This window comes from Actinoplanes sp. NPDC051513 (assembly GCF_044454685.1).
Lineage (GTDB): Bacteria > Actinomycetota > Actinomycetes > Mycobacteriales > Micromonosporaceae > Actinoplanes.
Window position 1 is genome coordinate 57,672 of the sequence record NZ_JBITDW010000029.1, and the last position, 57,271, is coordinate 114,942.

Genomic DNA, 57,271 nt, shown 5'->3' on the forward strand with positions numbered 1-57,271 from the left:
CCTCGAACTGGTCCACGGCCTCGGCACGGTCGCGGTGCGCCGCCGCCAGGCGGGCGTGTGCCTCGCGCCACCGCTGCGGCGAGCGCTGGCGCTGCCACCGGAGCATCGGCGCGCGGACGACGTCGTGATAGCGGTCGCCGCGGAGGAACGCCTGGTGGACGAGCCAGGCGAACAGGTCGGCCACGTCGTCGCGGCCGAGCGCCGCGCGCAGCAGGTCCTCGTCGATGCGGCGAGGCAGCGCGCCGGCCAGGGCGCCCTGGCGACGGGACTCGTCGGGCTCCCACTTGAGGAAGCGCTCGACCGCCGTGTCGGCCGGGTCGTCGACCTCGTCGGCGCCGGCCGGCCGGCTCTTCGCCAGCATGTCGACCAGCAGCGGAAGGCCGCCGGCGAGCGACATGATCGTGTCGATCGTGCGGGCGTCGGTCACCTCGTGCGCGGCGAGCAGTTGCCGGGTCTCGACGTCGGTGAAGACCGCCAGGGGCAGCGGCGCGATCAGGCGGAGCAGGCCGGCCCAGCGGTTGATGTCGAGCGGGAGGCGCCCGGCGATCACCATGGACACCGTCGCCGGGATCTCGCCGTGCGTGCCGGACATCAGCTCGATGAGCCAATCTTCGAGGACGATGCCGCTCTGCTCGAAGGTGTCGAAGAAGAGGACGACCGGCCGCCGCGACGCGATGCGGCGCAGCGCGTCGGCGAACAGCGGGCCCAGTTCCTCGGTGGGGTAGAGCATCAGACGGACCTCGTGGGAGTCGCGCACCTTCGTCGCGAGGAACTGCCGGACGCGGTCGACCGCGTCGGCCGCAGTGTCGCCGTCGATCAGCTCGACGACCGGGGCGGCGCCCGGGATCACCTTCGAGGCGTGCAGGCCGGCCTTCACCCCGGTCCTGACGATCTTGCTCCAGAGCTCGGACGGCGCCTCCGGGTCGTTCTCCAGTCGTTCCCGGTTCTTGCGGAAGCTGGCGTAACGGGCGCGGAAGTCCTTGGCATCGCGCGGCTGGCCCAGTTGCTCGAGGAGGGCGGACATGGCCTCGGGGGCGCTGAAGACGCGCTCGTCGACCATGGCCTCGGCCGCGCCGGCCTCGCGGGCTATCTGGCGCCATTGCTCGAGCAGGGTGGACTTGCCGACGCCGCCCTCGCCGTACACGTTGAAGATGTAGGCCCTCTCGGCAGCGGCGAGCCCGAAGTTCTCGCGGAAGACCGCGAGCTGGCCGCCGCGGCCGACGAAGCCGGCGCTGCGGCGGCCGCGCAGGATCGCCTGGATGGATTCCGGTTCCCCTGCCATGGGTGACAGCTTGTCATGGCGTGGCGACAGATTGAATGCCGTGACGGGGGTGATCGGACGGCCGACTAGGCTTGTCGCATGACGGTGGCGGTGCGCGTGATCCCTTGCCTCGACGTCGACGCGGGTCGGGTGGTCAAGGGGGTCAACTTCGTCGACCTGCGCGATGCGGGGGATCCGGTCGAGCTGGCCGCCGCGTACGACGCCGCCGGGGCCGATGAGCTGACGTTTCTCGACGTGACCGCCTCCTCCGACGACCGGGGGACGATGCTCGACGTGGTGCGGCGGACCGCGGAGAGCGTGTTCATCCCGCTCACCGTGGGCGGCGGGGTGCGGTCGGTCGACGACGTCGACGTGCTGCTGCGGGCCGGGGCCGACAAGGTCGGGGTCAACACGGCGGCGATCGCGCGGCCGGCGCTGATCAGCGAGATCGCCGAGCGGTTCGGCAATCAGGTGCTGGTGCTGTCGCTCGATGTGCGGCGGTCCGGCGATCAGCCGAGCGGGTGGGAGGTCACCACGCACGGCGGGCGGCGCAGCGCGGGGCTGGACGCGATCGAGTGGGCCCGGACGGTGGCCGAGCTGGGGGCCGGCGAGATCCTGCTCAACTCGATGGACGCGGACGGGACCAAGGCCGGCTTCGACATCGAGCTGATTCGGGCGGTGCGGGCCGTGGTCGACATTCCGGTCATTGCCAGCGGGGGCGCGGGGGCGGTCGAGCACTTTCCGCCGGCGGTGGCGGCGGGGGCCGATGCGGTGCTCGCGGCCAGCGTCTTCCACTTCGGAGACCTCAGCATCGGCGAGGTCAAGGAGAGCCTGCGGGCGGCCGGCAACCCGGTCCGCTGACGCGGCCGGCCGGCCGGCCGGCAGAAGTGCGGCAGCGTCAGCGGCCGTCGGCCAGGCGTATGGAGTATTCCCGGACCGCGGCGTTGTAGGTCTGCTCGTCGAGCACCCAATCCGACTCGCCGGGGCTGCTGGCACGATTTAGCTGGGCCTGGAGAGTCATCACGGCGGAGGACAGGCCGCTGAACGGGCGGGTGCGCCACAACTGCTCACCGGACGGCGCCACCTCGACGAGATCGTCCTCGACCACGAGCAGGCCGGCGCCCGCCAGACGGCGTACCGAATCTTGAAGCTCCTGCCGTGTGGGCACGGCGTGGTGGAGGAAGTCGGCCGCGGCCAGAACGTCGGCGAGGCTCGCCCCGGTGACCGGCAGGGCGGCGTGGGTGGCCCGGTCACGCTCGAGGCGCTCGGCAATGACCGCGGACACGAAGATCCAAGCGTCGTTCCATTGCCAGCTACCGGCCCCCATGCGGCAATGATGCCGCGTCGCCGCCCCGGCCGGAAGCAAATGTGTCCGGATGATCACTAGCCTGTGTCAATGAGGCTTGCTCGCGACGGTGGAGACCAATTGCATAGGCCCCGCGAGCTGCAACTAAAGGTAAGTCGCGAACAAACCTCACTCCACAGGAGACATCTGCAAGTTGCGCGTTTTGGGGACCGTGCAGAGCGGTAGGAAGACGTGAACCAGCGGGCCGATGCAGAGCGCGTAGACGACCGTGCCGATGCCGACCGTGCCGCCCAGCAGGAAACCGATGCCGAGGACGGACAGCTCGATAGTGGTACGAACCAGGCGGATCGACAGCCGGGGGAACCGGCGCACGATCCCGGTCATCAGCCCGTCGCGCGGGCCGGGGCCCATCCGGGCGCCGATGTACAGGCCGGTGGCGAGGCCGTTGATCAGGATGCCGCCGACCAGATAGCCGACCCGCGCCGGGATTGTCCCGCCGGGAGGCAGCACGGCCAGCGCGCCGTCGACCACGAAGCCGATCACCACGAGGTTGGCGATCGTGCCGAAGCCCGGCTTCTGGCGCAGCGGGATCCACAGCAACAGGATCGGGATGCCGAGCAGGATCACCACCCAGCCGAAGCTGACGCCGGTGGCCTTCGACAGGCCCTGATGGAAAACGTCCCACGGGTTGAGACCCAGGGCCGACTCCACCATGAACGCCATGCTCACCCCGTAGAGCACCAGCCCCGTGAAAAGCTGGGCAAATCGGAAAGCTTTTAGTCCTCTCAAGGGTGGCGGGTGGGGCGGTTGGACGGGGGTGAGACGACGATCTCCGTTGCCAACAAAACTCATGAGTGCCACTCTGAAGGCCAATTCGAGACGCCAGTAGAGCCAATTCGCGGGAGGTGGCTGTGACGAGCTCGGTGCGAGGGGCACAACTGGCCCGCCTGCTCGGTCAGTGGCATTCGCTGCCCGGCCGCCACCGCCGCCCGGACTACGCCGCCCTGGCCGCCGCCGTCCGCGGCCTGCTCTCCGACGGACGGCTGCCGCTGGGCGTGCGACTTCCCGCGGAGCGGGAACTGGCCGAGGCCCTCGGGGTCAGCCGCACCACGGTCAGCGCCGCGTACCGGGCGCTGCGCGAGACCGGCCACCTCACCAGCCGGCGCGGCGCCGGCAGCTGGACCACGCTGCCGCAGGGCCACCGGGTGGTCACTTCGGGGCTGTGGGCGGCCGGCGACGACGGCGACGTGATCGATCTGGGCGTGGCCGCCTCGCCGGCCCCTGACGAGCTGATCGGCGCGGCTCGCGCCGCCGCCGACGACCTGCCGCGCTACCTGGGCAGCGCCGGATACCACCCGACCGGGCTGGTCGAGCTGCGCGAGGCGGTCGCGGCCGACTACACGGCGCGGGGCGTGGCGACCTCGGCCGAGCAGATCCTCATCACCGCCGGTACCCAGCAGGCACTCGACCTGGTGCTGCGGCTCTCGGTCCCGGCCGGCGCGCCGGTGCTGGTCGAGTCGCCGACCTATCCGAACGCGCTGGCCGCGCTCTCGGCCCGCCGCGCACGGATCAACACCCACGGCCTCGACGCGGCGACCGGCTGGGACGGCGACCTGCTTCTCGGGGCGCTGCGGCAGGGAAGACCGCGCGTCGCGTACGTGATCCCGGAATTTCAGAATCCCACCGGCCACCTGATGGATGCCGCGCTGCGTGAGCGCCTGGTCGCGACGGCGCACTCGGCGGGCACCGAGCTGATCGTGGACGAGTCCTTCGTGGATCTTTCGCTCGACGGCGCCGAGATGCCGCCACCGGTGGCCGTCTTCGACCGGCACTCCCGGGTCGTGTCGATCGGCGGGATGAGCAAGGCCTATTGGGGTGGCCTGCGGATCGGCTGGGTGCGGGCGTCGGCGCCGCTCGTGCAGCGCCTCGCCGCGATCCGGGTCGGCGTCGACATGGCCAGCCCGGTGCTGGAGCAGTTGGTGGCCGTGCGGCTGCTCGCCCAGGCGCCGCAGATCGTCGCCGCCCGCCGCGCCCAGCTGCGCGCCCGCCGCGATGCCCTGCTCGCCGCGATGCGCGACCATCTGCCCGAGTGGAGCGTCACGGTGCCGGCCGGCGGGGTGATGCTCTGGGCCGAGCTGGACGGGCCGATCTCCAGCGCGCTCTGCCGCGCCGCCGAGGACGTGGGGGTCCGGCTCGCTCCGGGACCCCGCTTCGGCCTCGACGGCACGCTCGAGCGCTTCCTGCGGCTGCCGTTCGCGCTGGACGAGGAGACCCTCACCGACGCGGTACAGCGGATCGCGTCGGTGCGCTACGACCTCGACCGCGGGGCGCGGCCGGCGTGGCGTACGCCCGCGGTCATAGCGTGAGCCAGGCGCCGTCGCGCATCAGCAGGCGGTCGGGGAGCTCGTTCTCCTCCCGCCACGCCTGGATCTTCGTCGGCCGCAGAACGAGAAATACGTACGATTCGCCGGCCTCGCGCGGGTCCCAGTCGCTCTGCCGCGCGTAGGCCTCGCCCACTTCGGCCGAGGTTGCCACGGGCAGGGTCGCGTCGAGCTCCACCTCGATCAGCACCACGTCGCGGGTGGGGCCCAGCCCGACCCGGGCCCGCCCACTCGCGGCGATGTTGCGCGCGGTGGGCGAGCGCCGGGCCGTGGCCAGGATGATCCGCTCGTCGAACCAGGCCAGCGTGAGGGGCACGAGGTAGGGCTCGTCCGGCGAGGCGGTCGCCACCCAGCAGTCGGCCACCGGCGCGGCGAGGCGGGCCAGAACGTCGGCCTTGCGCTGGACGAACGGCCGCGGGTCACTCATCGGCGCCCTGGAACACGCCGATGATGTTGCCGTCGCCGTCCCGCAGGTGCGCGGTGAGCCCGCCGCCCCCGACGTCGCGCGGCTCCTGTTCGACGGTCGCGCCCGCCGCGGCGAGCGCTGCGACGGTCGCCTTGATGTCGTCCACGTGGTAGTAGGTGATCGGCCCGGTGGCGAGGTCGCCGTGCGGGTTGAGGCCCACTTCAGGTGAGCCATCGGGGCGGAAGCCGACATAGTAGGGCGAGGACATGTACGGGTCGACGCCGAGCAGCTTGCTGTAGAGCGCGGTCGCGGCCTCCAGATCCTTGACCGGGACGGTGATGGTGCGGATAGCCATGGGATCCTCCTTTGTCACAGCGGACCCGAGCGGTCCGTCAAAGGCTATGACGGACGCCGAGCGGGGAGTGTGACGATGAGCGAAGCCGAGATTCTGGCCGCACGGTTCGAGGCGGATCGGCCGCACCTGCGGCAGGTGGCGCAGCGGATCCTGGGCTCGGCCCACGAGGCCGACGACGCGGTGCAGGAGGCATGGGTACGCCTGAGCCGCTCGGACACCAGCGAGGTCGGAAACCTGACCGGCTGGCTGACGACGGTCGTCTCCCGGGTCTGCCTCGACATGCTGCGCTCGAGGCAGGCACGCCGGGAAGACCCGGCCGAGCTCCCGGTGGTGGTGGCCGAGGCCGCCGACCCGGAGCAGGAGGCGGTGATGGCCGATACGCTCGGCCCGGCGCTGCTGCTGGTGCTCGACACGCTGAACCCGCGCGAGCGGCTGGCCTTCGTGCTGCACGACCTGTTCGCGGTCGACTTTCCGCAGATCGCGGAGATCGTCGGGTGCTCGCCGGCCTCCGCTCGTCAGCTGGCCAGCCGGGCGCGTCGGCGCGTGCAGGGCTCCGACCCCGCCGACAACGGACAGATCGCGAGAAAACGCGAAATAGTGGATGCGTTTCTGGCGGCCTCGCGCGGCGGTGACTTCGCGGCCCTGCTCGCGCTGCTCGACCCCTCGGTGACGCTGCGGGCGGATGAGGCGGCGGTGGCGATGGGCACGAGCGCGCTGTCCGAGGGCCCCGCCAACGTCGCCGCGGTTTTCAGCGGACGGGCCAAGGCGCTGCGGCACGCCTTCGTCGACGGCCTGCCCGGCCTGGTCTGGGCCCTGCAGGGCGAGCCGAAGGTGGCCTTCGCCTTCACGATCGACGACGAGGACGGCCGCGTGACCGGGATCGAGCAGATCGCCGACCCTTCCACGCTGGCCGCCCTCGAGATCGAGTTCGGTTAGATCTGGGCGAGCGAGCCCTCGTACATCTTGTCGATCTGGGTGGCGAAGTTGGTCTCCACGCTCCGCCGCTTGATCTTCATGGACGGGGTGATCTCGCCGGCCTCGATGCTCAGGTCGCGGGGGAGGATGGCGAACTTCTTCACCATCTCCCAGCGGTTGAGCTTGAGGTTCAGCTCCTTCACGTACCCGTCGATGAGCTGCTCGGTCTCGGTGGCCGTGACGATCTCGGCGTACGGCTTGCCGTCGAGCGGCCCGCCTTTGGCCCACTGGACGATCGCGTCCTCGTCGAGCGAGATCAGCATGGTCACGTAGTTGCGGGCCTGGCCCACGACGACGGCCTGCGAGGTGTAGGGGCACACCGCCTTGAACATGCCCTCGATCGCCGACGGCGCGACGTACTTGCCGCCGGAGGTCTTGACCAGGTCTTTCTTGCGGTCGGTGATCTTGAGGTAGCCCTCGTCGTCGAGCTCGCCGATGTCGCCGGTGCGCAGCCAGCCGTCCTCGGTGAGCGTCTCGGCGGTCGCCTCGGGGAGGTCGTGGTAGCCCCGCATGACCGGCGCGCCGCGCAGCAGCACCTCGCCGTCCGGCTCGATCTTGCACTCGAGGTCGCCGATCGCCACCCCGACCGTGCCGATCTTGAGACGGCCGGCCCGGTTCACGAAGCTGGCCGCGCTGCTCTCCGTCATGCCGTACCCCTCCATGATCGGAAGGTTCGCGGCCGCGAAGAACTCGGCGATGTCGCGGCTCAGCGGCGCCGAGCCGCTGACCAGCACCCGCAGCCGGCCGCCGAGCCGGGTCTGCAGCTTGGAGAAGACCAGCTTCTCGGCGATCGAGTACTTGAGCTTGAGGCCGGCCGGCAGCGGCTTGCGGGCCTGCTCGAGAGCCACCTTCTGCTTGCCGGTGGCGACCGCCCAGCCAAAGATCTTGGCCTTGGCGCCGCCGGCGTCGAGCGCGGTGGTGACGGTCTTGTTGTAGACCTTCTCGAAGATGCGGGGCGCCGCGCACATCAGCGTCGGCTGCACCACCGAGAGCATGTCGACCAGTTTGTCGACGCGGCCGTCGATGTAGGTGGGCACGCCGACGTGGAGGATCCCGCAGAGCAGGGTCTTGCCGAACGAGTGCGACAGCGGGAGCCACAGGTATTGCAGATCGGTCGACTCGAAGAGGCCGAGGTCTTCCTGGGCGACGCCCTCCCACGTCCAGCCGCGGTGCAGCAGCTGCACGCCCTTGGGGCGGCCGGTGGTGCCCGAGGTGTAGATGAGCGTGGCGAGGTGGTCGGGGCCGATGGTCTCGACGACCTCGTCGATCAGCTTGGGGTTGTCGCGCAGGGCCGCGGCGCCGCGCTCCTCGAGCTCGGCCAGCGTGAGCTGCGCCGGGGTGGCGCCGGCGTCGGCCTGGCCGTCGAGCAGCACCACGTGGGTGACGCTGGTGTCGGCGCCGGAGATCTTGAGAGCCTGCTTCGGGTTCTCGGCGATCAGGACCTTCGACCCCGAGTTGGACACGATGTAGCTCGCGTCCTCGGGCTCGGTGGTCGGGTAGACCGTCGTGGTGGCCGCGCCGGCGCAGTTGATGCCCAGGTCGGCGAGGACCCACTCGTACCTGGTGCCGGCCAGGATCGCCACGCGGTCTTCGAGGCCGACGCCGAGCGAGCGCAGGCCGGCGGCGATCGCGGTGGCCCGCTCGCCCACCTCGGACCAGGTGTGCCAGACCATCGCGGTGTCGTCCGCGTTCGGTGTCGCGAACGCCTGACCGTTCGGTGTCGCCGCCACGCGCTGATAGAACATGTCGGGAATCGACCGGTAGGAAACCTCGAGAGCCATCGGCGCCGCCTTTATGTACATCGACCGGGGGAGACGGGGGTAACGCGCTTGTTACCGCAGGGTATTGAAAGTGCGGCCACAGGGCTAGTACCAGCCCCTGGGACGATTCTATCGACGAACTGACCGGTAGCCTCGCGAAGCATGAGCGTGATCGTCCTGGGCGGGACCGGTATCGACACGATCGTCCCGGTAGCGGGCCTCCCGGTGCTCGGCGCCGACAGCTTCATCACGCGGGAGACCCTCCTCGATCGGCTGGGCTGACCGCCTCCTCGATCGGCCGTACCGTCCGGATCCCTGTCGCGAGGGTGGCGGTCAGCGCGGCCACCGACACCGTCGCGGCGAACAGCAGGATCGTCCGAGCCGGCCCCCACACCGTCACGAACACCCCGGAGAGCAGCGGGGCGGTGGCGGCCGCCGACATCGCCGCCAGCAGGATGACGCTCAGCACCCGCCCCTGCAGGCGGTCCGGCGTGATGGCCGCCTGGTAACCGAAGAGCGCGGCGTTGCAGGACGGCCCCAGGAAGACGGCCATGGCCACCGGCACCGCCGCGGCGACGCTCGTCGTCAGCCACGCGCTGCAGGTCAGGACGGCCGCGGCCGCCCAGCAGATGAAGCGGATCAGGCGCGGCAGCGGCAGCCAGCGCTGGAGAAAGGGCGCCGCGACCGCACCGGCCAGCCCGCCCACGCCGACGATGGTCGAGGTCAGCCCGATCACGCCCGGCTCGACGCCGTGCTGTTGGAGCGCCACCACGATGGTGAAGATGACGCCGCTCAGCGCGAAGTTCAGCGGCGCCGCAATGATCATGACCGCCCGCAGGAACGGGTTGCCGAAGACGAAGCGCAGGCCCTCGGCCAGGGCGGCGGCGTGGCCGGGCGGCCGTTCGTCCCGCTCGGCCTGCAGCGGCCGGCGGATCAGCGCCACCCCGGCGAGCGAGATCAGGTAGGACACCGCGTTGCCGAGAAACGGCAGCGCGTGGGTGATGCCGAAGAGCAGCCCGCCGAGCGGCGGTCCGGCCAGCGACGCGCTGTAGGTGCGGACCTCGTTGCGGGCCACCGCGTCGGGCAGCTGCGACGTGGGGACGATGCTGCGGAGCGCGGCGTGCTCGACGGTGTTGAACAGCGCGCCACAGGCGGCGTCCAGCACCGCCACCACGATGATCACGGCGAGCGTGGCCCGGCCGGCGGCGACCGCTGCGGCGAGGGCGAGGAACGCGAGCAGCCGGATGACGTCGCAGGCGAGCATGGCCCGGCGGCGGTCGACCCGGTCGGCGAGCACGCCCGAGGGCAGGCGGGCGGCGTGGGCCACGAGCAGCGCGGTGGTGCCGACGATGCCGGCCCGTACCGCCGAGTGGGTCAGCTCGAGCACGAGCAGGGGCAGCGCGAGCTGGGCGATCGCGCCGCCGAGATCGGAGAGCGACTGGCTCGTCCACAACAGGTTGAATTCCCGATTGCGCCAGAGCGAGGTCACGCAACACCGCTCAGTGGCAACCCGATCACCTAGCGCAAGGTATTGACTGTCCGCGATTTCCGCAACGGTTCTGTCCATGATCGGGGAGGCCGCCGTCAGAATGGGCCGGTGGACCTGGTCATCGAGGCGGGCGGGACGGGCGAGAAGACCGTGGCCGTGTATCGCGCGCTGCGCGCGGCCATCGTCGACGGGCGGCTCCCGGCGGGGCACCGGCTGCCGCCGACCCGGGCGCTCGCGGCGGATCTGCGCGTGTCGCGGGGGAGCGTGGCGACCGCGTACGAGCGGCTGGTGGCGGAGGGCTACCTGTCGGCGCGGGTCGGCTCGGGCACGTACGTGGCCGCGGTCTCGGCGAAGACGCCGTCGCGCAAGGCCGCCGCGGACCCGCTGCGGCCGCGCAAGGGCTCGGCGATCGCGCCGGCCCCGACCAGCGGGGACGAGCCGGCGCCGCGCTACGACTTCCGCACCGGGATCCCGGACGCGCGGCTGTTCCCGTTCGACGCCTGGCGGCGGCTGGTGGCCGCGGAGATGCGGGTGGGCGCGAACAACCCGGGCACGTACGCGGCGCCGGCCGGGCATCCGGCGTTGCGGGCGGCGATCGCCCGCTATCTCGGGTACGCGCGGTCGCTGCGGGTCGCGGCGGACGACGTGGTGGTGACGAACGGCACCCAGCACGCGCTCGACCTCGTGGGGAAGGTGCTGCTGCGGCCCGGCGACGTGGTGGCCGTCGAGGAGCCGGGGTACCCGCCGGCGCGGCGGCTTTTCGAGGCGCTCGGGTGCCGGGTGGTCGGGGTGCCGGTCGACGAGGAGGGGCTGGTCGTCGCGGCGCTGCCCGCGGGGTGCCGGCTGGTCTACGCGACGCCGTCGCATCAGTTCCCGCTCGGGCGGCCGATGGGGCTCGGGCGGCGGCGGGAGTTGCTCGACTGGGCCCGGCGGCGGCCGGTGGCGATTGTCGAGGACGACTACGACAGCGAGTTCCGCTTCTCGGCCCGGCCGCTCGAGCCGCTGTTCAGCCTGGACGAGGCCGGGCGGGTGCTCTACGCCGGGACCTTCTCGAAGAGCATGATCCCCGCCCTCCGGACCGGCTTTCTCGTCGTGCCGACCGGCCTGCGCGACGCCGTCGCCGCGGCCCGCCAGCTGAGCGACGGCTACGGGTCCCCGCCGCTCCAGGCCGCCCTGGCCCGGTTCATCGACGACGGCCTGCTGGCCCGCCACACGCGCCGGATGGGCAAGGAATATGCGCGGCGCCACGCCGCAATATCCACAGCTCTGTCCGAGATCTCGGTTCTGTCGGTGCTGCCCTCCGCGGCGGGCCTGCACCTGACCGCGCTGCTCAGAACCGGCAGAACGCCCGCCGTTGTCCAGGCCGCCGCCCGGAAGGGCGTCGCCATCGAGGATCTGACCGGCTACGCCACCTCACAGGCCGGCTTCGTGTTCGGGTTCGGCGCGGTGGACCCCGAGCTGATCGACGAGGGAATGGCGATCTTCGCCGACCTCCTGGCCCGCCATGCCTGATACACCACCGCCCCCGCCGCGACCACGAGGCTGAGCAGCGCCGGCGGCCCGGTCAGCACGAGCAGCCCGAGCACCGCCACGAACGCCACCCCCGCCCACCTCCGCGACGCCCCCGCCGGGAGCAGGCGCAGCGCGGCGGCCGTGCCGAGCACGTACACCAGCGTGAAGCAGCCGGTGACCAGCAGCATCGAGGTCTTGAGCGCGACCGGCACGGTCACCGCGACCAGGCTCGCGACCAGCACGAACGTCAGCGACCGTCGCTGCGTGCCGAAGACCTTCCGGGGCAGCGCGCCGTCGCGGGCCAGCGCCTCGCCGAGCCGGGACGCCCCGGCCAGGTACGCGTTCACCGCGCCGATGGTGAGCAGCACCGCCACCACCGCCGTGACCGCCCGGACCGGCCCGCCGACGCCGACCGCGAGCAGGTCGGCCAGCGGCGCGGCGCTGTTGCCGAGGCTGGGCCCGAGCACGAGCACGCTGGTCGCCGCGACCGCGAAGTAGAGCACGCCCACGATGGCGACCGCCACGGCGGTGGCCCGGGGCACGTCGCGCCGGGGGTTGCGGTAGTCCGGCGACAGCGAGGAGACCGCCTCCCATCCCGCGAAGCCCCAGACCAGCACGGCCGCGGCCGCGCCGATCCCGGCCCAGCCGTGCGGCGCGAACGGCCGGAGGTTGTCCCATCGGGCGTACGGCAGCGCGGTCGCCACGGTGACCAGCAGCAGAACGGCGAGCGTGCCGGTCAGCCAGAGCTGCACCCGGCCCGAGATGCGCAGGCCGAACCAGTTCATCACGTAGACCAGGCCGACGATTCCGAGGAACGTGGCGATCACCGTGCGCCGGCCGCCCCCGATGACGTCGGCCACGTAGTTGCCGGCGAACGCGGCCGCCGCCGGCGCGCCGAGCGGCACGGCGAAGTAGAAGCACCACCCGACGGCCGCCGCCGCGCGCGGCCCGAAGGCCAGCCGGACGTACGTGGACACGCCGCCACCGTCCGGATGCCGCGCGCCGAGCGCCGCGAACGTCCAGGCCAGCGGCGCGGAGAGCAGGATCAGGGCCGCCCACGCGAGCAGCGAGGACGGGCCGGCGACGTCGGCGGCGAGGGCGGGCATCGAGATCACGCCGGTGCCGAGGACGGCGCCGACGCTGAGCGCGGTGCCCTGCGCCACGTTGAGCTTCATGAACCGAACCTACGGGCCGGATTGGCTCGGCGTCTGGGCCAATCCGGCGGTGGTGGATTGGGCCATTTAGATGGCCAGGCGGGCGTCGCGCAGACGGCGGACCTGCTCGGCGGGGCCGTCGAGATCGGCCCGGGCCGCGCGCTGGCGGCCGGAGAGGAACATGGCCAGCTCGCCGGCCGGGGCGGTCACGGTCACCTGCGCGTCCACGCCGCCGACGATGAACTCGCCGTAGCCGTTCGCCTCGCGTACGCGTACCGGCATCCGCACCCGGCGCAGCGCGATCTTGCCGGTGAACTGCGCCGCCCGCCAGATCGCGCGGGAGTGCGGCTCGTCGAGGTCGCGCGGCTGCCAGCCGTCCTTGCCGCGCCGCACGTCCTCGTGGTGGATGAAGAACTCGACCGTGTTGGCGAGTTCGTCGATCAGCGGGTTGCTGACCAGGCTCCACCACGGCGGATTGCGGACTTCCGCGACGATCTCGGGGAACGGCTGGGCCGCCGCCTTGGCGAGGCGAATTCGCTCGCCGTACGCGCGCAACGGCGGCAGGATGAGGCCCGCTGCGGAATCGGGCCGCCGCTCCCTTACCACGAGATGCGCGGCGAGGTCGCGGGTCGTCCAACCGGCGCAGAGCGTCGGTTCGTCGGGGCCGACCCGCAGCAGCAGGTCGGCGAGTTGTTGACGCTCGCTCTGGGCAAAGGCAGTCACGGACGTGATCGTAGACACATTGTCATAGGTGTAAACGGCGGCAGGATAGTTCGGTAAGGCCGGTGACGCCGGCGAACGCTTACAGGTCGGTGGGACATTGAGCGGCAGCAGGGCCAGCCGGGACGTGCTGGGACGGGGACTGCGGGTGCTCGGGCAAGCGATTCGGGTCGAGCCGCGCCTGTTCACCATCGGGGTCGTCGGGAGCAGCCTCTTCGGGTTGTTGATCATCGCGAACTCGTACCTCGTCGGCGGGGTCATCGGTCACGTGGTGGTGCCGGCCTTCGCCGACCACCGCGCCACCGGCGGCACGCTCGCCCTGGTCGCGGCCGTCTTCCTGGGGATCAGCGTGCTGCGGGTCGCCAGCATCTTCGGCCGCCGCCTCGGCGCCGGGTACATGCAGTTCCGTCTTCAGGCCCGCTACCGCCGGGCGGTGACCCGGCGCTACCTGTCGCTGCCGCCCTCGTGGCACCAGACGCACGCGACCGGAACGCTGCTGTCCAACGCGAACTCCGACGTCGAAGCCGCCTTCGTCCCGATCGCGCCGCTGCCGTTCGCGGTCGGCACGATCGTCATGGTGCTCGCCGCGGTGATCTCCCTGTTCCTCACCGACTGGGTGCTCGCCCTGGTCGGCGTCACGCTGTTCCCGGCCCTGTTCGGCCTGAACGTCATCTACTCCCGCTACATGTCGCCCCGGCAGATCCGCGCCCAGCAGCTGCGCGCGAAGGTCAGCGCGGTGGCGCACGAGAGCTTCGACGGAGCGCTGGTGGTCAAGACGATGGGCCGCGAGGAGGACGAGTCCCGCCGGTTCGGGGTCTTCGTGACCGAGCTGCGCGACGCGCTGATCTCGGTGGGGCGGCTGCGGGGCCTGTTCGATCCGGTGATGGACAGCCTGCCCAGCGTCGGCACGCTCGCGGTGCTGCTGCTCGGGGCGTGGCGCTTGCAGAGCGGCGCGATCAGCGTCGGTGAGCTGGTCACCGTGTCGTTCTTGTTCACCGTCCTGGCCTTCCCGGTCCGGGCGATCGGCTGGGTGGTGGCCGAGCTGCCCCGTTCGGTCGCCGGCTGGGAGCGCGTGCAGTCCGTGCTGACCGCCACCGGCGATCTCCGCTACGGCACCAAAAACCTGGAAGGATCGGGTGAGGCGGCCTCGCTCACGTTCGACCGCGTGGACTTCCGGTACGGCGACGGGCCGATCGTCCTGAACGAGGTCACCTTCACTGTGCCGGCGGGCAAGACAGTGGCCCTGGTCGGGCCGACCGGATCCGGCAAGTCGACCATCGCCTCCCTGGCGATCCGCCTCGTCGACCCGGCTGACGGCGTGATCACCCTCGACGGCGCGGCATTGCCCACGCTCACCGAGGCCTCCCTGGCGAGCACCGCCGCCCTGGTCCCGCAGATACCGTTCGTGTTCGACGACACCGTCCGCGGCAACGTCGCCCTCGAACGCGACGGCGTGAGCGACGACGACGTCTGGCAGGCCCTGCGCCTCGCCCAGGCCGAGCGCTTCATCGAGAAGCTTCCCGAGGGCCTGGACACCGCGGTCGGTGAGCGCGGCACCTCCCTCTCCGGCGGCCAGCGGCAGCGCATCACCCTGGCCCGCGCGCTGGCCGGTCACCCCCGCCTGCTCGTGCTCGACGACGCCACCAGCGCCGTCGACCCGCGGGTGGAGGCGGCGATCCTCGGCTCGCTGCGCCGGCATGACGCGGGCGCCTCGATCCTCGTGGTCGCCTACCGCCGAGCCACGATCGCGCTCGCCGACGAGGTCATCTACCTCGAGCAGGGCAAGGTCGTCGCCACCGGCACCCACACCGATCTCCTGGCCACCAACCAGGGATACGCCGACCTCGTCACCGCGTACGAGAAGGCCGAGCAGGAGCGGGTCGACGCGTGACCACCGCCGAAGGAACCTTCGCCACGGTCAAGCGCGGCCTGGCCCTCTCACCCGAGCTGCGTCCGGGGATGGCCGGCACCATCGCGCTCGCCATCGTGCAGATGTCCGGCCGCGTCGCCGTCCCGATCGCCGTGCAGCAGGGCATCGACCACGGCATCCGCGGCGCCGGCGGCCCCGACCTCGGCTACGTCGTCAAGGTTGTCGCATTCACCCTCGTGGCGCTGGTCATCTCCACGATTGCCGGCTACCTGATGACCCGCCGCCTGTTCACGGTCAGCGAGACCGCGCTCGGCGCCCTGCGCTCGCGCACGTTCCGGCACATCCACGATCTGTCGATGCTGCACCAGCAGTCCGAGCGGCGCGGCTCGATGGTGTCCCGGGTGACCAGCGACGTCGACCAGATCTCGCTGTTCCTCCAGTTCGGCGGGGTGCAGCTGCTGCTCTCCTCCGGCCAGCTGCTGGTGTCCACGCTGGTCATGTTCTTCTACTCGTGGCAGCTCACGATCGTCGTGCTGCTCGCGTTCGGCCCGGCCGTCGCCGTGATCCGTCTCTTCCAGAAGAGGCTCGCCGCCGTCTACCGCGCGGTCCGCGAGCGGACCGGCGTCATGCTCGGCGCGGTCGCCGAGAGCGTCGTGGGGGCGACGGTCATCCGGGCGTACGGCGTCGCCGGCCGCACCGGGCAGCGCCTGGACACCTCGATCGAGAGCCTCCGGGTCGCCCAGCAGCGGGCGCTGCGCACCAGCGTGACCAGCTTCTCCTCGGGCGAGCTCGGCGCCGGCCTGGCCCTCGCCGCGGTCGTCGTGGTGGGCACCCTGCTCGGCGTCGACGGCGACCTCAGCGTGGGCGCGCTGACCGCGTTCCTGTTCCTGGTGACGCTGTTCATCCAGCCGGTGCAGATCGCCACCGACATGCTCAACGAGGCGCAGAACGCGGTGGCCGGCTGGCGACGCGTACTCGATGTCCTCGATCTTGATCCCGATGTCGCCGACCCCGACGAGGAGGGCGTCGAGCTGCCGCCCGGCCCACTGTCGGTGCACTTCCGCGACGTGTCCTTCCGCTACCCGGGCGGCCCGATCGTGCTGGCCGACGTCGATCTGATGCTCGAGGCGCGCCGGAAGTACGCCGTGGTGGGCGAGACCGGCAGCGGCAAGACCACGTTCGCGAAGCTGCTCACCCGGCTGATGGATCCGGTCGAGGGCGAGGTGCTGCTCTCGGACACGCCGCTCACGTCGGTGCGCTTCTCGTCGCTGCGGTCGCGGGTGGTGATGGTGCCGCAGGACGGGTTCCTCTTCGACGCCACGATCGCCGAGAACATCCGCTTCGCCGAGCCGTCGCTGACCGGCGAGCAGCTGGCCGTCGCGTTCGAGGAGCTGGGCCTCGCCGACTGGGCCGCCGGCCTGCCGGCCGGGCTCGAGACCCCGGTGGGCGAGCGGGGCGAGGCGCTCAGCGTGGGGGAGAGGCAGCTGGTCGCCCTGGTACGCGCCTACGTCGCCGACCCCGACCTGCTGGTTCTCGACGAGGCGACCAGCGCGGTCGACCCGGCGACCGAGGTGCGCCTGCAGCGGGCCCTCGACACGGTGACCCGCGGCCGCACCACGGTCGCGATCGCGCACCGCCTGTCGACCGCCCAGGCCGCCGACGAGGTCCTAGTCGTGGACGCGGGCCGCGTCGTCCAACGCGGCCCGCATGCCACGCTCGTGGCCGAGGAGGGCTCGATCTACGCGAAGCTCTATGCCTCCTGGCTCGAGCAGACCCGCTCCAACTAACGGGCGTAGAACTCGACGACCAGCTGCTCGTCGCAGAGCACCGGGATCTCCTTGCGCACGGGGACGCGCAGGACCTGGGTCCGCAGCTCCTCCACCGCGGTGGAGAGGTACGGCGCGGTCGGCCCGTCGAGGTGGGCGCCCGACGCGGCGATCTGGAACGGCGGCTTCTGCCGGCTCGACTCGCGCACCTGCACGACCTGGCCCGGCTTGAGCCGGAAGCCCGGCCGGTCCACCTTCTTGCCGTCGACCGTGAAGTGGCCGTGCACGACGAGCTGGCGGGCCTGGTAGGTGGTGCGGGCCAGCCCGGCCCGGTGCACCACGGCGTCGAGGCGGCGCTCGAGCAGGCTCACCATGGCCTCGCCGGTCTTGCCCTCGACCCGGTGCGCGTCCTCGTACGCCTTGCGCATCTGGGCCTCGCTGATGTTGTACTGGTGCCGCAGCCGCTGCTTCTCGAGCAGCCGCACCTGGTAGTCCGAGCTCTTCCGCCGCGAGCGTCCGTGCACGCCCGGCGGGAACGGCCGCTTCTCGAAGTACTTCACGCACTTGGGGGTCAGCGGGATGCCGAGGGCACGGGACAGTTTGGCCTTGGGCCGGGAGTTGTTCATGAAGTCTCCGAGAGATCGCCTTGCGCTTGAGGCCGGTGTTATGGTTAGCCTCACCTTACTAAGGCAAGCCTAACTGGTCCCGCGGAGGTACGACACATGCAGCCCACCCACGCCGAGGTCGCTCGCACGCTAGCCGCCGGCCACCTCCCCGCGGTGGCGCACATCGCGTGCCACCCCAGCCCGCTCCCGGTCCGGCACGTGACCGACGCGCAGGGCCGCGTGCTGCTGCTTTCCCCGTCCGGCGGCGCCTTCGCGGCCGCGCTCGTGCCCCAGCCCGGCACCGACGACACCGCGATGGTGCTCGACATCACCGACATCCCGCCGATCACCGGCTCGCCCGCGCTCGGCCGGGTCTGGGTCTCCGGCTGGGCGAAGCGGCTCGAGGGCGACGAGGCGAAGCGGGCCGCGCTCGACTACGCCGACATCGACGCCTCCGGCGACCTGCTCGACGTCGGCGAGTCCAAGGTGCTGCACCGGCTGGACGTCGCCGAGGTCCGCTACGAGCGCAACGAGAACCTGGTCGACGTCGACCCCGACGAGTTCGCGGAGGCCAGCCCCGACCCGTTGCGGCAGATCGAGTTCGACCTGATCGCTGACCTGGCCGACCACCACCTCGCCGAGATGAGCGCCTACGTGCGCCGCCAGCTGGGCTCGGCGTTCCAGCCCACGAGCGAGCCGCAGGTCGTCCGGATGGACCGGTACGGCTTCATGGTCCGCCTCGACGACAAGCTGGCCCGGCTCGCCTTCCCGCGCCCGGTCGCCGACCGCCACGACCTCGCCCACCTGCTGCACCCGGTCCTCTGCCACCGCTGCGGCCACTAAGCCTTCTTGAATACCTCGGGCATCGGGTCGTCGATGAAGCGCTGCACATTCGGCGCGATCGCGGCCACCAGCACCTCGCGGTCGATACTCGCCAGCGGCTCCAACCGCAGCACGTAACGCCCCATCATCACGCCGGCGATCTGGGTCGCCACCAGCGAGGTGCGCAGCGGCGCCTCCTCCGGGTCGAGGACCAGCGACGAGACCGCCCGGCGCAGGATCTGCGTGATCACGAACTCGCGCAGCAGCCGGGCCGTCCACTCGTTGCTCATCGCCGACCGGAACATCGCGACCGCCGCGGTCCCGGCCGGCGAGTCCCACACGGTCAGCGCCATCCGCACGAGCCGCTCACCGGCCTGCTCCCGCGGGCCCGCCAGCGCCTGCGGGATCAGCTCGCCCGGGTTGATCGGCGCGTTCATGGCCGCCAGGAAGAGCTTCTCCTTGGTGCCGAAGTAATGGTGCACGAGCGCCGGGTCGACCCCCGCGTCGCCCGCGATGCCGCGGATCGACGCCTGGTCGAAGCCCTTCTCGGCAAACGTCCGGCGGGCGGCCTCCAGGATGGACGCTTTGGTGTCCTGATTGCCGGGTCGCCGCCCGCTCCGCTTCACCAACAAACGCTCCTAGGGTGTGCGCCGCCGCAGCGTCGCGGCGGCCAGGATCAGCGCGATCACCGCCGCGCCGGCCACGATGATCAGGTCACGCCACATCGCCGACGTGGGCTCGGCCGACTTGCCGACCTCGACCAGTGCATCGACCGCGTAGGTCAGCGGCAGCACGTCGGCGATCGCCTGGAGCCAGCCGGCCATCTGCTCGCGCGGCACGAACAGCCCGCACAGCAGGATCTGCGGCACGACCACCACCGGTAGGAACTGTACGGCCTGGAACTCGGTGCGGGCGAAGGCGCTGCACAGCAGGCCGAGCGCCACCCCGAGCACCGCGTTGACCACGGCGATCAGCACGACCAGGGCCGGGCTGCCGAGCGTGTCGAGGCCGAGCAGCCAGTAGGCCACGCCGGTCGCCGCGGCGCCCTGCACGGCCGCGGCCACCGAGAACGCGATGCCGTACCCGAACAGCAGGTCGACCTTGCCGAGCGGCGTGGTGAGCAGCCGTTCGAGGGTGCCGCTGGTGCGTTCCCGCAGCATCGCGATGCTGGTGATCAGGAACATGATCACGAAGGGGAAGATCCCCAGCATGATCAGGGCGATCCGGTCGAAGGTGGCGGGCGAGTCCTCGTACATGAAATAGAGCAACGCCAGCAGCAGCGCCGGCACCACGATGAGCAGCGCCACGGTCCGCCGGTCGTGCTGCAGCTGCCGCATCACCCGCCCGGAGGTGGAAGCGGTGATCGCTACGCTCATGCCGCCACCTCCTCGCGCGAACGGATCAGCCTCAGGAAGGCCTCTTCCAGATCTTCCGTGCCCGCCGCCGTGCGGATCGCCGCCGGCGTGTCGTCCCCGATGATCTGCCCGTCCCGGATCAGCAGCAGCCGGTCGCAGCGCCCCGCCTCGTCCATGACGTGGCTCGAGACCAGCAGCGTCGTCCCGTTCTTGGCCAACGCGTGGAACTTGCCCCACAAGTCGGCGCGCAGCACCGGATCCTGCCCCACCGTCGGCTCGTCCAGCACCAGCACGTCCGGCGTCCCGATCATCGCGCACGCCAGCGACGCCCGGCTCCGCTGCCCGCCCGACAGGTTGCCGACGAGCTGCCGTGCCGCGTCCGCGAGCCCGACATCGGCGATCGCCTGGTCGGCCGCGGCCGCGCCCAGCCCGTACAGCGAGGCGAAATACCGCGCGTTCTCCCGCACCGACAGGTCGGCGTAGACGCTGGGCGCCTGCGTCACGTACCCCACGCGCCGCCGCAGCTCCGTGCTCCCGGCCGGCATCCCGAGCACCGTAACCGTGCCCGACTTGACGATCTGCACCCCGACGATCGCCCTGATCAGCGTCGTCTTGCCACTGCCGCTCGGCCCGAGCAGCCCGGTCACGCTCCCCGCCGGGATCACGCACCCGATCCCGTCCAGCACGCGCCGCCGCCCTCGATCCACCACGAGATCGTCGATCTCGATTGCGCTCTGAGATTTCATCACCCGATGAGTTCAACGCATGGTGAATTCCAAGGCAAGTCAAAATCCCTATCTGTACGGCATCTGACAAGTTCCCTTGTTCGAGGACGGCCCGGGTGGGTGGCCGAGGCCGTTCCCGGCCGCCGGGCCATCCGGCACGGCAGAGGCGACCCTCTGACGTGCCGCGCCACTCACCCACGCAAAAGGCCGCGCCGTCGATGACGGCGCGGCCTTTTCGATGTGGCCGAGCTACCGGGCGCGGACCCGGTGATGCAGCGCGATCCGTCGCGACAGCGCGAGGACCCGGTGGTGCAGCGCGATCCGTTGCGACAGCGCGAGGACCCGGTGGTGCAGCGCGATCCGTCGCGACAGCGCGAGGAGCCGGTGCTACAGCGCGAGGATCCGGTCGAGGAACTCGCGGTAGCCGCGCATCGCCATGCGCATGCTCTCGGTGTCGGGCGTCGCGGTGCCCCGCAGGGGGTCGAGCTCGTCCCGCTCGGCCAGCAGCGCCTCGGTGAGCTCGTTGACCGCGTCGGTGAGCAGGTCGTGCGCCCGGGTCAGCGCCCGCTCCGGGTCGTCCACGAACTCGGCCTTCACCTCGTGCCAGGCCGCCCGGAAATGCCGGGTCGCGTCGTCGTCCCAGAACGCGATGTGCCCAGCGGCGACGTCACCCGGGCGCAGCGGCTGATCGTCGCCCGCCTCGTCGTCCGAATCGGGGTCAGGAGCGGCACGGCGTCCCCGGCGAGCCGGCTCGGCATCCTCGAGGCTGGCCGAGCGTCGCGGCGCGGGCGGGCGCGGCCCACCTTCGTCGTCCCACGGCCGGCGCTCCTCCTCGGCGGTGCGCAAGGGAAGGCCGCCCGCGATCGGCGCGGTCCCGATCGGCTCGATCGGCGGGGTCACCAGCGGGCGCAGGTCGTCCTCGGCCGGCTTGGCCAGGGCATCGGCCGGCTTGGCCAGGGCATCGGTCGGCGCCCCGGCGATCGGCGCCCCAGCGCCGGCCCGCGGCGCGGGCACCCCCGAGACCGGGCCGGCGGCCGGATCGGGCAGCGCCGGAACGTAGGACGGCGGCTGCCCGTAAGCGCTCAGGTTGAAGGCAGGCGAGACCGGCGCCGCCGAGGTCGGCGCACCCGACGCCGGCGGCCCGGAGATCGGCGGCCCAGAGATCGGAGACCCCGAGATGGGAGACCCCGAGATCGGCGAGCCCGAGATCGGCGAGCCCGAGATCGGCGAGCCGGAGGAGATCGGAGAGCCCGGGCCGGAGATCGGAGAGCCGGAGATCGATGAGCTCGAGACCGATGGGCCGGAGCCGGAGATCGGCGAGCCCGAGACCGATGTTCCGGAGCTGGAGAACGATGAGCCCGAGTTCGATGAGCCGGAGCCGGAGCCGGAGCCGGAGCCGGAGCCGGAGAACGATGAGCCGGAGATCGGAGGGCCCGAAATCGGCGAGCCGGAGACCGGCGAGCCTGAGATCGGCGCGCCCGAGGTCGGGGTAACGATCGGGTTGGTCGAGGTGGGCACGGACGCCCAGCCGGTCGCCTGGCGGCGCGGTTCGCCGCCGCCCTTCCGATCCGTGGGACCGTCCTCGGCCGGGACATCGCCGGGTGCGGTGAAACCGGGAACTCCGGCCCGTCCGTTCATGTCTTCACGCCCGTTCTCGTCGCTTTTGTCCGCCGGCTCGGTGGCCTTCACCGTCGTCGGGCCATCCACAGTAGACGGCTCGATGTCCGGCTTGCTCGCCCGCCCGTTCAGCTCGGGACCGCCGTGCCCGTTGAGGCCGGGCCGCGACTCGCCCGCGACGGTGCGCCCGCCGAACAGGAAGCGCCCGTTGCGGCCGCCGAGCCCGAACCCGCCGAACGAGCCGGTGTCCCGGTCCCACGGATTAGTTCGCGAGGACTCTACGGCCTGAGCTGCGCCTTCGCCGATCTCCGACGCGCCTGAGTGATCTGGATCGCCCTCCGTCTTCTCCCGGTGACCACCATTCGCGCTCTCCCGATGACCGCCTCCCGGCACCTCCGTCGCCTTCCCGGTACGCCCTTCTGGCTCACCCATCGCACCGCGATCGCCGTCGCCCGCGGCGCCGCTGTCCCCGCCCGGACCGACTCCGGCGCGCCCAACGTTCGCGCCTCGCCCCGCGTCCCCGGTCAGCCCGGAGTCCGAAGCCCGCCCGGAGTCCGCAGCCCGCCCGGAGTCCGCAGCCCGCCCGGCGTCCCCGACTGGGCCGCCGCCGAAACCGGACAGAGAGCCGCGCCCACCGCCCAGCGCGCCACCGCCGAGACCGCCCGGCCCGCCGTGGTTCTCGCTCGAGCCGCCGGGCACCGGCCCGTTGGGCTTCGATCCGTCGGCTCCGCCGGCCGGCCCGCGCGACGCCGAAGCGAAGGGCGCCCCCGTAAGCGGCGTACCCGAATGCGGCGTGCCGGCAAGCGGCGTACCCGAATGCGGTGTGTTTGAGAGCGGCGTGCCGGCAAGCGGCGTGCCCGAACGCGGTGTGTTTGAGAGCGGCGTGCCGGCAAGCGGCGTGCCCGAACGCGGCACGCCTGAAAATGGCGCGCCCGCGAGCGGCGAACCTGGGAAGGCCGGCGTCGGCACCGGAGTGCCGTGTACCACCCCGCCCGGCGGGATCGGGCCGGCGTCGGTCGGTACCGGCGGCCCGTTCACCGGGAAGACGCCGCCTGCGGTCAGCTCCGATCCACGTCGCGAACCGAGCGCGACCATCTCGGTTTCACCCGGATGGGCTACGGGGAACTCATCCCGTTCCGCCTCCGTGGCCGGGTCCTCGCCCTCCCGATGGACCGGCCAGAAGCGCGAAAGACCGCGCGGTGACCGGGTGTTGTCGGGGCTGGACGTGGGATCCATCGGTTGTGTACTCCCGTCGCGAGGCTGCCCCACCCGCGGCCCGTGAGCTGCGCGGACCCTCATCCGGCGGGCGGGCGTCCACGCCCTCGACCGGGCGCGGCGCACGACGACGGTACCGTCCCGGGCCTCCGGGCACATCCCCCGTGCCCGGATCGTGGGCCGCGTCGCGGGGGCTGTCCGGCCGTTGTACCGCGGGGGTGGAGAATCGGAGCGTGGCAGTCAAGACCGACCTGGACCCGGCGATCGCGGCCCGGCTCAAGCGCACCCCCGATGGCCTCGTCGCGGCGATCGTGCGCGAGCACGGCACCGGCGACGTGCTGATGCTGGCGTGGATGGACGACGAGGCGCTGCATCGCACGCTCACCACCGGCCGGGCCACGTACTGGTCGCGCAGCCGTAAGGAGTATTGGGTGAAGGGCGAGACCTCGGGCCACCACCAGTACGTGAAGGCCGTGTCCCTCGACTGCGACGGCGACGCCCTGCTGGTGACGGTCGAGCAGGTCGGCGCCGCGTGTCACACCGGCGCCCACGACTGCTTCTTCACCGACCTTCCCGTCTCGGCCCCCGAGGAGGCGCGATGACCAGCGGCGCGGTCCGGCCCGACGAGGCGACCTTCCTCCGGCAGCGGCGGCGGGTGGTGCCGGTGATCCGCCGGCTGCTCGCGGACGGCGAGACGCCGGTGGGCGTCTACACCAAGCTCGCCGGCGGGCCCGGCACCTTCTTGCTGGAATCGGCCGAGCAGGGCGCCGGCCCGTCCGGCGCGGCCTGGTCGCGCTACTCGTTCATCGGCGTGCGCAGCGCCGCCACCCTGGTCGAGCGCGGCGGCGAGGCGGCCTGGCTGGGCACGCCACCGGCCGGCGTCCCGGTCGGCGGCGATCCGGTCACCGTCCTGCGCGAGACCGTGGCCGCCTTCGCCGACGGCTTCGCCGAAGACGACTTGCCCCCGCTGACCGGCGGCATGGTGGGCTACCTCAGCTACGACCTGGTACGCCGCTTCGAGCGCCTGCCCGTCACGGCCACCGACGACCTGCCCCTGCCCGAGCTGGGCATGATGCTCGCGACCGACCTGGTGGTCCTCGACCACTACGACGGCTCGGCCATCCTGGTCGCCAACGCCGTGCTCGCCGAGGACGCCGACGAGACCGCCCGCCGCGCCGCCTACCACCACGCGATCGGCCGTCTCGACGCGATGACCACGGCGCTCTCCCGCCCCACCCCGCCGATGATCTCCACGGTCGAGCGTCGCCCGGCCGGTGAGCCGGTGAGCCGTACCGCCCCGGGGGAATATCAGAAGGCGGTCGAGGAGGCCAAGGAGGCGATCCGCGCGGGCGAGTGCTTCCAGATCGTCGTGGCGCAGCGCTTCGAGCGGCCCACCGACGCGAACCCGCTCGACGTCTACCGCGTGCTGCGGGCCACGAACCCCAGCCCGTACATGTATCTCTTGCGCTTTGATGATTTTGACATCGTGGGCTCGTCGCCGGAGGCCCACCTCAAGGTCAACGCGGACGAGGCCGGCGTCCGCCGCGCGTTGCTCCACCCGATCGCCGGCACCCGGTGGCGCGGCGCGACGCCCGAGCAGGACAACGCGCTCGCGGCCGAGCTGCTCGCCGACCCGAAGGAGCGCTCCGAGCACGTCATGCTGGTCGACCTGGGCCGCAACGACCTGGGCCGGGTCTGCAAGCCGGGCACGGTCGAGGTTCCCGAGTTCGCCCGCATCGAGCGGTACAGCCACGTCATGCACATCGTCTCGACGGTGACCGGCGAGCTGCGCGACGACCGCTCCGCCTTCGACGCGCTGGCCGCGACCTTTCCCGCCGGCACGCTGTCGGGCGCGCCCAAGGTCCGCGCCATGGAGATCATCGAGTCTCTCGAGCCCACCCGCCGCGGTCTGTACGGCGGCACGGTCGGCTATTTCGGCTTCGCCGGCGACATGGACATGGCGATCGCGATCCGCACCGCGCTGCTCAAGGACGGCACCGCCTACGTGGGCGCCGGCGCCGGCATCGTCGCCGACTCCGACCCGGCCGCCGAGGAGACCGAGACCCGGAACAAGGCGGCGGCCGTCCTGGCCGCCATAGCCTCGGCGGAAACCCTGCGCGCGGCACGATGACCCGCCGCGCCTACGCCCTGACCCTGGTCGCCTGCCTGGCCGGCGCCGCCCTCGCCCTGTACGCGATCACCCGCACCTGGTCCGTCCACATGACTCCCCGCCCCGGCATGACGGCCCTGCGCGATGCCCGCATGGGCACCGATGTGGAGCCCTGGGTTACCGGCCTGGCCTTGGTGGCCCTGGCCGGCACCGGCGCCCTTCTCGCCACCTCGGGCTGGGCCCGCCGGGTCCTGGGCGCTCTCCTGGCCCTGGCCGGCACCGGCGTCGTGATCGGCACGATCGTCGGCCGGGCCGGCCTCGACCCGGGTTCGGCCGGCGCGGGTGGAACAACGTGGCCGATCCTGTGCGCCGTGGGCGGCCTGATCATCGCGGCCGGCGGCATCACCGCGGCCCGGCTCGGCCATCGCTGGCCTCGCATGTCGGCCCGCTACGACCGCAAGCCTCCGGCACCCCGCACCGAGCCTCTCGCCGGCCCTTCCGCCTCCGCCTCGGCCCTGTCCCACGCTCCGAGCGCCACGCCCGCCGAGACCGCCACATCGAACGCCGCCGTCGACCACCGCGCGGCCTGGGACGCCCTCGACCGGGGCGACGACCCCACGGCCTAGGCGCGTCCTATCGCTTGTGGAGGGCCGGGCCGGGTGCCGGGTGGTTGCGGCGGGTGCGCTCGGCCACCGAACAGCAGTGACCGGACGCTGGTGCCCGGCGACGTCCACCTCTTTGTCTGTGCCGCCTGTCCGCAACGGCCGTTCGGCTACCGATTCGACTGCGGCTGACCGTCACCGGCCCAGCGAGCGGGCCATCGCGTGGCGAAGCGGAGGAAGCGCCGCGGTGGCGCGCAGCGTGGTGCGGAAGAGGGCCCGGCTCAGGTGGGTGGAAGCGGCCGACTGCCGGGCGTTGCGTAGCGAGCGGCGGACGGCGTCGAAGCCGTACTCGAGCATCTCGGACTCATATTCGTGGACCGCGGCCGGCACGTCCCCGGGAGTCAGCGGCGCGGCCTCGGCCAGCAGGCGGGTCAGCAGGGCGGCGTCGCGCAGGGCGGTGTTGGCGCCGATGCCGGCCATGGGAGTCATGTTGTGGATGGCGTCGCCGAGCAGGGTCACGCGGGACGTCGGCCAGGGGGAGACGGGCGTCGCGCTCATGACGTGGAAAGCGTTGACGGTTGCCGGGTCGCTGCCGTCGATCAGGGCGCGGAATGCCGGTGACCAGGTGGCGAGCCGGGCCACCACCAGGCGCTGGAGGGCGGGTCCGTCCAGGGTGGTGACGCCGGGCGGCAGGTTGGTGGCGGCGTCGGAGTAGCCCCAGATGGTCTGGCCGGCCTCGGGGGCGGTGAACAGGGAGCCGGGACCGCGGGGGATGACGATGTTGGCCCGGGTGCGCAGGGATTCGGGCAGGGCCGACGGGACGGGATTGCGGCCGGCGACCGTGATGACGCCGGTCTCGGCGCGGTGGGCGTGCGGGAGCAGCTGGGCGCGGACCCGGGAGTTGGCGCCGTCGGCGCCGATCAGGAGGCTCGCGGTGGCGGAGGTGCCGTCGTCGAAGTGCGCGGTGACATGGTCGGCTTCCATCTCGTACCAGGTGAAGGTCTTGCCCAGGTGCAGGGCGTCGTCGAGGCCGTCCAGCAGGGCTGCGCGCAGCGGGATGCGGCCGATGCCGTAGTGGCGATCGGGCTCGGCGGCGCCGGGGGTGTTGATCTCGGACTCGTCGAAGGCCAGGAGGTCGGTGGCGCGGTCGGTGAGGAAGCCGAAGCCGCCGCCGGGAGCGGCCGCGTCGAGGAAGGCCCGCCAGTTGGGCGCGGGCAGGCAGTCGTGCAGGGCGCGGGCGCCCGCGGGGCTGATGTGGATGCGATAGCCCTGCAGCCAGTCGGCGCGCTCGTGGGTCCGCTCGTAGACGTCGGCGGGGATGCCGGCGCGGCGCAGGCCGTGCGCGAGGGCCAGGCCGCCGATGCCGCCGCCGACGATCAGCGCGGTGGAGGTTGTCATGCCTCTCAGCGTCACTCGAACGCATGACTCTGTCAACCAAACGTTTGATTGATAGGGTCACGAACGTGGTTGAGGAGCGGAGACCGCGGCGTTCGCCGTCCGCGGGCGGACGGGTGCGGGACGCCGACCGGACCCGGGAGCGGATTCTGGACGCGGCGCTCGTCGAGTTCGGGGAGAACGGGTTCGCGGGGGCGCGGATCGGCGCGATCTCCCGGCGCGCGGGAGTCAACCAGCAGCTGATCTCGTACTACTTCGACGGCAAGGCGGGGCTGTACCGGGAGCTGATCGAGCGATGGTGCCGGATGAGCGCGCGCCTCAACCCGCCGGGCGCCCCGATCGGCGACGTGGTGGCGGCGTTCGTGCGGGTGGGCGCCGAGCAGCGGCACTGGGTGCGGCTGCTGATCTGGCAGGCTCTGTCGGGCGAGCGCGACGAGCGCGAGCGCGACGAGCGCGAGCGCGACGAAGGCGACCGGGAGTACCGGCGGGCGATGGTCGACGACCTGCGCGCGCGACAGGGCTCGGGGGAGATCGATCCCGACCTCGACCCCGGGTTTCTGCAGCTGGCGCTGTTCGGGGCGGCACTGGCGCCGATGGTGCTGGCCCAGTTCGCCGAGGACTTCACCGGGATGTCACCCGAGTCGCCGGAGTTCCGCGAGGCCTACATCGAGCAGCTCAAACGGCTGATCGCGCACCTCGGGACGCCGACGTGAGGGTGGGCGCTCAGCCTCGTACGATATGAGGGGTTTTGGCAATTTTGCGCGACCGCGGGGGACGGGCCGCGACGAGAGCGGCCACCTCGCGGGTGAGGTCGGCGCGGGCTTGGTTGCGGGCGCGATCGGCGAGCATGGCGTCCCAGGCGTTGTCGCGGGCCGTGCGGACGTTCGCCGGGCCCACCACCGCGCGCTGCACGTTGGTGACGAGATCGGCGGCCGCGGAGACGACGGCTCGGGAGACGGCTGCGATGCCGGCCGGCTGTTCCGGGGCGGGCCTTCTATCGGTCACGGTCAACTCCACGTCGATCACTCTCGGCTGGTCGCGTCGGGGAAAACTCCGGAAGCAAGTGTGCCCCGAATCCAGGATCGCGGGGCCGTATTTCCAAGGCGTGACGATGCCGTCAACGCGCCGTGGTATCCACCGATCAGATGAGGTGCCGCAGCGCAGACCCGTGCGACACCTGTGATTGAGGTGACAAGATGCGTGGGCAGGCGGCATTATGCCGCAGCCCACCTCGTGAGGCGCGCCATACCCCGGGGGCTTGCCGAGGACCGCCACCTCCTAGCATCGGGCGGAGGACACCCGGAGAGGGGAGTCATTTCGTGACATCCGATCAGCAGGCGGAAGCGGGCACTGGCGGACCGCAGAACGTGCTGGAGGAGATTCTCGCCGGAGTGCGCGAGGACGTGGCGGCCCGGCAGGAGCGGGTGCCGCTGGAGCGGGTTCGGGAGGCAGCGGCGACGGCGCCGCCGGCGATCGACGCCTACGCGGCGTTGCGCAAGCCCGGCGTCGCGGTGATCGCCGAGGTGAAGCGGTCGTCGCCGTCGAAGGGCGCGCTCGCCGACATCCCCGATCCAGCCGAGCTCGCGGGCGAGTACGCGGCGGGTGGCGCCCGCTGCATCAGCGTGCTCACCGAGGGCCGGTGGTTCGGCGGCTCGCTCGACGACCTGGCGGCGGTGCGTGCCTCGGTGCGGATCCCGGTGCTGCGCAAGGACTTCGTGGTTTCCGCGTACCAGGTGCATGAGGCCCGCGCGCACGGCGCCGATCTGGTGCTGCTGATCGTGGCCGCCCTCGAGCAGAACGTTCTCGTGGGCCTCCTGGAGCGGATCGAGTCGCTGGGCATGACCGCGCTGGTCGAGGTGCACAACGAGGAAGAGGCCGATCGGGCGCTGGAGGCGAACGCGAAGGTGATCGGGGTGAACGCCCGGGACCTGCGCACCCTCGAGGTGGACCGGTCGGTGTTCGAGCGGATCGCGCCCGGTTTGCCAAATAATGTCGTGAAAATTGCTGAATCGGGGGTGCGGGGACCGCACGATCTGATTCGGTACGCGTCGGCGGGGGCCGACGCCGTGCTGGTGGGAGAAGGGCTCGTGACGCAGAAGTCGCCCCGGGACGCGGTGGCCGAGCTGGTCAACGCCGGCAACCACCCCGCGACCCCGAGGCCGGTGCGATGAGCGCCCCGACCTTGCCCGACTTGTCTGGGCATTTCGGGCGGTATGGCGGTCGGTTCGTGCCCGAGGCGCTCGTGCGGGCGCTCGACGAGCTGGATGCGGTATATCGGACAGCCAAGACGGATCCGATATTCCAGGCCGAATTCGCTGATTTGCTGAAAAATTATGCGGGAGTGCCGTCGCTGCTCTACCGCGCGACCCGGCTCAGCGCGAAGGTCGGCGCCGAGATCCTGCTCAAGCGCGAAGACCTGAACCACACCGGCGCCCACAAGGTCCGCAACGTCCTCGGCCAGGCCCTGCTCGCCAAGCGGATGGGCAAGCCGCGGGTGATCGCCGAGACCGGCGCCGGCCAGCACGGCGTGGCCAGCGCGACCGCCGCGGCCCTGCTCGACCTCGAGTGCGTCGTCTACATGGGCGAGATGGACACCCAGCGCCAGGCGCTCAACGTGGCCCGCATGCGGATGCTCGGCGCCACGGTCATCCCGGTGACCAACGGCTCGCGCACGCTGAAGGACGCCCTCAACGAGGCCCTGCGCGACTGGGTGGCCAGCGTGGACACCACGCACTACCTGCTCGGCACGGCGGCCGGGCCGCACCCGTTCCCCGAGATCGTCCGCGACTTCGTGGGCGGGATCGGGTACGAAGCCCGCGCCCAGTCCCTCGACATGCTCGGCCGGCTGCCCGACGCGGTCGCGGCCTGCGTGGGCGGCGGGTCCAACGCGATCGGCATATTCCACGCGTTCGTGCCCGACGAAGAGGTCCGGCTGTACGGCTTCGAGGCCGGCGGCGAAGGCGTCGAGACCGGGCGGCACGCGGCGTCGATCACCGGCGGCTCGTCGGGGGTGCTGCACGGCGCCCGCACGTACGTGCTGCAGGACGAGGACGGCCAGACGGTCGAGTCGCACTCGATCTCGGCCGGCCTCGACTACCCGGGCGTCGGACCCGAGCACGCCTGGCTGCACGACACCGGGCGGGCGACCTACGAGCCGGTGACCGACGCCGAGGCGATGGCCGCGTTCCAGCTGCTGTGCCGCACCGAGGGGATCATCCCGGCGATCGAGAGCGCGCACGCCCTCGCCGGCGCTGTGCGCATAATCCCGGCTTTGTCCGAAGAGATCGGGCGCAAGCCGACCATCCTCGTCAACCTCTCGGGTCGCGGCGACAAGGACGTGCACACGGCCGGCGCCTACTTCGGCATTCTCGACGAGACCGAGACCCTGGTTCCCGGAGAACAAGAGTGAGCATTTCGGACGTTTTCTATAAGGCAAAGTCCGAGAACCGGGCCGTCCTGGTCGGGTGCATGCCCGCCGGCTTCCCGACCGTGGAAGACAGCATCGCCTCGATGATCGCCATGCACGAGGCCGGCTGCGACGTCATCGAGGTCGAGCTGCCCTACTCCGACCCGGTGATGGACGGCCCGGTGATCCAGAAGGCGAGCGACATCGCCCTGGCCGCCGGCGTCCGCACCCGCGACACCCTGCACATCATCGAGCAGGTCGCCAAGGCCGGCGCCGCGGTCGTGCTGATGACCTACTGGAACCCGATCGAGAAGTACGGCGTGAACGCGTTCGCCCGCGACCTCGCCGCGGCCGGCGCCACCGGGATGATCACCCCCGATCTGATCCCCGACGAGGCGCAGGAGTGGATCGCCGCGTCCGACGAGCACCACATCGACCGCACGTTCCTCGTCTCGCCGTCGTCGACCGACGAGCGGATCGCGATGACCGTGGCGAACTGCCGGGGCTTCGTCTACGCCACCGCGCTGATGGGCGTCACCGGCGCCCGCACCTCGGTGTCGCGGCAGGCCCCCGACCTGGTCGCCCGCGTGCGGCACGCCGATCGCGACATGCCGGTCGGGGTGGGCCTGGGCGTCGGCAACGGCAAGCAGGCCGCCGAGGTGGCCGCGTTCGCCGACGGGGTGATCGTGGGCAGCGCCCTGATCCGTTGTGTTCTCGACGCCCCCGACCGCGCGACGGGCCTCGCCCGGCTGCGTGCGCTCAGCGCGGAGCTGGCCGAAGGAGTACGCGAAAAGTAGGCGTGCCCTGGTAGTCCGCCGCGGGCGTCGCGACGGTAGCGTGTGCACCCGTGATAGTTGCCGCGATTCCGAGCCCGACGACGTCAGTCTGGCACGTGCTGGGCCTGCCGATCCGGGCGTACGCGCTCTGCATCGTCCTGGGCATCGTCGCCGCCGTCCTCATCATGGAGTATCGGCTGCGTGCCCGCGGCGTGGCCCACTGGGCCTCGCTCGACATGGCGGTGTGGGCGGTGCCGTTCGGCATCATCGGCGCCCGCATATATCACCTGATCACGTCCCCGCAGGACTACTTCGGCTCCGGCGGGCACCCGATCGACGCCCTGTACATCTGGAAGGGCGGCCTGGGCATCTGGGGCGCGGTGGCCGGCGGCGCGCTCGGCGCGTGGATCGCCGCCCGCCAGCTGGGCCTGCCGCTGAGCGTCTTCGCCGATTCGCTGGCGCCCGGGCTGCCGGTCGCGCAGGCGATCGGCCGGTTCGGCAACTGGTTCAACAACGAGCTCTACGGCAAGGCCACCACCCTGCCCTGGGGCCTGCGCGTGCACGACATGGACCAGAACAACCCGGGCCACGCGCTGACCATCGACGGCGAGCCGGTCACCAAGGCCGGGCTGTACCAGCCGACCTTCCTCTACGAGGCAGTGTGGGACATCGGGGCGGCGGTGCTCGTCTGGCTGCTCGACCGCAAGTACAAGTTCGGCCGGGGGCGGGCGTTCGCGCTGTACGTGATGGCGTACACGGCGGGCCGCTTCTGGATCGAGATGCTGCGCATCGACGAGGCCAACCACATCCTCGGCATCCGGCTCAACGTGTTCGTGGCGATCATCGTGTTCGTGGCCGCGCTGGCGTACTTCGTGATCGTGCGCGGTCCCCGGGCGTACGTGGTGCCCGACGACGCCCCCACGTCCGCGGAGGAAGCCGGCGAGCAGGCCGAGGGCCCGCACCGCGCGCCGAAGGCCTACCAGGTCGTCAGCGAGTCCCGTTTCGAGGCGTACCGGAGCACCGGTGTTCTCCCACCTGACACCCCCGAAGACATAGCGCTCGAGAGAGCGGCCGGCGGGCACCCGGCCGAACACGACCCGGCCGGCCCCGCGGGCAACACCGAGGCCGTCCTGGCCACCGGAGCGGCCGCAACCAACGGCCCCGACGGCGCCACCGGCGGCGACGCCGAAGTGGACAAGCGCCCCGCCGACGAGAACTGACGCGCGGCCGTGCGCACGGCCGTGGTGGTGGGCGCGGGGATGGCGGGTCTGGCCACCGCCGGCGCATTGTCGCGCGCCGGCTGGCAGGTGATCCTGCTCGAGCGCGGTGAGCGGGTCGCCGCCCCGCCCACCGCGCTGGTGCTCTGGTCCAACGGGCGCCGCGCCCTGCAGGCGCTCGACCCCGACGGCGGATGGTCGGCGATCGCGGCGCCGCTGCCCGACGGCGGGGTGCGCCGCCCCGACGGCCAGTGGCTGATCGAGCCCCGCACCCGGGTCGGCGCCGGCCCGGCCCCCGCGGTCGTCCACCTCGAAGACCTGTACGACGCGCTGGTGGCCGGCCTCGGCGACCGGGTGGAGATCCGCACCGGCTTCGAAGTGACCTCGGTACGCACCGGCCCCGGCCGGCGCCCCTCGGTCGGCGACGGCCGCACCCAGATCGAGGCCGACCTGGTGGTGGCCGCCGACGGTATCGACAGCCCGGTCCGCCGCGCGCTCGCGCCCGAGTCGGTCGCGGTCGGCTCCGGCTTCGCGGCCTGGCAGGCGGTGATTCCGGCGTACCGGGCGCCCCGGCTGACCGCGGAGCAGAAGGCCGGCGGCGAGACGCTCGGCGCCGGCTACCGGTTCGTCTCGATGCCGCTCGGCGAACGGGCCGCCGGCAAGGGCGGCATCTACTGGGTGGCCACCGCGGCCGGCGCGCCCCGGCCCGAGCCGCCCGCCACCCAGCTCGCGCTGCTGCGCCGCTGGTTCGCCGACTGGCACCCGCCGGTCGGCGACCTGCTCGAGGCGACCGACGCCGACGACCTGGTGCCGCAGGAGGTGCGCGAGCTGCGGCCGCTGCCCCGGGCGTACGGGTTCCGCTCCGGCCGCGGCGGCGTGGTGCTGCTCGGCGACGCCGCCCACGCCATGCCCCACCACCTCGGCCAGGGCGCCTGTCTCGCCTTCGAGGACGCGGCCACGCTGCGCTCGCTGGTCGCCGACGCCGCGCCCGGTGAGCCCCTGGTGGCGGCCATCGAGGCGTACAGCCGGCTGCGCCGCCCCCGCACCACCAGCGTGGTCCGGCAGACCCGCCGCATGTCGGCGGTCGTGCAGGCCCGCGGCCGGCTCGCGCTGCGCGCTCGCGACGCCGCCCTCAACCACATGCGCCCGCGCATCCTCGGCGGCCACGCCCACGGGCCGGCCGACTGGCTGCCGCCGGAGTGACGGTTCATCCCACCCGGATGACACCAGGCCCGGGCCGGACCGCCGACGATGACAGCGTGCTGGCCCGCCTCGACCGGTTCCAGCGGGCGCACGCCTGGGCCGGCTTCCCCCACGCGGTGATCCGCAAGTACTTCGACGACGACGGCCCCCGGCACGCCGCCCTGATCACGTACTACGGCTTCCTCAGCCTGTTCCCGCTGCTGCTGCTGGGCGTGGCGGTGATCTCCCGGCTGCTGGCCACCGACCCCGAGCTGCGGCACAACCTGATCACCGCGATCGTCCCGCCCGCGCTGCAGTCCACCGTCGACGACGCCGCGGCCGCCCTGCCCACCTCGCCGGCGGCCTTCGTGATCGGCGCGGTCGGCCTGCTCTACTCGGCGACCGGCGTGGTCTACGCCGCCTACCGCACCGTCAACCACGTGGCCGGCGTCCGCATGCGCGACCTGCCCACCCCGGTCGGCGCCTACCTGCGGGTGGTCGGCGTCGTGCTCCTGCTGCTGGCCGGCGTCGTGGCCGGCGGAAGTCTCACGGTGGCCGGCGCCGCGCTGCCGGGCCTTGGCGTCCCCGATCGCCTGCTGGCCGCGCTCGGCACCGGATTCTCGGCGTTCGCGGTGCTGCTCCTCGGCGTCCGCATCCTCCTGCTGCGCCGCGCGCCCTACTCGGCGCTGTGGCGTGCCGCCGCCTCCGCCGCCCTGCTGCTGGCGCTCGTGCTGCACGTGGGCGCGCCGCTGCTCACCGCGCTGGTGCGCAAGGCGGGCCCGGTCTACGGCGCCTTCGCCACGGTGGCGGGCCTGTTCGCCCTGCTCTACCTGGTCAGCCAGGCCCTGGTCCTGGTGGCCGAGGCCGCGGCCGTGCGGCAGGCCCGGCTCTGGCCGCGTGCCCTCGACTGGGCCGATCCCACCGAGGCCGACGAGCGGGCCCTGGCGTTGCTGGCCCGGGAGCAGGAGCGCATCGCCGGGCAGGTGGTCGAGTCGCGCGTCATCCGCGGCGCATGATGCGTGGCGCCGGGCCTGGCCGAACGCTCGGTACATGGCTGACTATCCGCTCATCGCCGACCACGGCCTGATCGGCGACCTCCAGACGGCCGCGCTGATCGCCACCGACGGGTCGGTCGACTGGTTCTGCGCGCCCCGCTTCGACTCGCCGAGCGTGTTCGGCGCCATCCTCGACCACGATTCCGGCGGCTATTTCCGGATAAATCCCGGCAGTTCCGCCGGGCGGCAGTTGTATGTTCCCGACACCGCCATCCTCATCACCCGGTTCATGACCGAGGCCGGTGTGGGCGAGGTCATCGACTTCATGCCAATATCCGGAAAAATCCGTACCGATGTCCACCGCCTGGTCCGCCTGGTCCGCTGCGTCCGCGGCATCATGACCTTCCACGTGGATCTCGCCCCGCGGTTCGACTACGGCCGCCGGCCCCACGAGACCCACATGACGGAGGACGGCGCCGTCTTCGAGACCTCCACCGAGGCGATGACCGTCCACCTGGTCCGCGAGCCCCACGACGAGCGCCTGGCCCGCACCTGGACCGACGACGGCGGCGACATCCACGCCGAGGTGACCCTGCACGCCGGCGACCTGCGCGGCCTGATCCTCGAGACCGGCAAGGCCGGCCCGATCCGCCAGGTCCGCGTGGCCGAGGCCCGCCGCCTGCTCGACGACACCGTCCACTACTGGACCACCTGGCTCGACCGATCCACCTACCAGGGGCGGTGGCGCGAGGCCGTGGAGCGCTCCGCCATCACCCTCAAGCTCATGACCTACGCCCCGTCCGGCGGCCTGGTCGCCGCGCCCACCGCGGCCCTGCCCGAGCAGATCGGCGGCGAGCGCAACTGGGACTACCGCTACACCTGGGTCCGCGACGCGTCGTTCTCCGTCTACGCCCTGCTCGGCCTCGGCTTCACCGACGAGGCCGCCGACCTGGGCCGCTGGCTGGCCGACCGGGTCGACGAGCAGGGCGACGGCAAGGGCAGCGGTCCACTGCAGATCATGTACCGGGTCGACGGCACGAGCGATCTCACCGAGGAGGTCCTGGACCACTGGGAGGGCTACCGCGGCTCGGCGCCGGTCCACGTCGGCAACGGCGCCGCCGGCCAGCTCCAGCTCGACATCTACGGCGAGGCCATGGACAGCCTCTACACCGCCGACCAGCAGGGCCTGGCCGCCGGCCAGCGCGGCTGGCGCAAAATCAGCGACCTGCTGTCCTGGGTCTGCGAGAACTGGGACCAGCCCGAGGAGGGGATCTGGGAGACCCGGGGCGGCCGCCAGGACTTCACCTACGGCCGCCTGATGAGCTGGGTCGCGCTGGACCGCGGCATCCGCCTGGCCACCGAGCACGGCCGCCCGGCGCCCCTCGCGCGCTGGATCCGCGAGCGTGACGCCGTCTACGAGCAGATCATGCAGCTCGGCTGGAGCACGAGCCGCAAGGCCTTCCGCCAGCACTACGCCTCCGACGTCCTGGACTCCTCGCTGCTGCGCATGTCCAGCACCGGCTTCCTGGTGCCCACGGATCCGATGTGGCTCTCGACGCTCGACGCGATGTCCACCGAGCTGGTCACCGACAGCCTCGTCTACCGCTACGACCCGGCGGCCTCACCGGACGGCCTCCGCGGATCGGAGGGCACCTTCTCGCTGTGCACCTTCAACTACGCCGAGGCCCTGGCCCGCTCGGGCCGCCTCGCCGAGGCCCGGATGACGTTCGCCAAGATGCTCACCTACGCCAACCACCTGGGCCTCTATTCCGAGGAGATAGCCCTCACCGGCGAACAGCTCGGCAACTTCCCCCAGGCCTTCACCCACCTGGCCCTGATCAACGCGGCCCTGTTGTTGGATAAAACCCTTTAAATGCCAAAAACACCATATGGTACGAGGGCGGCCCGGCGAACCCGCCGTGCAAGGCCACGCCAGCTGCCGTCCCCGGTTCCATCGCGCCGCCGCCGGGCTTGGTTGCCAGGCCGCCGCAAAGACCGGGCGCCTCCGGCGCGCAACCACCGGCGCGTCGGCGCCCAGCGACCGGGCGCAGCGACCGGGCGTCCTCGGCGGCCAGGTCAGAGCGCGGCGGCGGCCGGTTCGGCGATGCAGGCCGTGCCGATGCGGCGGAAGCCGACCCGGCTGTAGAGCCGAGCCACGTCGTCGTCGCCCGCGGAGAGGAAGATCAGCGAGACACCGTCGGCCAGGGCGCGGCGGGCCAGCAGCGCCGTGAGCTGGGAGGCGTAGCCCCGGCCGCGCGCGGAGGGCAGCGTCGCGACGCCGGCGATCTCGGCGGTGTCGCCGTCGCGCATCAGCGCGCCGGTGGCCACGATGCCGTCGGCGGGCGAGGTGACCACGGCCGTCACGTAGGCGCCGCTCGCCGAGCGCCGGCGGAAGCCCTCGACCAGCTCGTCGCCGAGCTTCTCGGTGGCCGCGTCGCGCTCGGCCGGGCCGGCCACCTCGGTGACCAGCCCGGACTCGAGCGGCTGGGCGGTCTCGGCGGCCGCCGCGGCGACCTCCTCCAGCGGGCTCGCGGAGGGCGGGCTGCCGAAGGCGAGCTGTGCGACCGCCCGTGACACGGCCAGGTCGGTGGCGTAGGCGGGCGCGGCCGGGTCCAGGACGGCGATCGTCGCGCCGGGGACGGGCAGGTCGGGCAGCAGGGCGGGCGGGTCGAGCACCAGCAGCGGGGCCAGCAGCACGTCGAGGCCGGCCGAGCGGGCCACCGCGAGCAGGTCGGGTGTGGTCTCGTGGACCCACTCGAACGCCTCGGGGATCCCCAACTCGCGCTGCCGGCGGCGAGTCTCGGTAATATCGGCGGCAGACGGCGTTCCCGCCCCTATCCGGGGCCGAGCGTAATAGGGCCACCCCTCGCCCTCGCGAACGAAGAGCACAAGACCCCCGAAGTCCTCCACACGTGCGTAGGGTCGGGGGAGGGCGTCATAGAAACGCTCGAGCCTGACGAAGACGTCGGAATTCGGTTGCGCCACCGCGCGAGACTACCGAATGGCGCAGTGCCGCGCCTGTTGGCAATTGCTTCCCATACGTGCCGGTTCGTCCCGATCCAAGTGTGATCCATCCGAACTGGCGGAGATCGGTGCCCCTTAACGTAGACTCTAGAGACTTTGCAGGGCCGACGTCGTCCCGACCTTGATAGGAAACATCAGAGACGACAGGAGGCCCGGTGGCATATCCGCACCCCCAGGGACCGAGCCGACCCGCGGCGGAAGACAGCATGCCAAGCCGTGGGTTGTACGACCCGTCGACTGAGCGAGACGCCTGCGGTGTGGCTTTCGTGGCCGATCTGCATGGGCACCGCTCCCATGATGTGGTCGCCAAGGGCCTGTCGGCGCTGATCCGCCTCGACCACCGTGGCGCCCGCGGCGCCGAGTACAACACCGGCGACGGCGCCGGCATCCTCATCCAGGTCCCGGACGCGTTCTACCGCGCGGTCGCCGGTTTCGACCTGCCCGAGGCCGGCTTCTACGCGACCGGCCTCGTCTTCCTGTCCAACGACGGCGAAGACGCGGCCCGCGCGATCAATGTCTTCGAGAAGTACGCGCTCGTCGAGGGCGGCGAGGTGCTCGGCTGGCGCGACGTGCCGGTGCGACCCGAGGGTCTGGGCGCGACCGCCGACGAGGCCCGCCCGGTGATCAAGCAGGTGTTCGTGGCCGCGCACCGGCTCACCGACACCCCGGCCGGCCCCAAGGACGAGCAGCTGTCCGGCATCGAGCTCGACCGGGTCGTGTTCACCATCCGCAAGCAGGCCGAGCGGGAGTCGTCGCAGCGGGGCGTCGGCGCGTACTTCCCGTCGCTGTCCAGCCGGACGATCACCTACAAGGGCATGCTGACGCCCGACCAGCTGCCGCAGTTCTTCCCCGACCTGACCGACGAGCGGGTGGCCAGCGCGATCGCCCTGGTGCATTCCCGCTTCTCGACCAACACGTTCCCGTCGTGGCCGCTGGCGCACCCATACCGGTTCATCGCCCACAACGGTGAGATCAACACCATTCGCGGCAACAAGAACTGGATGGCCGCCCGCGAGGCGCTGCTGCAGTCGACGGTGCTGCCCGGCAACATCAAGCGGCTGTTCCCGATCAACACGCCGGAGGCGTCGGACTCGGCCAGCTTCGACGAGGTGCTCGAGCTGCTGCACCTGGCCGGCCGCACGCTGCCGCACGCGATGCTCATGATGATCCCCGAGGCGTGGGAGAACGACCCGGGGATGGAGGCCAAGCGCCGCGCGTTCTACCGGTTCCACGCCTCGCTGATGGAACCGTGGGACGGCCCGGCCGCCGTGGCGTTCACCGACGGCACCCAGATCGGCGCGGTCCTCGACCGCAACGGACTGCGTCCGGGCCGCTGGTGGCACACCGCCGACGGCCTGGTCGTGCTGGGCTCCGAGGCGGGCGTGCTCGATCTCGACCCGGCCACCGTGGTCGCGAAGGGCCGGCTGCAGCCGGGCAAGATGTTCCTGGTCGACACCGCCGCGGGCCGCATCGTGCACGACGACGAGATCAAGGCCGGGCTGGCCGCCGCCGAGCCGTACGAGGAGTGGCTGCACGCCGGGCTGATCAACCTGGCCGACCTGCCGCGGCGCGAGCACGTCATCTACACCCACGACTCGGTGACCCGCCGCCAGCAGGTGTTCGGCTACACCGAGGAGGAGCTCAAGATCCTGGTGACGCCGATGGCGCGCACCGGCGCCGAGCCGCTGGGCTCGATGGGCACCGACACGCCGATCTCGCCGCTGTCGACCCGCCCGCGGCTGCTGTTCGACTACTTCCACCAGCTGTTCGCGCAGGTCACCAACCCGCCGCTGGACGCGATCCGGGAGGAGCTGGTAACCAGCCTCGGCGGCACGATCGGCCCCGAGGCCAACCTGCTCGACCCGGGTCCGGCGTCCTGCCGGCAGATCGTGCTGCCCTACCCGATCATCGACAACGACGAGCTGGCGAAGCTGCTGTCGATCGACGAGGACGGCAACCTGCCCGGCTTCAAGGCGGTGCGGGTGTCCGGCCTCTACCCGCTGCGCGACGGCGCGCAGGGCATCAAGGCCCGGCTCACCCAGATCTGCCGGCACGTGTCGGAGGCGATCGAGGACGGCGTACGCATCCTGGTCCTGTCCGACCGCGACTCGAACGCCGACCTCGCGCCGATCCCGTCGCTGCTGCTCACCGCGGCGGTCCACCAGCATCTGGTACGCGAGCAGACCCGTACCCAGGTGGCGCTGGTCGTCGAGTCGGGCGACTGCCGCGAGGTGCACCACGCGGCCACGCTGATCGGCTTCGGTGCCGCCGCGGTCAACCCGTACCTGGCCTTCGAGTCGGTCGACGACCTGATCGCGACCGGCCCGCTCGCCGGGCTCGACCCGCGCGCCGCGGTCCGCAACTACGTCAAGGCGCTCGGCAAGGGCGTCCTGAAGATCATGTCGAAGATGGGCATCTCGACCGTCTCGTCGTACTGCGGCGCTCAGGTGTTCGAGGCCGTCGGCCTCGACAACAAGCTGCTGCAGCGCTACTTCGCCGGCACCAGCGGCCGGATCGGCGGCGCGGGTCTCGCCGAGATCCACGCCGAGGTGAAGGCGCGCCACGAGAAGGCGTACCCGGCGAACCCGGCCGAGCGCAGCCACCGGCGGCTCGAGGTGGGCGGCGAGTACCAGTGGCGCCGCGAGGGCGAGCTGCACCTGTTCAACCCCGAGACGGTGTTCCTGCTGCAGCACGCGACGCGCTCGAAGCAGTACGACGTGTTCCGCAAGTACACGGCGAAGGTCGACGAGCTCGCCGGGCAGGCGGGCTCGCTGCGCGGCCTGTTCGAGTTCAAGGACCGCACCCCGGTTCCCCTCGACGAGGTGGAGCCGGTCGAGGCGATCGTCAAGCGGTTCGCCACCGGCGCCATGTCGTACGGCTCGATCTCCGCGGAGTCGCACGAGACCCTCGCGATCGCCATGAACCGGCTGGGCGGCAAGTCCAACACCGGCGAGGGCGGCGAGGACGTCGAGCGCCTGTACGACCCGGCCCGGCGCTCCGCGGTCAAGCAGATCGCCTCCGGCCGCTTCGGCGTGACCAGCGAGTATCTCGTGAACGCCGACGACCTGCAGATCAAGATGGCGCAGGGCGCAAAGCCCGGCGAGGGCGGCCAGCTGCCCGGCAACAAGGTGTGGCCGTGGATCGCCAAGACCCGGCACGCCACCCCGGGCGTCGGCCTGATCTCCCCGCCGCCGCACCACGACATCTACTCGATCGAGGACCTCGCCCAGCTGGTCCACGACCTCAAGATGGTCAACCCGCGCTCGCGGGTGCACGTCAAGCTGGTCAGCGAGATCGGCGTGGGCACGGTCGCGGCCGGCGTCGCGAAGCTCAAGGCCGACGTCATCCTGATCTCCGGCCACGACGGCGGCACCGGCGCGTCCCCGCTGAACTCGCTGAAGCACGCCGGCTCCCCGTGGGAGCTGGGCCTGGCCGAGGCGCAGCAGACGCTGCTGCTCAACAAGCTGCGCGACCGGGTCACCGTGCAGGTCGACGGCCAGCTCAAGACCGGCCGCGACGTGATCGTCGCGGCGCTGCTGGGCGCCGAGGAGTTCGGCTTCGCGACCGCGCCGCTGATCGTGTCGGGCTGCATCATGATGCGCGTCTGCCACCTCGACACGTGCCCGGTCGGCATCGCCACCCAGAACCCGGTGCTGCGCGAGCGTTTCACCGGCAAGCCCGAGTTCGTCGAGAACTTCTTCCTGTTCCTCGCCGAGGAGGTCCGCGAGTACCTGGCCGCCCTCGGGTTCCGGAGCATCGACGAGGCGATCGGCCACGCCGAGGTCCTCGACATCCGCCCGGCGGTCGACCACTGGAAGGCGCAGGGCCTCGACCTGTCGCCGATCCTGTTCGTGCCCGACCTGCCCGAGGACGCGGCCCGCCGCGGCATCCGCGAACAGGACCACGGCCTCGACAAGGCTCTCGACAACAAGCTCATCGAGCTGGCCCGGCCGGCGCTCGACGGCGGCGACAAGGTCAGCGAGGAGCTGCCGGTCCGCAACGACCAGCGCAGCGTCGGCGCGATGCTCGGCGGCGAGGTGACCCGCCGCTTCGGCGGCGCCGGCCTGCCCGACGACACCATCACGTTCACCCTGCGCGGCACCGGCGGGCAGTCGTTCGGCGCTTTCCTGCCGCGTGGCGTCACGCTGCGGCTGATCGGCGACACCAACGACTACGTCGCCAAGGGCCTCTCCGGCGGGCGGGTGAGCGTGCGGCCCGACGAGGCGGCGCCGTTCATCGCCGAGGACCACATCATCGCCGGCAACACCATCCTGTACGGGGCGACCACCGGCGAGCTGTTCCTGCGCGGGCGGGCCGGCGAGCGGTTCGCGGTGCGCAACTCGGGCGCCTCGGCCGTCGTCGAGGGCGTCGGCGACCACGGCTGCGAGTACATGACCGGCGGCACCGTGGTGGTGCTCGGCCCGACCGGGCGCAACTTCGCGGCCGGCATGAGCGGCGGCACCGCGTTCGTGCTCGACCTGGTGCCCACTCGGGTCAACCCGGAGCTGGTCGACCTGACCCCGCTCACCGACGACGAGCAGAACGTGCTGCGCGGCCTGGTCGGCAAGCACCTGGCCGAGACCGGCTCGGCGGTCGCCGACAAGCTCCTGGCCGACTGGCCGGCCGCGGTCGAGCGGTTCACCGCGGTGGTGCCGCGCGACTACAAGCGCGTGATGGAACTGATCAGGACCGCCGAAGCCGCCGGTCGCAATGTCGACGAGGCGGTAATGGGGGTCAAGAGTGCCTGATCCGAACGGCTTTCTCCGCTACGAGCGGCAGCTGCCCAAGCGGCGCCCGGTGCCGGTGCGCATCCGCGACTGGCGGGAGGTCTACCCGCCCGCCGGCGAGGATCTCATCCGCGACCAGGCGACCCGCTGCATGGACTGCGGCATTCCGTTCTGTCACGAGGGCTGCCCGCTGGGCAACCGCATCCCCGACTGGAACGACCTGGTGCGCACCGGGGCGTGGCAGGCCGCCGCCGAGTCGCTGCATGCCACCAACAACTTCCCGGAGTTCACCGGGCGGCTGTGCCCGGCGCCGTGCGAGGCCGCCTGCGTGCTCGGCATCTCCGACGACCCGGTGACCATCAAGCAGGTCGAGGTCGAGATCGCCAACCACGCGTTCGATCTCGGCTACGTGCGGCCGCAGCCGGCGCCCGCCCCCAGCGGCTTCAAGGTCGCCGTGGTCGGCTCCGGCCCCGCCGGCCTCGCCGCCGCCCAGCAACTGGCCCGGGCCGGGCACGCGGTCACGGTCTTCGAGCGCGACGACCGGATCGGCGGCCTGCTGCGCTACGGCATCCCCGACTTCAAGATCGAGAAGCACGTCGTGGACGCCCGGCTCGCCCAGATGGAGGCCGAGGGCGTCGTCTTCGAGACGGGCGTGAACGTGGGCGCCGACGTCACCGCCGACGACCTGCGCGAGCGCTTCGACGCGGTGCTGCTCGCCGCCGGCGCGCTCGCCGGCCGCGACACCCCGTCGACGCCCGGGCGCGACCTGAACGGCGTGCACCTGGCCATGGAGCACCTCGTCCCGGCCAACCGGATCGTCGCCGGCCTGCAGGAGACGACCCCGATCGACGCCGCCGGCAAACACGTCGTGATCATCGGCGGCGGCGACACCGGCGCCGACTCCCTGGGCGTCGCCCACCGGCAGGGCGCGGCCAACGTGATCCAGCTCGACCAGTACCCACTGCCCCCCGAGGCGCGGGCCGCCGAGCAGCACCCATGGCCCACCTGGCCGATCATCCTGCGCAACTACCCCGCCCACGAGGAGGGCGGCGACCGCGTCTTCGGGGTCGCCGTGCAGGAGTTCATCGGCGACGACCGGGGCAACGTCACCGCGGTCCGGGTGGCCGAGGTGGTCGTCGAGCGCGTCGACGGCGTCCGCACGGTCACCGTCACCCCGGGATCGGAGCGCGACCTGCGCGCCGACCTGGTGCTGCTCGCCATCGGCTTCGAGGGCACCGAGCAGCAGCCGCTGCTCGAGCAGTTCGGCATCACCCGCAACAAGCGGGGCGTGCTCGACGCCGACCACACCTGGCAGACCGACGCCGAGGGCGTCTTCGTCGCCGGCGACATGCACCGCGGCGCCTCGCTCATCGTGTGGGCGATCGCCGAGGGCCGCTCCGCCGCCGCCGCGATCCACGACTACCTCGGCGCCAGGGGCGAGCTACCGGCCCCCGTCCGCGCCAGCGCCCAGCCCCTCGGCGTCTGACCCATTTGCTCTGCTCACCTGCCCACTGGGCCTGACAGGTGAGCAGTGCTGCGCGTCTTGGTGGGCAGTGCTGCGCGTCTTGGTGAGCAGAGCAAAGGGCGCGGTTGGCTAGGGTGGGTCCATGCGGATCACGGTGCTCGGCGGCGTCGGGGCGTTTCCTGAGCGGGAGCGTGGTTGCAGTGGATATCTGCTGCGGCACGAAGGATTCACCCTGCTCATCGACCCGGGCTACGCCACACACCAGGCGCTGCTCGGCCACGTCGGGGTCGGCGACGTGGACGCGGTGCTGGTCACGCACGGGCATCCGGACCACTGCGCCGACCTGCACCCGCTGCTGCGGACCCGGGCGATGACCGGGGTGCCGGGGCCGCTGCCGCTGCACGCGCCGGCCGGGGCGCTGGACGCGGTGCTCGCGCTCGACGCGCCGGCCACCCTGGCCGGCGCCTACCAGGTGCACGACCTGCCGATGCCGGGGCGGCTCACGATCGGGCCGCTCACCGTCGACACCCAGCCGCTGCCGCACTTCCTGCCGAACGCGGGGGTGCGCATCACGGCCGGCGGCGCGAGCGTCGCCTACACCGGGGACGCCGGTGGCAAGGCGGCCTTCGCGGAGCTTGCCGGCGGGGCCGACCTGCTGATCGCCGAGGCCACCCACGCGACCGAGCTGCCGCCGCGTATGGTGGGCAACCTTGGCACCGCGCTCGACGCGGGCGAGCTCGCGACCCGGGCCGCCGCGAAAGCGCTGTGGCTCACCCACCTGTGGCCCGGCAGCGACCCCGCGACCCACCGCACAGCCGCGGCGACTGCCTACGACGGCTCGATCACGGTCGCCGTTCCGGGCCTCGAGTGGGACGCATCCTGAGCCACCCGGACGCGAGCCACCCGGACGCCAGCCACCCGGACGCCAGCCACCCAGACACGCGAGACTCGCCTCGGAACGTCTCCGCGCACGCAGGTCGCGCTCGCACGGCGGGCGCGGTCATCGTTGCGGTCTGTCACGGTGCCATGCCTCGTACCCCATAGGGGGTTGTCGTGGCACCCACGGTGGGCGAACCGATTAAGCTGTCACGCGCGGTCGTCGAAGCCCGCCCTAGGCGCAGTGCGCTCGCCAGAAGCAGCTGGTGGGAAGGCCACGCTTACCGTTCATCCCCATGACGGGGGTCGGCCAGCGGGCCGATCCGAAAGAGAGACTAGCCTGATGGCTGTGACACGCCGCGTAAAGATCGTCTGCACCATGGGACCCGCCACCGCATCCACCGAGCGCATGCTCGGGCTCGTCGAGGCGGGCATGGACGTGGCCCGCCTGAACTTCAGCCACGGCAGCCACGAGGACCACCAGCAGGTGTACGACCTCGTGCGCGAGGCCGCCCGCCAGACCGGGCGGGCCGTGGCCGTCCTCGCCGACCTGCAGGGCCCGAAGATCCGCCTGGGCAAGTTCGCGAACGGGCCGCACGTGTGGAGCACCGGTGACCTGGTGACCATCACGAGCGACGACGTCCTCGGCACCCCCGACCGGGTGTCGTGCACCTACAAGAAGCTGCCGCAAGAGGTCAAGGTCGGCGACCGCCTGCTCATCGACGACGGCAAGGTCGCCGTCGAGGTCGCCGCCGTCGAGGGCAACGACATCCGCTGCCTGGTCATCGAGGGTGGCCCGGTCAGCAACAACAAGGGCGTCTCCCTGCCCAACGTCGCCGTCAGCGTCCCCGCGATGAGCGACAAGGACGAGGAAGACCTGCGCTTCGCGCTCGGCCTCGGCGTCGACCTGATCGCGCTGTCGTTCGTCCGCTCGCCCGACGACATCAAGCTCGTGCACGCCATCATGGCCGAGGAAGGCCGCACGGTCCCGGTCATCGCCAAGGTCGAGAAGCCCGAGGCGGTCGACCACCTCGAGCAGATCGTGCTCGCCTTCGACGGCGTCATGGTGGCCCGCGGCGACCTCGGCGTCGAGCTCCCGCTCGACCAGGTGCCGCTGGTGCAGAAGCGCGCCGTGCAGCTGTGCCGCGAGAACGCGAAGCCGGTCATCGTCGCCACCCAAATGCTCGAATCGATGATCGAGAATTCGCGCCCGACCCGCGCCGAGGCCTCCGACGTCGCCAACGCGGTGCTCGACGGCACCGACGCCGTGATGCTGTCCGGCGAGACGTCGGTCGGCAAGTACCCGGTGCTCACCGTCAGCACGATGGCCAAGATCGTGTCGACCACCGAGGGCGGCTCGATCCCGGTCCCGCGCCTGCAGCACGACCCGCGCACCCATGGCGGCGCCCTCACCGTGGCGGCCTCCCAGATCGCGCGCAACATCGGCGCCAAGGCCCTGGTCGCGTTCTCGCAGACCGGCGACACCGTCCGCCGCCTCTCCCGGCTGCACTGCGAGCTCCCGCTGTACGCGTTCACCCCGGTCCCCGCGGTCCGCGACCAGCTGGCGCTCAGCTGGGGCGTCGAGACGTTCCTGACCGACTTCGTCCAGCACACCGACGACATGTTCCGCCAGGTCGACGCCAAGATGCTTGGCCTCGGGCTGGCCAAGCCGGGCGACTTCGTGGTCGTCGTCGCCGGCTCCCCGCCGAACGCGCCGGGCTCGACCAACACGCTGCGGGTGCACCAGCTCGGCTCGCTGGTCGACCCGTTGACCGTGTGATCGCTCGCACCGCGCGGCGCTCGGCCGCTCGTCGTCCCTGGGCCCGGGCTTAGGCTCAGGGACGTGACCCCACTACGCGGACAGGCCGCCGTCGACCAGCTGCTCGAGATCCTCGACCTCAAGCAGGTCGACGCGGCCACGTTCGTGGGAGAGAGCCCGCAGACGGGGGCGCAGCGCGTCTTCGGCGGGCAGGTCGCGGGCCAGGCGCTGGTGGCGGCCGGGCGGACAGTCGACCCGTCCCGCTTCGTGCATTCCCTGCACGGCTACTTCGTACGACCGGGCGACCCGACCGAGCCCATCCAGTTCACCGTCGAGACGATCCGCGACGGCCGGTCGTTCTCGGTGCGGCGGTCCACGGCCCAGCAGCACGGGCGGACGATCTTCTTCATGTCGGCCTCCTTCCAGGTGCAGGAGGAAGGCCTCGACCACTACCTGCCGGCGCCCCACGACGTGCCCGGGCCCGCGTCGGTGCCGACGATGGACGACTGGGTACGGCGCTATCCCTCGCGCGCGGGGATCTTCGCGTCGTCGCCGCAAGCCATCGACGTGCGATACGTCGGAGTGCCGGGCTGGGTGCCGCCCGGGGACCGCGATGCCAGCGAACAACAGCGAGTGTGGATGCGGATAAACGGGGATCTGCCCGACGACCCGCTGATTCACGCCTGCGCGCTGACCTATGCGTCCGATCTTTCGCTGCTCGACTCGGTGCTGTCCGCGCACGGCGAGGTGTGGGGGCCCGGCGGGGTGATCGGGGCCAGCCTCGACCACGCGCTGTGGCTGCACCGGCCGTTCCGCGCCGACGAATGGTTCCTCTACGACTGCACCAGCCCCTCCGCCAGCGGAAGCCGCGGGCTCGCCACCGGGCGGATGTTCACCGAGGACGGGCGGCACATCGCCAGCGCCGTCCAGGAAGGGCTGCTGCGCCGGGTCGGGGAAAGGCCCCGCCCGGCGGGATCCCGGTCCGGCGACTGACCTTTGGCGGATCCCACCCGGCGGGGCCGGGGACACATTCCTCAGTGATGCTTCTCGTCGCCGACGGCCGCCTCCTCGGCGCCCTCCGGCGTGTCCGGCACCGGGGGCAGATCGTCCGGCACCCGATGAGCCGCCGCCGCGCCCGTCCCCGTCACACCCGCCTGCGCGATCATCGAGTCCAGATCCTTCGTCGTCCGCACCACTTCGTCGTGGAAAGTCTTCGGCCCCGGCCCGGCCCGATGCTTCGCCCGCGCGGTCTGCGGCGTCTCCTCGAAATCCGTCAGACCCGCCGAATAACCCGCGACGCCCGCCGCACGCTCCGGCGTCAGATGCAGAACCTCATGGCGTACGCCGGAAACCTCCCGCAACCGCAGCGCCGTCACCAGATCCGCGATCGCGCGCAGCACACCCACCCCGCCCAGCACCAGAATCACCGGATCGGTCGCCCGCGCGAGGGGTCCCGCCGCATAGAAACCCAGCCCCACCTGCGTCACCCCCAGCGCCAGCACCAGCCCCCAGGTCCGATCCGTGCCCCGGTTCATCGTCGACACCGCGACGTCCAGCGCGCCCCGCACCATCAGGAACCAGCCCACCAGCGACGCCGGCGTCGCATACGTCGCGTCCCGACCGAGCAGCAGCACCCCCGCCGTCGCCGCGAACAACAACGACATCCCGGCGTTCAACCACCACGTCCGCGTGCCCGCCAACGCCCGGACCGCCTCACACAACGCCCCGAACAACACCACCGGCCCCGCCACCGCCGCGACATCCACCGGCTCCAGCCGCAGGACACTCCACGCGATCGCCAGCCACGCGACCCCCGCGAACATCAGAAAACCCCACATGCTGTCACGCACAACCGTCATGGGTGAGGAACCGGACCACAACATGAGGCCTCCAGCCGAAGGTGTCCCTGCCATGACAACATCCGCGCCCCGACCCGACCGGCGGTTCGCGCAGATTCACAGCGGTGCGCCAGGTCGTGTTCGATCCGCCCGCCGACGGGGTAAGGCACGCACAACCCGCCCACCCCCGGAGCCCGCCCGTGCGACGCCCCACCCCCGCCGACCAAGAGCTCGAACAAGCGCTCCACGCCGCCCAGGACGGAGACCCACACGGGTTCGCCCAGCTCTGGCGCGGACTCCAGCCCGCCGTCCTGCGCTACCTGCGCGTCGTCATCGGTGACCAGGCCGAGGACGCCGCCAGCGAAACCTGGCTGCACGTCATCCGCGACCTCGGCCGCTTCACCGGCGACCTCGCCGCCTTCCGCGGCTGGCTCTTCCGCATCGCCCGCCACCGCGCCCTCGACCTCCGCCGCCGCCGTTTCGTCGCGCCCGGCACCGCCGTCGACGGCGTCGCCCTCGACGCCGCCACCCTGGCCATCGAGGGCTTCGGCACCGACTGGGCGCTGCGCATCATCGCCACCCTCCCCGCCGACCAGGCCGAAGCCGTCATGCTCCGCATCGTCGCCGGCCTCGACGTCGCCACCACCGCCCACATCCTCGGCAAACGCCCCGGCGCCATCCGGATAGCCACGATGCGCGGACTCCGGCGCCTCGCCACACACCCCCAGGTAGGTGCCCGAACCGCACCTGCGTCGGCCGGGGAGGTGTAACAAAATGCGGACGCCGCGCGCTTTTCTCCATGCGATGCGCACCCGAAGAACCCACCGCATCGGCCACGCCGAGGCCGACCAACTGGTCGCCGGCGACCACCCCGGACACGTCCCGCTCCAGCAGCTCCTCGACGCCGCATGCGCCCCGGCAACGGCCGACGAGCTCCGAGGCGAGAAGGCCGCGGTCGCCGCCTTCACCGCGCACCGCAAAAGTGCTGCCCGAGCCGCACGCCGGACCCCGGCAAGGACGCGGACCGCAGTCGTGACCATCACGGCCGGCCTGGCTCTCCTGTCCTTCACCGGAACCGCCGTCGCAGCCCGCACCGGCAACCTCCCCCAGGGAGCCCAGCAGCACGCACACCGCCTGTTCTCGGCGCTGGGCGTACCAGCGCCGAGAACAGGCCCCCCGCAACCCGTCCCCTCCACCACCCCCACCATCACGGCCCTGGCCTGGTGCGACGCCTGGCCCGGCGGCAGTCGCGGCGTGACCCCGCCCGGGAACGCAAGTCCGCCTCGCGGCGCGAGACCGCCTCACACCGTGAGCCCGCCTCGCGGGGCGAGCCCGCCTCGTGGCGCGAGCCCGCTGAACGGCGAGGACAGGCGCCGGCTGGTGACCGCGGCCGGGGGAGAGGCGGCGGTCGACCGGTACTGCGCGGAACTCCGCCGATCGGCCTCCGCCTCGCCCTCGGCCTCCCTCCCGGCCTCCCCTTCGGCCGGAACACCGACGCCGCCGCCGTCTCGCGGAAGCGCGGCGCCCGGCCGGTCGCCGGCACCCGCCGGCGGCCCCGGATCCGCCACGCCGCCGGGCGCGCCACCGACAGCGACGATGCCCACCGCCACAACACCAGAGGCGGCGCCATCGACGGTCACGCCGCCACCCACCGCGGTGCCCCCGAACGCGCCGCCGCGGACGGGAGCGCCCGCGCCTTCGCCGCCGGCCCGGTGAGGGCGAGCACGGTCGGTCAGCGCACGCCCGTCACCCGTCCCCGATTACCCGCAAGGTCAAAATCACGGAGAGAGACGGGAGCGCGCCCGTTTGCTTCGCCGGCCGATGTGGGATCGGGCAAGATCGGCCATCGCGTCACCACTTCGGCCCGACGAACTCGTCGAGCCGCGCCACCGCCTCCCTCCGCGCCACCGACAGCATGTTGGGACGGCACATCCGCCAGCTGACATCGAGGCGGTCGAGCGATTCCTGGCACAGCCGCATGATGTCGTGCGATTCGTTCGAGAAGTTGTACCGCGGATATTCGTACGATCTATGGCCGCGCCTTATTCGATTCGTTACACGGCAGCCATCGGAGTGAAATAGGCCGCGCAGCAATTGACCCGGGTGCCGGTCGACGATCGGTATTTGCCAGGACGCAAGATATATCGGCCGACGATGTTTGTGCCCAGGCCCGTGCTGAGGCAACAGGCAGGGCCAATGTCGCGAGTAGCTCTGCACTCCGACGCAGCCCTGTTTCTGTACTCGTTGGACGCTTCGCGCGTTGACGGCGAGCATCGCGGCCGCACACTCGTCGATCAGCCCGGGCCACGCGTCGGCACAGAAGACCCGGAGGACGGGAACCCTGGCCGCGGTCACGAGATGCCCGTCGCCTAGATATAGGCCTAGAAGGTAGGCATAGGACTCTTGATCGTTTGGCGCCCGCGGTGGTTTCGCGCATCGCGGACATCTCGACGGCAGTGCGTCCAACTCGGCGCGACGGCGTGCCCGATCACCGTAGAACCAATGGCCGACGGTGTTTCGGGACAGGCCGAGGGTCTTGCAGATCTGGCCGAAGGAAACGCCCTGCGCACGTAGCTTCAATGCGTGTTCGCGGATGTGGGGTGGATGCATGGCCCACATCTTCGAACAGGGGTACGACATTTCTTGTGTTGTGCCGGGGACGGGATTCGAACCCGCATGTCCTTTCGGACAAATGATTTTGAGTCATCCGCGTCAGCCGATTGCGCCACCCCGGCGTGCACGAGTACGCGTGACAAGGTCACGCTGACCCGAGCAAGGGACAGCCTACCTACTAGGCTTAGGGCGGCGACACCCACATACCGGGGTGTCGCGACTTCGGGAGTGTTGGGGGTAGGGGTTCCGTGGCCGACACGCAGGCTGGGGCCGATCGCAAGCGGGTGCTGATCGCGGAGGACGAGGCCCTCATCCGACTGGACCTGGCCGAGATGCTGGTCGAAGAGGGCTACGACGTGGTCGGGGAGGCCGGTGACGGCGAGACCGCCGTGCGCCTGGCCGAGGATCTTCGCCCGGACCTGGTCATCCTCGACATCAAGATGCCGATCATGGATGGGCTGGCGGCCGCGGAGCGGATCGCGGGCGGCCGGATCGCGCCGGTGGTCATTCTGACCGCGTTCAGCCAGCGCGACCTCGTGGAGCGGGCGCGGGCCGCCGGCGCCATGGCGTACCTGGTGAAGCCGTTCCAGAAGTCCGACCTGGTGCCGGCGATCGAGATCGCCCTGTCGCGGTACTCGGAGATCTCCGTCCTGGAGTCGGAGGTGGCCGGTCTGACCGAGCGTCTGGAGACGCGGAAGTCGGTGGAGCGTGCCAAGGGCGAGCTGATGACGAAGTACCAGATGACCGAGCCGCAGGCGTTCAAGTGGATTCAGCGGACGGCGATGGACCATCGTATGACGATGCGTGAGGTGGCGGACCGGATTCTGGCGGAGAGTCAGGAGGCGGGGGGCGCGCCGCAGGCAACGAGTTGATCTCGCCGTAACGCTGATGTTGTAACACCTCCTCCTGCCTGGGAATGAGCAGACGTAACGGTTCGGTGAAAGCCCGATCGAAGTCTTTTGGCAGGCCCGGAACCTGGGATAGCGTCCCGCCCCATGACGGGCGCAGTGTCGTCGTGTGTGCACGCAAGTGCCAATCGGCGCGCGGTGGCTCGGTGGGTTCGTATGGAGGAGGGTTCCAACCTTGAGGCAGGTTCTCGCACGAGCCATCGGCGGGGTGGCCATCATCGGGCTCATCGCCGGTGCCGCTGCCTGTAATAGCGATTCGGGTGGCGACGACACGGCGAGCGGCTCGAACTGCGGCTACAAGCTCGCATTCTTCGGCGCTCTCACCGGCTCGGCCGCCAACCTCGGTGTGAACATCGAGCAGGGCTTCGAGCTGGCTGTCGAGCAGTACAACAAGCAGAAGGGCTCCGACTGCATCACGGTCGCGAAGTTCGACTCGCAGGGTGCTGCCGAGGTCGCCCCGGGTGTTGCCCGGAGCCTGGTGGCGGACAAGAAGATCCTGGGCGTCGTGGGCCCGCCGTTCTCCGGCGAGTCCGAGGCCGCCAACCCGATCTTCGACGCCGCGGGCATCCCGATCATCACGCCGTCGGCGACCCGCACGTCGCTGTCGGCCAGCGGCTGGAAGATCTTCCACCGCGCGGTGGCCAACGACGACGCGCAGGGCCCGGCGGCCGCCTCGTACATCAAAGATGTGATGAAGGCGCAGAAGGTGTTCGTCGCGGACGACCAGTCGGCGTACGGCGCGGGTCTGGCCGACGTGGTGAAGTCGAAGCTGGGTTCGCTGGTCGTCCAGTCGGACAAGACCGAGGGTGACGGCAAGCAGACCGACTTCTCGGCGCTGGTCCAGAAGGTCCAGTCGAGCGGCGCGACCGCGCTCTTCTACGGCGGCTACTACACGAACGCGGGTGTCATCCGCAAGCAGCTGACCGCGGCGGGCTGGAAGGGCACACTGCTCGGTGGCGACGGCATGAAGGACCCGGGCCTGTCGAAGGCGTCCGGCACGCAGGCCGCGATCGGCACCGTGGTGACCTGCCCGTGCTCGCCGCCGGAGGCAGCGGGCGGCACGTTCGTCAACGACTACAAGACCAAGTGGAATGTGGCGGCGGGTACGTACTCGGACGTTGCGTTCGACGCGGCGAACATCTTCCTGCAGGGTATCGACGCCGGTAACAACACGACCGAGAAGCTGAACACGTACCTGTCGACGGTGAACTACAAGGGCATCGCGAACACGTACAAGTTCACCGACAAGGGCGAGCTGGACCCGTCGCTGATCAAGGTGTGGGCGTTCAAGTTCGACGCGAGTGGCGACGCGGTGAAGGACCAGGAGATCAAGACCTCCTGATCGCGCTGTAACTCTCCGTAGGGCCGGTGTGGCCGGATTATCTCCGGCCGCACCGACCTCGTCGTTTTGGAGCCCCTCTGTGAACTTCTCCGGTCTGATCGACAATTTCGGGCCGCTCACCGTGGCAGGGCTGGCGCAGGGCGCGATCATCGCGCTGTTCGCGCTGGGGTACACCCTGGTCTACGGTGTGCTACGGCTGATCAACTTTGCACACTCCGAGGTGTTTCTGGTCGGCACGTACGCCTGCCTGATCCTTTGGGGTTGGTTCGGCCTCGACCAGAACTCGGCGACGCCAGACTTCGGCGCGATGCTGGGTTACATGGCGTTGGGCCTGGTCGCGGCCATTGTGGTCTCGGGCGCCTTGGCGCTGGGCGTGGAGCTGGTGGCCTACCGGCCGCTGCGCCGGCGCAACGCTCCGCCGCTCGCCTTCCTGATCACCGCGATCGGCGCATCGCTGGCGATCTCGGAGTTCGTCGGCGTCGCGACGCACCGCAATCAGAGGGGTGTTCCGCCGATCATCGAGGCCAGGACGGTGATCACGATCGGCAACACGCACATCACGAATCTGCAGATCCTGATCGTGGTGCTGGCGCTGGTGATGATGTTCGTGCTGGATCGTTTCATCAACGGTTCACGTTTGGGCCGGGGCATCCGCGCGGTGGCGCAGAACCCGGACAGCGCGGCGCTGATGGGCGTGAACAAGTCGCGGGTGATCTCGCTGGTCTTCCTGCTCGGCGGCCTGATGGCAGGCATCGCGGCAGTGATGTACGACCTGAAGATCGGCGTGACGAAGTACGATGCGGGCTTCCTGCTGGGTATCGACGCGTTCACCGCGGCGGTGCTGGGCGGTATCGGCAACCTGCGGGGCGCGCTGGTGGGCGGCCTCCTGCTGGGTGTGCTGCAGAGCTACGCGGCGGGCCTGTTCGGCTCGAACTGGCTGCACGCCGCGGCGTTCGTACTGCTGATCCTGATCCTGATGTTCCGTCCGTCGGGTCTGTTGGGTGAGTCTCTCGGAAGGGCACGCGCATGAGTGACACGGCGGTGGCTACCGAAAAGCCCAAGCAGAGCTTCCGGGGCGACGGTGGGGTACGGGGCTGGTTCGGCCGGCAACCGGGTTGGGTACGCGCGGTGGTCGCGCTGGTGGCCGCGGTGCTGGCGTTCCTGCTGCCCTACGTCGGGGACATCCCCGTGATCGGTCCGCAGATCATCACCGAGGGCATCGACTGGCCGTCGGCGCTGTTCAACATGTCCTACTACGTGCTGCTGGCGCTGGGCCTGAATGTGGTGGTCGGTTACGCCGGCCTGCTCGATCTCGGTTACGTCGGCTTCTTCGCGGTCGGCGCGTACGGGACGGCCCTGCTGACCTCGAAGGACAGCGTGCTGTACTCGCACACCGGCTGGGCCTGGCTGGCCGCGGTGCCGGTGGCGCTGGCGGCGACGATGCTGGCGGGCCTGATCCTGGGGTATCCGACGCTGCGGCTGCGCGGCGACTATCTGGCGATCGTGACGCTGGGCTTCGCCGAGATCATCCGGATCGTCGCGACGAACACCGAGACGTTCCGTGGCGACCGGGGCTTCACCAGCCTGCCGCACCCGCCGGGCACGTGGAACGGCGAGGTGATCTTCGGGGTGACCGACGCGATCCCGTACTTCTGGCTGGGTCTCGGCGTCATCATCGCGGTGATCTTCGGGGTGCGGAACCTCGACCGCAGCCGGGTCGGCCGGTCGTGGCTGGCGATCCGCGAGGACGAAGAGGCCGCCGAGATCATGGGCGTGCGGACCACCAAGTTCAAGCTGTGGGCGTTCTCGATCGGCGCGTTCATCGGCGGCCTCGGCGGCGTGCTGTTCGCCGGTGAGCAGGGCTTCATCAACTCGTCGACGTTCGTGCTGCAGTTCTCGATCCTGGTGCTGGCCGGTGTGGTCATGGGCGGCTCGGGCAACATGGCCGGCGCGATCTTGGGCGGCGCACTCATCTCGTACATCCCGGACCGGCTGCGCGGCATCTCGGTGGGCGGCACCGACCTGTACGAGTACCGGTTCGCGATGTTCGGCGTCGTGATCATCATCATCATGATCCTGCGCCCGCAGGGCCTGATTCCGAGCCGGCGCCGGGCGATGGAGCTCAAGGACCGGGAGAAGGAGGTGGCTCCCCTGTGAGCGAACGAAGTGAGCGAACCATTTGGCTCAGCGTGCTGACTCATCCCGCCACGGAGCGAAGCGGAGTGTCGGTATGAGCGAGCCGCATATGGAGACTCCCGAGGAGCTCGACCGATTGAACGCTCGCCCGATCGACCAGCCCGCTCCGACGGGCGGTGCTTCGGGGGACGGTGCTCATCGCGTACGTGATGAGGATGTTCTTCTTGAAGTCGACCACGTGACCTTGCGCTTCGGCGGTGTGGTCGCGCTCAACGACGTCAGCTTCTCGCTGCGCAAGGGTGAGATCTTCGGCCTGATCGGCCCGAACGGCGCCGGCAAGACCACCTGCTTCAACGCGATGACCGGGGTGTACCGGCCGACGAGCGGCGGGATCCGGTTCAACGGCGAGTCGATCGTCGGCAAGAAGAAGCACGAGATCACCCGGGGCGGCATCGCGCGGACGTTCCAGAACGTCCGCCTCTTCCCGGAGATGACGGCGCTGGAGAACGTCATGGTGGGCGCGGACGCGCACCACAAGACCAGCGTCATCAGCGCCCTGTTCCGGCTGCCCCGGCACTGGCAGGAGGAGCGGTCGGGCCGCCAGCGGTCACTGGAGCTGCTCGAGTTCGTGGGTATCCGGCGTCGCGCCGGCGATGTGAGCCGCAATCTTTCGTACGGCGAGCAGCGCCGGCTGGAGATCGCGCGGGCCCTCGCGACCAACCCGGCTCTGCTGTGCCTCGACGAGCCGGCCGCGGGCTTCAACCCGGCGGAGAAGGCCGAGCTGCTCGAGCTGATCCGCCGGATCCGGGACACCGGGGTGACCGTGCTGCTGATCGAGCACGACATGCGCCTGGTCATGGGCGTCACCGACCGGATCGTGGTGCTGGAGTTCGGCAAGAAGATCGCCGAGGGGACGCCCGCCGTCGTGCGGGACAATCCGGCGGTCATCGCCGCGTACCTGGGGGTGCCCACCGATGCTGCTTGAGCTCGAGAACATCTCGCTGTCGTACGGCCGGATCCAGGCTTTGCACGGGATCAGCCTGACGGTCGGCGAGGGTGAGGTCGTCGCGCTGATCGGCGCCAACGGCGCCGGCAAGTCGACGACGATGCGCGCGATCTCGGGCCTGCGCCCGGTGTCGCAGGGCGCGATCCGCTTCGACGGTCAGGACATCACGAAGCTGCGCGCCGACCTGCGGGTGATCCGCGGCGTCTCGCAGTCGCCGGAGGGCCGGGGGATCTTCCCCGGCATGTCGGTGCGGGAGAACCTGGAGATGGGCGCGTACACCCGGCGCAACCGGCCGGAGATCGACGAGGATCTCGACCGGGTGTTCACCCTGTTCCCGCGGATGAAGGAGCGGGAGAAGCAGTCCGGCGGCACCCTGTCGGGCGGCGAGCAGCAGATGCTGGCGGTGGGCCGGGCGCTGATGAGCCGGCCGAAGCTGCTGCTGCTCGACGAGCCGTCGATGGGTCTGGCGCCGATGCTGATTCAGCAGATCTTCGACATCATCGTCGAGATCAACCAGCAGGGCACGACGATCCTGCTCGTGGAACAGAACGCCCAGCAGGCCCTTTCCCGCGCGCATCGGGCGTACGTTCTGGAGACCGG

Annotated in this window: 51 protein-coding genes and 1 tRNA gene (2 of these 52 only partly in view); 31 read left to right on the forward strand and 21 right to left on the reverse strand. The window is 71.3% G+C overall.

What is annotated here, in order from left to right; all coding sequences use genetic code 11:
• Positions 1-1,282, reverse strand: partial view of a tetratricopeptide repeat protein gene (locus tag ACIA5D_RS44725; RefSeq protein WP_396036756.1) — the 5' end (the start) only. It extends 1,526 nt beyond the left edge of the window; the window shows 1,282 of its 2,808 coding nt (coding positions 1-1,282); the start codon lies at positions 1,280-1,282; its stop codon lies off the left edge, out of view.
• 78 nt (positions 1,283-1,360) lie between these two features.
• Here ACIA5D_RS44725 and hisF point away from each other — a divergent pair, with 78 nt between their 5' ends.
• On the forward strand, positions 1,361-2,122 hold the full coding sequence (hisF, locus tag ACIA5D_RS44730) for an imidazole glycerol phosphate synthase subunit HisF (protein ID WP_396036757.1): 762 nt from the start codon (positions 1,361-1,363) through the stop codon (positions 2,120-2,122).
• 37 nt (positions 2,123-2,159) lie between these two features.
• Here the strand turns inward: hisF and ACIA5D_RS44735 are convergent, their stop codons facing one another.
• Complete coding sequence (locus tag ACIA5D_RS44735; RefSeq protein ID WP_396036758.1) at positions 2,160-2,588, reverse strand: hypothetical protein; 429 nt, start codon at positions 2,586-2,588, stop codon at positions 2,160-2,162.
• Between the two features lie 147 nt (positions 2,589-2,735).
• On the reverse strand, positions 2,736-3,290 hold the full coding sequence (locus tag ACIA5D_RS44740; RefSeq protein WP_396036759.1) for a YitT family protein: 555 nt from the start codon (positions 3,288-3,290) through the stop codon (positions 2,736-2,738).
• 188 nt (positions 3,291-3,478) lie between these two features.
• Here ACIA5D_RS44740 and ACIA5D_RS44745 point away from each other — a divergent pair, with 188 nt between their 5' ends.
• A complete protein-coding gene (locus ACIA5D_RS44745; protein WP_396036760.1) occupies positions 3,479-4,933 on the forward strand; it encodes a PLP-dependent aminotransferase family protein in 1,455 nt (484 codons plus the stop codon).
• On the opposite strand, the gene ACIA5D_RS44750 is transcribed toward ACIA5D_RS44745, so the two are convergent.
• Entirely contained in the window at positions 4,923-5,375 is a 453-nt protein-coding gene (locus ACIA5D_RS44750) for a pyridoxamine 5'-phosphate oxidase family protein (RefSeq protein ID WP_396036761.1), read from the reverse strand. The genes ACIA5D_RS44745 and ACIA5D_RS44750 overlap by 11 nt on opposite strands.
• Positions 5,368-5,709 carry a VOC family protein gene (locus tag ACIA5D_RS44755; RefSeq protein ID WP_396036762.1) on the reverse strand — a complete coding sequence of 114 codons (342 nt, stop codon included), beginning with the start codon at positions 5,707-5,709 and terminating at the stop codon, positions 5,368-5,370. The genes ACIA5D_RS44750 and ACIA5D_RS44755 overlap by 8 nt, the downstream gene beginning before the upstream one ends.
• Positions 5,710-5,784: 75 nt before the next feature.
• Between ACIA5D_RS44755 and ACIA5D_RS44760 the strand changes: the two genes are divergently transcribed.
• A complete protein-coding gene (locus ACIA5D_RS44760) occupies positions 5,785-6,645 on the forward strand; it encodes a sigma-70 family RNA polymerase sigma factor (RefSeq protein ID WP_396036763.1) in 861 nt (286 codons plus the stop codon).
• Here ACIA5D_RS44760 and ACIA5D_RS44765 read toward each other — a convergent pair.
• Together ACIA5D_RS44765 and ACIA5D_RS44770 are read right to left on the reverse strand one after the other, a co-directional pair.
• Complete coding sequence (locus ACIA5D_RS44765) at positions 6,642-8,465, reverse strand: AMP-dependent synthetase/ligase (protein WP_396036764.1); 1,824 nt, start codon at positions 8,463-8,465, stop codon at positions 6,642-6,644. The genes ACIA5D_RS44760 and ACIA5D_RS44765 overlap by 4 nt on opposite strands.
• A gap of 226 nt (positions 8,466-8,691) precedes the next feature.
• Positions 8,692-9,933 carry an MFS transporter gene (locus ACIA5D_RS44770; RefSeq protein ID WP_396036765.1) on the reverse strand — a complete coding sequence of 414 codons (1,242 nt, stop codon included), beginning with the start codon at positions 9,931-9,933 and terminating at the stop codon, positions 8,692-8,694.
• A 108-nt stretch (positions 9,934-10,041) separates the two neighbouring features.
• Between ACIA5D_RS44770 and ACIA5D_RS44775 the strand changes: the two genes are divergently transcribed.
• Entirely contained in the window at positions 10,042-11,445 is a 1,404-nt protein-coding gene (locus tag ACIA5D_RS44775; RefSeq protein ID WP_396036766.1) for a PLP-dependent aminotransferase family protein, read from the forward strand.
• Here ACIA5D_RS44775 and ACIA5D_RS44780 read toward each other — a convergent pair.
• Both ACIA5D_RS44780 and ACIA5D_RS44785 read right to left on the reverse strand, forming a co-directional pair.
• Positions 11,337-12,620 carry an APC family permease gene (locus tag ACIA5D_RS44780; RefSeq protein ID WP_396036767.1) on the reverse strand — a complete coding sequence of 428 codons (1,284 nt, stop codon included), beginning with the start codon at positions 12,618-12,620 and terminating at the stop codon, positions 11,337-11,339. The two genes, ACIA5D_RS44775 and ACIA5D_RS44780, sit on opposite strands and share 109 nt — an antisense overlap.
• A 66-nt stretch (positions 12,621-12,686) precedes the next feature.
• A complete protein-coding gene (locus ACIA5D_RS44785; RefSeq protein ID WP_396036768.1) occupies positions 12,687-13,322 on the reverse strand; it encodes a TIGR03085 family metal-binding protein in 636 nt (211 codons plus the stop codon).
• Between the two features lie 97 nt (positions 13,323-13,419).
• Here ACIA5D_RS44785 and ACIA5D_RS44790 point away from each other — a divergent pair, with 97 nt between their 5' ends.
• The gene (locus ACIA5D_RS44790) at positions 13,420-15,210 is read left to right on the forward strand and encodes an ABC transporter ATP-binding protein (protein WP_396036769.1); all 1,791 of its coding nucleotides are present in this window, start codon (positions 13,420-13,422) and stop codon (positions 15,208-15,210) included.
• Positions 15,207-16,976 carry an ABC transporter ATP-binding protein gene (locus ACIA5D_RS44795; protein WP_396036770.1) on the forward strand — a complete coding sequence of 590 codons (1,770 nt, stop codon included), beginning with the start codon at positions 15,207-15,209 and terminating at the stop codon, positions 16,974-16,976. Before ACIA5D_RS44790 ends, ACIA5D_RS44795 begins: the two co-directional genes overlap by 4 nt.
• Here ACIA5D_RS44795 and rpsD read toward each other — a convergent pair.
• Positions 16,973-17,581, reverse strand: coding sequence for a 30S ribosomal protein S4 (gene rpsD, locus ACIA5D_RS44800; protein ID WP_396036771.1), 609 nt, complete (start codon positions 17,579-17,581; stop codon positions 16,973-16,975). The two genes, ACIA5D_RS44795 and rpsD, sit on opposite strands and share 4 nt — an antisense overlap.
• A gap of 96 nt (positions 17,582-17,677) precedes the next feature.
• Between rpsD and ACIA5D_RS44805 the strand changes: the two genes are divergently transcribed.
• Positions 17,678-18,403 carry a DUF2470 domain-containing protein gene (locus ACIA5D_RS44805; protein WP_396036772.1) on the forward strand — a complete coding sequence of 242 codons (726 nt, stop codon included), beginning with the start codon at positions 17,678-17,680 and terminating at the stop codon, positions 18,401-18,403.
• Here ACIA5D_RS44805 and ACIA5D_RS44810 read toward each other — a convergent pair.
• From ACIA5D_RS44810 to ACIA5D_RS44825, 4 genes are all read right to left on the reverse strand, one after another.
• On the reverse strand, positions 18,400-19,011 hold the full coding sequence (locus ACIA5D_RS44810; RefSeq protein WP_396036773.1) for a TetR family transcriptional regulator: 612 nt from the start codon (positions 19,009-19,011) through the stop codon (positions 18,400-18,402). The genes ACIA5D_RS44805 and ACIA5D_RS44810 overlap by 4 nt on opposite strands.
• Positions 19,012-19,020: 9 nt before the next feature.
• Positions 19,021-19,758 carry an ABC transporter permease gene (locus tag ACIA5D_RS44815; protein WP_396036774.1) on the reverse strand — a complete coding sequence of 246 codons (738 nt, stop codon included), beginning with the start codon at positions 19,756-19,758 and terminating at the stop codon, positions 19,021-19,023.
• Positions 19,755-20,483 carry an ABC transporter ATP-binding protein gene (locus ACIA5D_RS44820; RefSeq protein ID WP_396036813.1) on the reverse strand — a complete coding sequence of 243 codons (729 nt, stop codon included), beginning with the start codon at positions 20,481-20,483 and terminating at the stop codon, positions 19,755-19,757. The genes ACIA5D_RS44815 and ACIA5D_RS44820 overlap by 4 nt, the downstream gene beginning before the upstream one ends.
• Before the next feature lie 366 nt (positions 20,484-20,849).
• A complete protein-coding gene (locus ACIA5D_RS44825; protein ID WP_396036775.1) occupies positions 20,850-21,476 on the reverse strand; it encodes a hypothetical protein in 627 nt (208 codons plus the stop codon).
• A 73-nt stretch (positions 21,477-21,549) separates the two neighbouring features.
• Here ACIA5D_RS44825 and ACIA5D_RS44830 point away from each other — a divergent pair, with 73 nt between their 5' ends.
• The 4 genes from ACIA5D_RS44830 (at position 21,550) to ACIA5D_RS44845 (ending at position 26,030) form a co-directional block, all read left to right on the forward strand.
• Positions 21,550-22,368: a hypothetical protein gene (locus ACIA5D_RS44830; RefSeq protein WP_396036776.1), complete on the forward strand. Its 819-nt coding sequence runs from the start codon at positions 21,550-21,552 to the stop codon at positions 22,366-22,368.
• A gap of 1,159 nt (positions 22,369-23,527) precedes the next feature.
• Positions 23,528-23,896 (forward strand): phosphoribosyl-AMP cyclohydrolase, encoded by a 369-nt coding sequence (hisI, locus tag ACIA5D_RS44835; protein ID WP_396036777.1) that lies wholly within the window; start codon positions 23,528-23,530, stop codon positions 23,894-23,896.
• Positions 23,893-25,425: an anthranilate synthase component I gene (locus ACIA5D_RS44840; protein WP_396036778.1), complete on the forward strand. Its 1,533-nt coding sequence runs from the start codon at positions 23,893-23,895 to the stop codon at positions 25,423-25,425. Before hisI ends, ACIA5D_RS44840 begins: the two co-directional genes overlap by 4 nt.
• Positions 25,422-26,030, forward strand: a complete 609-nt coding sequence (locus ACIA5D_RS44845; protein WP_396036779.1) for a Trp biosynthesis-associated membrane protein — start codon at positions 25,422-25,424, stop codon at positions 26,028-26,030. Before ACIA5D_RS44840 ends, ACIA5D_RS44845 begins: the two co-directional genes overlap by 4 nt.
• A 171-nt stretch (positions 26,031-26,201) precedes the next feature.
• Here ACIA5D_RS44845 and ACIA5D_RS44850 read toward each other — a convergent pair whose 3' ends face one another.
• Complete coding sequence (locus ACIA5D_RS44850) at positions 26,202-27,404, reverse strand: FAD-dependent oxidoreductase (protein ID WP_396036780.1); 1,203 nt, start codon at positions 27,402-27,404, stop codon at positions 26,202-26,204.
• Between the two features lie 65 nt (positions 27,405-27,469).
• On the opposite strand from ACIA5D_RS44850, the gene ACIA5D_RS44855 reads away from it, so the two are divergent.
• Complete coding sequence (locus tag ACIA5D_RS44855) at positions 27,470-28,114, forward strand: TetR/AcrR family transcriptional regulator (protein ID WP_396036781.1); 645 nt, start codon at positions 27,470-27,472, stop codon at positions 28,112-28,114.
• Positions 28,115-28,124: 10 nt separating this feature from the next.
• Here the strand turns inward: ACIA5D_RS44855 and ACIA5D_RS44860 are convergent, their stop codons facing one another.
• On the reverse strand, positions 28,125-28,406 hold the full coding sequence (locus ACIA5D_RS44860; RefSeq protein ID WP_396036782.1) for a hypothetical protein: 282 nt from the start codon (positions 28,404-28,406) through the stop codon (positions 28,125-28,127).
• A gap of 362 nt (positions 28,407-28,768) precedes the next feature.
• On the opposite strand from ACIA5D_RS44860, the gene trpC reads away from it, so the two are divergent.
• The 7 genes from trpC to ACIA5D_RS44895 are packed head-to-tail and all read left to right on the forward strand — an operon-like array spanning position 28,769 to position 36,850.
• Entirely contained in the window at positions 28,769-29,572 is an 804-nt protein-coding gene (gene trpC / locus ACIA5D_RS44865; RefSeq protein WP_396036814.1) for an indole-3-glycerol phosphate synthase TrpC, read from the forward strand.
• The gene (gene trpB, locus ACIA5D_RS44870) at positions 29,569-30,810 is read left to right on the forward strand and encodes a tryptophan synthase subunit beta (protein ID WP_396036784.1); all 1,242 of its coding nucleotides are present in this window, start codon (positions 29,569-29,571) and stop codon (positions 30,808-30,810) included. Before trpC ends, trpB begins: the two co-directional genes overlap by 4 nt.
• Positions 30,807-31,604, forward strand: coding sequence for a tryptophan synthase subunit alpha (gene trpA, locus ACIA5D_RS44875; RefSeq protein WP_396036785.1), 798 nt, complete (start codon positions 30,807-30,809; stop codon positions 31,602-31,604). The genes trpB and trpA overlap by 4 nt, the downstream gene beginning before the upstream one ends.
• A gap of 50 nt (positions 31,605-31,654) precedes the next feature.
• A complete protein-coding gene (gene lgt, locus ACIA5D_RS44880) occupies positions 31,655-32,803 on the forward strand; it encodes a prolipoprotein diacylglyceryl transferase (RefSeq protein ID WP_396036786.1) in 1,149 nt (382 codons plus the stop codon).
• A gap of 9 nt (positions 32,804-32,812) precedes the next feature.
• Entirely contained in the window at positions 32,813-34,003 is a 1,191-nt protein-coding gene (locus ACIA5D_RS44885; protein ID WP_396036787.1) for an FAD-dependent oxidoreductase, read from the forward strand.
• Between the two features lie 17 nt (positions 34,004-34,020).
• Complete coding sequence (locus ACIA5D_RS44890; RefSeq protein WP_396036788.1) at positions 34,021-34,998, forward strand: YhjD/YihY/BrkB family envelope integrity protein; 978 nt, start codon at positions 34,021-34,023, stop codon at positions 34,996-34,998.
• Between the two features lie 34 nt (positions 34,999-35,032).
• Entirely contained in the window at positions 35,033-36,850 is a 1,818-nt protein-coding gene (locus ACIA5D_RS44895) for a glycoside hydrolase family 15 protein (RefSeq protein WP_396036789.1), read from the forward strand.
• 203 nt (positions 36,851-37,053) lie between these two features.
• Here ACIA5D_RS44895 and ACIA5D_RS44900 read toward each other — a convergent pair whose 3' ends face one another.
• Positions 37,054-37,755: a GNAT family N-acetyltransferase gene (locus tag ACIA5D_RS44900; RefSeq protein WP_396036790.1), complete on the reverse strand. Its 702-nt coding sequence runs from the start codon at positions 37,753-37,755 to the stop codon at positions 37,054-37,056.
• 452 nt (positions 37,756-38,207) lie between these two features.
• Between ACIA5D_RS44900 and gltB the strand changes: the two genes are divergently transcribed.
• From gltB to ACIA5D_RS44925, 5 genes are all read left to right on the forward strand, one after another.
• Positions 38,208-42,749 (forward strand): glutamate synthase large subunit, encoded by a 4,542-nt coding sequence (gltB, locus tag ACIA5D_RS44905; RefSeq protein ID WP_396036791.1) that lies wholly within the window; start codon positions 38,208-38,210, stop codon positions 42,747-42,749.
• The gene (locus ACIA5D_RS44910; RefSeq protein ID WP_396036792.1) at positions 42,742-44,214 is read left to right on the forward strand and encodes a glutamate synthase subunit beta; all 1,473 of its coding nucleotides are present in this window, start codon (positions 42,742-42,744) and stop codon (positions 44,212-44,214) included. The genes gltB and ACIA5D_RS44910 overlap by 8 nt, the downstream gene beginning before the upstream one ends.
• Positions 44,215-44,335: 121 nt before the next feature.
• Entirely contained in the window at positions 44,336-45,076 is a 741-nt protein-coding gene (locus ACIA5D_RS44915) for an MBL fold metallo-hydrolase (protein WP_396036793.1), read from the forward strand.
• 336 nt (positions 45,077-45,412) lie between these two features.
• Positions 45,413-46,849, forward strand: coding sequence for a pyruvate kinase (pyk, locus tag ACIA5D_RS44920; protein ID WP_396036794.1), 1,437 nt, complete (start codon positions 45,413-45,415; stop codon positions 46,847-46,849).
• A 63-nt stretch (positions 46,850-46,912) separates the two neighbouring features.
• Positions 46,913-47,821, forward strand: coding sequence for an acyl-CoA thioesterase (locus ACIA5D_RS44925; RefSeq protein ID WP_396036795.1), 909 nt, complete (start codon positions 46,913-46,915; stop codon positions 47,819-47,821).
• 41 nt (positions 47,822-47,862) lie between these two features.
• Here the strand turns inward: ACIA5D_RS44925 and ACIA5D_RS44930 are convergent, their stop codons facing one another.
• Positions 47,863-48,687, reverse strand: coding sequence for a hypothetical protein (locus ACIA5D_RS44930; protein WP_396036796.1), 825 nt, complete (start codon positions 48,685-48,687; stop codon positions 47,863-47,865).
• A 179-nt stretch (positions 48,688-48,866) separates the two neighbouring features.
• Between ACIA5D_RS44930 and ACIA5D_RS44935 the strand changes: the two genes are divergently transcribed.
• Positions 48,867-49,436 carry an RNA polymerase sigma factor gene (locus ACIA5D_RS44935; protein ID WP_396036797.1) on the forward strand — a complete coding sequence of 190 codons (570 nt, stop codon included), beginning with the start codon at positions 48,867-48,869 and terminating at the stop codon, positions 49,434-49,436.
• Between the two features lie 531 nt (positions 49,437-49,967).
• Here the strand turns inward: ACIA5D_RS44935 and ACIA5D_RS44940 are convergent.
• The 3 genes from ACIA5D_RS44940 to ACIA5D_RS44950 all read right to left on the reverse strand — a co-directional run bounded on the left by ACIA5D_RS44940 (position 49,968) and on the right by ACIA5D_RS44950 (position 51,401).
• Positions 49,968-50,306, reverse strand: coding sequence for a hypothetical protein (locus ACIA5D_RS44940; RefSeq protein WP_396036798.1), 339 nt, complete (start codon positions 50,304-50,306; stop codon positions 49,968-49,970).
• Between the two features lie 211 nt (positions 50,307-50,517).
• Complete coding sequence (locus ACIA5D_RS44945) at positions 50,518-51,276, reverse strand: transcriptional regulator (RefSeq protein ID WP_396036799.1); 759 nt, start codon at positions 51,274-51,276, stop codon at positions 50,518-50,520.
• Positions 51,277-51,317: 41 nt separating this feature from the next.
• A tRNA-Leu gene (locus ACIA5D_RS44950) sits at positions 51,318-51,401 on the reverse strand.
• A 126-nt stretch (positions 51,402-51,527) separates the two neighbouring features.
• Here ACIA5D_RS44950 and ACIA5D_RS44955 point away from each other — a divergent pair.
• The 6 genes from ACIA5D_RS44955 to ACIA5D_RS44980 all read left to right on the forward strand — a co-directional run.
• The gene (locus ACIA5D_RS44955; RefSeq protein WP_396036800.1) at positions 51,528-52,151 is read left to right on the forward strand and encodes an ANTAR domain-containing response regulator; all 624 of its coding nucleotides are present in this window, start codon (positions 51,528-51,530) and stop codon (positions 52,149-52,151) included.
• Positions 52,152-52,362: 211 nt separating this feature from the next.
• Positions 52,363-53,529, forward strand: coding sequence for a branched-chain amino acid ABC transporter substrate-binding protein (locus ACIA5D_RS44960; protein WP_396036801.1), 1,167 nt, complete (start codon positions 52,363-52,365; stop codon positions 53,527-53,529).
• Between the two features lie 79 nt (positions 53,530-53,608).
• The gene (locus ACIA5D_RS44965) at positions 53,609-54,559 is read left to right on the forward strand and encodes a branched-chain amino acid ABC transporter permease (protein WP_396036802.1); all 951 of its coding nucleotides are present in this window, start codon (positions 53,609-53,611) and stop codon (positions 54,557-54,559) included.
• Complete coding sequence (locus ACIA5D_RS44970; RefSeq protein ID WP_396036803.1) at positions 54,556-55,686, forward strand: branched-chain amino acid ABC transporter permease; 1,131 nt, start codon at positions 54,556-54,558, stop codon at positions 55,684-55,686. Before ACIA5D_RS44965 ends, ACIA5D_RS44970 begins: the two co-directional genes overlap by 4 nt.
• Before the next feature lie 73 nt (positions 55,687-55,759).
• Complete coding sequence (locus tag ACIA5D_RS44975) at positions 55,760-56,650, forward strand: ABC transporter ATP-binding protein (RefSeq protein WP_396036804.1); 891 nt, start codon at positions 55,760-55,762, stop codon at positions 56,648-56,650.
• Positions 56,640-57,271, forward strand: partial view of an ABC transporter ATP-binding protein gene (locus ACIA5D_RS44980; protein ID WP_396036805.1) — the 5' portion only. It continues 79 nt past the right edge of the window; only the first 632 of its 711 coding nucleotides appear in the window; its start codon is at positions 56,640-56,642; its stop codon lies beyond the right edge, outside the window. The genes ACIA5D_RS44975 and ACIA5D_RS44980 overlap by 11 nt, the downstream gene beginning before the upstream one ends.

Excerpts from the sequence above, each read along its gene's own strand:
- trpB (WP_396036784.1), top strand. The coding sequence starts at position 29,569 with ATGAGCGCCCCGACCTTGCCCGACTTGTCTGGGCATTTCGGGCGGTAT.
- ACIA5D_RS44780 (WP_396036767.1), bottom strand. The coding sequence starts at position 12,620 with ATGAAGCTCAACGTGGCGCAGGGCACCGCGCTCAGCGTCGGCGCCGTC.
- gltB (WP_396036791.1), top strand. The coding sequence starts at position 38,208 with ATGCCAAGCCGTGGGTTGTACGACCCGTCGACTGAGCGAGACGCCTGC.
- ACIA5D_RS44930 (WP_396036796.1), bottom strand. The coding sequence starts at position 48,687 with ATGACGGTTGTGCGTGACAGCATGTGGGGTTTTCTGATGTTCGCGGGG.
- ACIA5D_RS44820 (WP_396036813.1), bottom strand. The coding sequence starts at position 20,483 with ATGAAATCTCAGAGCGCAATCGAGATCGACGATCTCGTGGTGGATCGA.
- ACIA5D_RS44915 (WP_396036793.1), top strand. The coding sequence starts at position 44,336 with ATGCGGATCACGGTGCTCGGCGGCGTCGGGGCGTTTCCTGAGCGGGAG.
- ACIA5D_RS44765 (WP_396036764.1), bottom strand. The coding sequence starts at position 8,465 with ATGGCTCTCGAGGTTTCCTACCGGTCGATTCCCGACATGTTCTATCAG.
- ACIA5D_RS44840 (WP_396036778.1), top strand. The coding sequence starts at position 23,893 with ATGACCAGCGGCGCGGTCCGGCCCGACGAGGCGACCTTCCTCCGGCAG.
- ACIA5D_RS44895 (WP_396036789.1), top strand. The coding sequence starts at position 35,033 with ATGGCTGACTATCCGCTCATCGCCGACCACGGCCTGATCGGCGACCTC.
- ACIA5D_RS44890 (WP_396036788.1), top strand. The coding sequence starts at position 34,021 with ATGACACCAGGCCCGGGCCGGACCGCCGACGATGACAGCGTGCTGGCC.
- ACIA5D_RS44845 (WP_396036779.1), top strand. The coding sequence starts at position 25,422 with ATGACCCGCCGCGCCTACGCCCTGACCCTGGTCGCCTGCCTGGCCGGC.
- ACIA5D_RS44740 (WP_396036759.1), bottom strand. The coding sequence starts at position 3,290 with ATGGCGTTCATGGTGGAGTCGGCCCTGGGTCTCAACCCGTGGGACGTT.
- ACIA5D_RS44735 (WP_396036758.1), bottom strand. The coding sequence starts at position 2,588 with ATGGGGGCCGGTAGCTGGCAATGGAACGACGCTTGGATCTTCGTGTCC.
- ACIA5D_RS44805 (WP_396036772.1), top strand. The coding sequence starts at position 17,678 with ATGCAGCCCACCCACGCCGAGGTCGCTCGCACGCTAGCCGCCGGCCAC.
- ACIA5D_RS44945 (WP_396036799.1), bottom strand. The coding sequence starts at position 51,276 with ATGCATCCACCCCACATCCGCGAACACGCATTGAAGCTACGTGCGCAG.
- rpsD (WP_396036771.1), bottom strand. The coding sequence starts at position 17,581 with ATGAACAACTCCCGGCCCAAGGCCAAACTGTCCCGTGCCCTCGGCATC.
- ACIA5D_RS44850 (WP_396036780.1), bottom strand. The coding sequence starts at position 27,404 with ATGACAACCTCCACCGCGCTGATCGTCGGCGGCGGCATCGGCGGCCTG.
- ACIA5D_RS44975 (WP_396036804.1), top strand. The coding sequence starts at position 55,760 with ATGAGCGAGCCGCATATGGAGACTCCCGAGGAGCTCGACCGATTGAAC.
- ACIA5D_RS44755 (WP_396036762.1), bottom strand. The coding sequence starts at position 5,709 with ATGGCTATCCGCACCATCACCGTCCCGGTCAAGGATCTGGAGGCCGCG.
- ACIA5D_RS44970 (WP_396036803.1), top strand. The coding sequence starts at position 54,556 with ATGAGTGACACGGCGGTGGCTACCGAAAAGCCCAAGCAGAGCTTCCGG.
- pyk (WP_396036794.1), top strand. The coding sequence starts at position 45,413 with ATGGCTGTGACACGCCGCGTAAAGATCGTCTGCACCATGGGACCCGCC.
- ACIA5D_RS44750 (WP_396036761.1), bottom strand. The coding sequence starts at position 5,375 with ATGAGTGACCCGCGGCCGTTCGTCCAGCGCAAGGCCGACGTTCTGGCC.
- hisF (WP_396036757.1), top strand. The coding sequence starts at position 1,361 with ATGACGGTGGCGGTGCGCGTGATCCCTTGCCTCGACGTCGACGCGGGT.
- ACIA5D_RS44815 (WP_396036774.1), bottom strand. The coding sequence starts at position 19,758 with ATGAGCGTAGCGATCACCGCTTCCACCTCCGGGCGGGTGATGCGGCAG.
- ACIA5D_RS44760 (WP_396036763.1), top strand. The coding sequence starts at position 5,785 with ATGAGCGAAGCCGAGATTCTGGCCGCACGGTTCGAGGCGGATCGGCCG.